This is a genomic window from Pseudomonas sp. ITEM 17296 (assembly GCF_028895205.1).
GTDB classification, from domain to species: domain Bacteria; phylum Pseudomonadota; class Gammaproteobacteria; order Pseudomonadales; family Pseudomonadaceae; genus Aquipseudomonas; species Aquipseudomonas kermanshahensis.
This window is the reverse complement of the sequence record NZ_WJRS01000011.1, coordinates 1-56620: the sequence shown is the minus strand read 5'-3', so window position 1 is coordinate 56620 and position 56620 is coordinate 1. Positions and strand designations below refer to the sequence as shown.

General features: G+C 63.7%; 53 protein-coding genes (1 of these 53 cut by a window edge). 22 read left to right on the top strand and 31 right to left on the bottom strand.

Translation table 11 applies throughout. The annotated features are described in order from the left end of the window. From GIB19_RS14375 to GIB19_RS14350, 6 genes are all read right to left on the bottom strand, one after another. A protein-coding gene (locus tag GIB19_RS14375; RefSeq protein WP_274886925.1) for an MdtB/MuxB family multidrug efflux RND transporter permease subunit crosses the window boundary here: on the bottom strand, positions 1–783 show its 5' end (the start). It extends 2316 nt beyond the left edge of the window; the window shows 783 of its 3099 coding nt (coding positions 1–783); the start codon lies at positions 781–783; its stop codon lies beyond the left edge, outside the window. Continuing rightward, the gene (locus tag GIB19_RS14370; RefSeq protein WP_027593594.1) at positions 780–2051 is read right to left on the bottom strand and encodes an MdtA/MuxA family multidrug efflux RND transporter periplasmic adaptor subunit; all 1272 of its coding nucleotides are present in this window, start codon (positions 2049–2051) and stop codon (positions 780–782) included. The genes GIB19_RS14375 and GIB19_RS14370 overlap by 4 nt, the downstream gene beginning before the upstream one ends. A gap of 503 nt (positions 2052–2554) precedes the next feature. After that, positions 2555–3055, bottom strand: a complete 501-nt coding sequence (tpx, locus tag GIB19_RS14365; protein ID WP_027593595.1) for a thiol peroxidase — start codon at positions 3053–3055, stop codon at positions 2555–2557. A gap of 168 nt (positions 3056–3223) precedes the next feature. Continuing rightward, positions 3224–4504 carry a serine/threonine transporter gene (locus GIB19_RS14360; RefSeq protein WP_027593596.1) on the bottom strand — a complete coding sequence of 427 codons (1281 nt, stop codon included), beginning with the start codon at positions 4502–4504 and terminating at the stop codon, positions 3224–3226. Positions 4505–4744: 240 nt separating this feature from the next. Further along, the gene (locus GIB19_RS14355; RefSeq protein WP_099429096.1) at positions 4745–5941 is read right to left on the bottom strand and encodes an amino acid aminotransferase; all 1197 of its coding nucleotides are present in this window, start codon (positions 5939–5941) and stop codon (positions 4745–4747) included. Between the two features lie 209 nt (positions 5942–6150). After that, entirely contained in the window at positions 6151–7176 is a 1026-nt protein-coding gene (locus GIB19_RS14350; protein WP_099429095.1) for an Ldh family oxidoreductase, read from the bottom strand. 143 nt (positions 7177–7319) lie between these two features. On the opposite strand from GIB19_RS14350, the gene GIB19_RS14345 reads away from it, so the two are divergent. From GIB19_RS14345 to GIB19_RS14295, 11 genes are all read left to right on the top strand, one after another. Then, a complete protein-coding gene (locus GIB19_RS14345; RefSeq protein ID WP_027593599.1) occupies positions 7320–8192 on the top strand; it encodes a MurR/RpiR family transcriptional regulator in 873 nt (290 codons plus the stop codon). 21 nt (positions 8193–8213) lie between these two features. Beyond that, positions 8214–8966, top strand: coding sequence for a transporter substrate-binding domain-containing protein (locus GIB19_RS14340; protein ID WP_099429094.1), 753 nt, complete (start codon positions 8214–8216; stop codon positions 8964–8966). A 170-nt stretch (positions 8967–9136) separates the two neighbouring features. Further along, positions 9137–9856, top strand: coding sequence for an ABC transporter permease (locus GIB19_RS14335; protein WP_027593601.1), 720 nt, complete (start codon positions 9137–9139; stop codon positions 9854–9856). Continuing rightward, complete coding sequence (locus GIB19_RS14330; protein WP_274886921.1) at positions 9853–10563, top strand: ABC transporter permease; 711 nt, start codon at positions 9853–9855, stop codon at positions 10561–10563. The genes GIB19_RS14335 and GIB19_RS14330 overlap by 4 nt, the downstream gene beginning before the upstream one ends. Positions 10564–10579: 16 nt before the next feature. After that, positions 10580–11824, top strand: a complete 1245-nt coding sequence (locus GIB19_RS14325) for an NAD(P)/FAD-dependent oxidoreductase (RefSeq protein ID WP_274886920.1) — start codon at positions 10580–10582, stop codon at positions 11822–11824. Between the two features lie 20 nt (positions 11825–11844). Further along, complete coding sequence (locus tag GIB19_RS14320; RefSeq protein WP_274886919.1) at positions 11845–12627, top strand: amino acid ABC transporter ATP-binding protein; 783 nt, start codon at positions 11845–11847, stop codon at positions 12625–12627. Positions 12628–13054: 427 nt separating this feature from the next. Continuing rightward, a complete protein-coding gene (locus GIB19_RS14315; protein ID WP_099429091.1) occupies positions 13055–13864 on the top strand; it encodes a gamma-glutamyl-gamma-aminobutyrate hydrolase family protein in 810 nt (269 codons plus the stop codon). 448 nt (positions 13865–14312) lie between these two features. Then, positions 14313–15224, top strand: coding sequence for a 5-dehydro-4-deoxyglucarate dehydratase (kdgD, locus tag GIB19_RS14310; RefSeq protein ID WP_099429090.1), 912 nt, complete (start codon positions 14313–14315; stop codon positions 15222–15224). Between the two features lie 104 nt (positions 15225–15328). Continuing rightward, the gene (locus tag GIB19_RS14305) at positions 15329–16690 is read left to right on the top strand and encodes an MFS transporter (RefSeq protein WP_274886917.1); all 1362 of its coding nucleotides are present in this window, start codon (positions 15329–15331) and stop codon (positions 16688–16690) included. A gap of 78 nt (positions 16691–16768) precedes the next feature. Further along, positions 16769–18322 (top strand): galactarate dehydratase, encoded by a 1554-nt coding sequence (garD, locus tag GIB19_RS14300; protein WP_186680280.1) that lies wholly within the window; start codon positions 16769–16771, stop codon positions 18320–18322. A 77-nt stretch (positions 18323–18399) separates the two neighbouring features. Next, a complete protein-coding gene (locus GIB19_RS14295) occupies positions 18400–19980 on the top strand; it encodes an aldehyde dehydrogenase (NADP(+)) (RefSeq protein ID WP_238213188.1) in 1581 nt (526 codons plus the stop codon). A gap of 170 nt (positions 19981–20150) precedes the next feature. On the opposite strand, the gene GIB19_RS14290 is transcribed toward GIB19_RS14295, so the two are convergent. Next, positions 20151–20900, bottom strand: coding sequence for a FadR/GntR family transcriptional regulator (locus tag GIB19_RS14290; protein WP_027593610.1), 750 nt, complete (start codon positions 20898–20900; stop codon positions 20151–20153). A 197-nt stretch (positions 20901–21097) separates the two neighbouring features. Between GIB19_RS14290 and GIB19_RS14285 the strand changes: the two genes are divergently transcribed. Beyond that, positions 21098–21748, top strand: coding sequence for a DUF998 domain-containing protein (locus tag GIB19_RS14285; protein WP_274886914.1), 651 nt, complete (start codon positions 21098–21100; stop codon positions 21746–21748). A 74-nt stretch (positions 21749–21822) separates the two neighbouring features. Then, complete coding sequence (locus tag GIB19_RS14280) at positions 21823–22152, top strand: hypothetical protein (RefSeq protein ID WP_085274370.1); 330 nt, start codon at positions 21823–21825, stop codon at positions 22150–22152. 122 nt (positions 22153–22274) lie between these two features. Here GIB19_RS14280 and GIB19_RS14275 read toward each other — a convergent pair whose 3' ends face one another. Further along, a complete protein-coding gene (locus GIB19_RS14275) occupies positions 22275–23210 on the bottom strand; it encodes a LysR family transcriptional regulator (RefSeq protein ID WP_274886912.1) in 936 nt (311 codons plus the stop codon). 27 nt (positions 23211–23237) lie between these two features. Continuing rightward, positions 23238–24212 (bottom strand): quinone oxidoreductase family protein, encoded by a 975-nt coding sequence (locus GIB19_RS14270; protein WP_274886911.1) that lies wholly within the window; start codon positions 24210–24212, stop codon positions 23238–23240. Positions 24213–24406: 194 nt separating this feature from the next. Here GIB19_RS14270 and GIB19_RS14265 point away from each other — a divergent pair, with 194 nt between their 5' ends. Next, the gene (locus GIB19_RS14265; RefSeq protein ID WP_099429085.1) at positions 24407–25315 is read left to right on the top strand and encodes a LysR family transcriptional regulator; all 909 of its coding nucleotides are present in this window, start codon (positions 24407–24409) and stop codon (positions 25313–25315) included. Here GIB19_RS14265 and GIB19_RS14260 read toward each other — a convergent pair whose 3' ends face one another. From GIB19_RS14260 to GIB19_RS14245, 4 genes are all read right to left on the bottom strand, one after another. Then, on the bottom strand, positions 25316–25831 hold the full coding sequence (locus GIB19_RS14260) for a DMT family transporter (protein WP_265970074.1): 516 nt from the start codon (positions 25829–25831) through the stop codon (positions 25316–25318). A 122-nt stretch (positions 25832–25953) separates the two neighbouring features. Further along, positions 25954–26532: a hypothetical protein gene (locus tag GIB19_RS14255; protein ID WP_274886908.1), complete on the bottom strand. Its 579-nt coding sequence runs from the start codon at positions 26530–26532 to the stop codon at positions 25954–25956. 68 nt (positions 26533–26600) lie between these two features. After that, the gene (locus tag GIB19_RS14250) at positions 26601–27893 is read right to left on the bottom strand and encodes a PQQ-dependent sugar dehydrogenase (RefSeq protein WP_274886907.1); all 1293 of its coding nucleotides are present in this window, start codon (positions 27891–27893) and stop codon (positions 26601–26603) included. After that, entirely contained in the window at positions 27890–28264 is a 375-nt protein-coding gene (locus GIB19_RS14245; protein WP_265970079.1) for a DUF2231 domain-containing protein, read from the bottom strand. Before GIB19_RS14245 ends, GIB19_RS14250 begins: the two co-directional genes overlap by 4 nt. 246 nt (positions 28265–28510) lie before the next feature. Between GIB19_RS14245 and GIB19_RS14240 the strand changes: the two genes are divergently transcribed. Continuing rightward, the gene (locus tag GIB19_RS14240) at positions 28511–28810 is read left to right on the top strand and encodes a hypothetical protein (protein WP_085274366.1); all 300 of its coding nucleotides are present in this window, start codon (positions 28511–28513) and stop codon (positions 28808–28810) included. A gap of 17 nt (positions 28811–28827) precedes the next feature. Here GIB19_RS14240 and GIB19_RS14235 read toward each other — a convergent pair whose 3' ends face one another. Both GIB19_RS14235 and GIB19_RS14230 read right to left on the bottom strand, forming a co-directional pair. After that, entirely contained in the window at positions 28828–29640 is an 813-nt protein-coding gene (locus GIB19_RS14235; RefSeq protein WP_099429082.1) for a class I SAM-dependent methyltransferase, read from the bottom strand. A 394-nt stretch (positions 29641–30034) separates the two neighbouring features. Next, a complete protein-coding gene (locus GIB19_RS14230; protein WP_027593622.1) occupies positions 30035–32221 on the bottom strand; it encodes an OsmC domain/YcaO domain-containing protein in 2187 nt (728 codons plus the stop codon). 253 nt (positions 32222–32474) lie between these two features. Here GIB19_RS14230 and GIB19_RS14225 point away from each other — a divergent pair, with 253 nt between their 5' ends. The 5 genes from GIB19_RS14225 (at position 32475) to GIB19_RS14205 (ending at position 38293) form a co-directional block, all read left to right on the top strand. Further along, positions 32475–32933, top strand: coding sequence for a (2Fe-2S)-binding protein (locus tag GIB19_RS14225; RefSeq protein WP_027593623.1), 459 nt, complete (start codon positions 32475–32477; stop codon positions 32931–32933). After that, on the top strand, positions 32933–35191 hold the full coding sequence (locus tag GIB19_RS14220) for a xanthine dehydrogenase family protein molybdopterin-binding subunit (protein WP_274886905.1): 2259 nt from the start codon (positions 32933–32935) through the stop codon (positions 35189–35191). Before GIB19_RS14225 ends, GIB19_RS14220 begins: the two co-directional genes overlap by 1 nt. A gap of 17 nt (positions 35192–35208) precedes the next feature. Further along, positions 35209–36555 carry a c-type cytochrome gene (locus GIB19_RS14215; protein ID WP_274886904.1) on the top strand — a complete coding sequence of 449 codons (1347 nt, stop codon included), beginning with the start codon at positions 35209–35211 and terminating at the stop codon, positions 36553–36555. Between the two features lie 143 nt (positions 36556–36698). Further along, on the top strand, positions 36699–37727 hold the full coding sequence (locus tag GIB19_RS14210) for an XdhC family protein (protein WP_274886903.1): 1029 nt from the start codon (positions 36699–36701) through the stop codon (positions 37725–37727). Further along, positions 37709–38293, top strand: a complete 585-nt coding sequence (locus GIB19_RS14205) for a nucleotidyltransferase family protein (protein ID WP_274886902.1) — start codon at positions 37709–37711, stop codon at positions 38291–38293. Before GIB19_RS14210 ends, GIB19_RS14205 begins: the two co-directional genes overlap by 19 nt. Before the next feature lie 3 nt (positions 38294–38296). Here GIB19_RS14205 and GIB19_RS14200 read toward each other — a convergent pair whose 3' ends face one another. From GIB19_RS14200 to GIB19_RS14150, 11 genes are all read right to left on the bottom strand, one after another. Beyond that, entirely contained in the window at positions 38297–39115 is an 819-nt protein-coding gene (locus GIB19_RS14200; RefSeq protein WP_274886901.1) for a substrate-binding periplasmic protein, read from the bottom strand. 139 nt (positions 39116–39254) lie between these two features. Continuing rightward, positions 39255–40217 carry an alpha/beta hydrolase gene (locus tag GIB19_RS14195; RefSeq protein ID WP_274886900.1) on the bottom strand — a complete coding sequence of 321 codons (963 nt, stop codon included), beginning with the start codon at positions 40215–40217 and terminating at the stop codon, positions 39255–39257. Positions 40218–40304: 87 nt separating this feature from the next. Continuing rightward, positions 40305–41585: an OprD family porin gene (locus tag GIB19_RS14190; protein ID WP_186680316.1), complete on the bottom strand. Its 1281-nt coding sequence runs from the start codon at positions 41583–41585 to the stop codon at positions 40305–40307. 52 nt (positions 41586–41637) lie between these two features. After that, positions 41638–42507, bottom strand: coding sequence for an aldose 1-epimerase (locus tag GIB19_RS14185; RefSeq protein ID WP_274886899.1), 870 nt, complete (start codon positions 42505–42507; stop codon positions 41638–41640). Between the two features lie 91 nt (positions 42508–42598). Continuing rightward, positions 42599–43687: a mandelate racemase/muconate lactonizing enzyme family protein gene (locus GIB19_RS14180; protein WP_186703590.1), complete on the bottom strand. Its 1089-nt coding sequence runs from the start codon at positions 43685–43687 to the stop codon at positions 42599–42601. Beyond that, the gene (locus GIB19_RS14175; RefSeq protein ID WP_027593633.1) at positions 43684–44493 is read right to left on the bottom strand and encodes an NAD-dependent epimerase/dehydratase family protein; all 810 of its coding nucleotides are present in this window, start codon (positions 44491–44493) and stop codon (positions 43684–43686) included. Before GIB19_RS14175 ends, GIB19_RS14180 begins: the two co-directional genes overlap by 4 nt. 67 nt (positions 44494–44560) lie before the next feature. Continuing rightward, a complete protein-coding gene (locus tag GIB19_RS14170; RefSeq protein WP_274886896.1) occupies positions 44561–45850 on the bottom strand; it encodes an MFS transporter in 1290 nt (429 codons plus the stop codon). 86 nt (positions 45851–45936) lie between these two features. After that, positions 45937–46230 carry a Dabb family protein gene (locus GIB19_RS14165; protein ID WP_027593635.1) on the bottom strand — a complete coding sequence of 98 codons (294 nt, stop codon included), beginning with the start codon at positions 46228–46230 and terminating at the stop codon, positions 45937–45939. A 13-nt stretch (positions 46231–46243) separates the two neighbouring features. Continuing rightward, positions 46244–47650 carry an aldehyde dehydrogenase (NADP(+)) gene (locus tag GIB19_RS14160; RefSeq protein WP_274886894.1) on the bottom strand — a complete coding sequence of 469 codons (1407 nt, stop codon included), beginning with the start codon at positions 47648–47650 and terminating at the stop codon, positions 46244–46246. A gap of 37 nt (positions 47651–47687) precedes the next feature. After that, positions 47688–48134, bottom strand: a complete 447-nt coding sequence (locus GIB19_RS14155) for a nuclear transport factor 2 family protein (protein WP_274886892.1) — start codon at positions 48132–48134, stop codon at positions 47688–47690. Positions 48135–48137: 3 nt separating this feature from the next. After that, complete coding sequence (locus GIB19_RS14150) at positions 48138–48947, bottom strand: RraA family protein (RefSeq protein WP_186703592.1); 810 nt, start codon at positions 48945–48947, stop codon at positions 48138–48140. Between the two features lie 172 nt (positions 48948–49119). Between GIB19_RS14150 and GIB19_RS14145 the strand changes: the two genes are divergently transcribed. Beyond that, complete coding sequence (locus GIB19_RS14145; protein ID WP_186680328.1) at positions 49120–50691, top strand: IclR family transcriptional regulator domain-containing protein; 1572 nt, start codon at positions 49120–49122, stop codon at positions 50689–50691. Positions 50692–50709: 18 nt separating this feature from the next. Here GIB19_RS14145 and GIB19_RS14140 read toward each other — a convergent pair whose 3' ends face one another. Genes GIB19_RS14140 through GIB19_RS14130 form a run of 3 tightly spaced genes read right to left on the bottom strand, consistent with a single transcriptional unit; the run spans position 50710 to position 51945 of the window. Next, positions 50710–51351, bottom strand: coding sequence for a LysE family translocator (locus GIB19_RS14140; RefSeq protein ID WP_186703593.1), 642 nt, complete (start codon positions 51349–51351; stop codon positions 50710–50712). Positions 51352–51406: 55 nt separating this feature from the next. Beyond that, positions 51407–51607 (bottom strand): DUF1289 domain-containing protein, encoded by a 201-nt coding sequence (locus tag GIB19_RS14135; protein WP_027593641.1) that lies wholly within the window; start codon positions 51605–51607, stop codon positions 51407–51409. 20 nt (positions 51608–51627) lie between these two features. Next, positions 51628–51945: a hypothetical protein gene (locus GIB19_RS14130; RefSeq protein ID WP_027593642.1), complete on the bottom strand. Its 318-nt coding sequence runs from the start codon at positions 51943–51945 to the stop codon at positions 51628–51630. Positions 51946–52258: 313 nt separating this feature from the next. On the opposite strand from GIB19_RS14130, the gene GIB19_RS14125 reads away from it, so the two are divergent. After that, positions 52259–54010: a BCCT family transporter gene (locus GIB19_RS14125; protein WP_099429073.1), complete on the top strand. Its 1752-nt coding sequence runs from the start codon at positions 52259–52261 to the stop codon at positions 54008–54010. Between the two features lie 51 nt (positions 54011–54061). Here the strand turns inward: GIB19_RS14125 and dddP are convergent, their stop codons facing one another. After that, positions 54062–55408 carry a dimethylsulfonioproprionate lyase DddP gene (gene dddP, locus GIB19_RS14120; protein WP_274886880.1) on the bottom strand — a complete coding sequence of 449 codons (1347 nt, stop codon included), beginning with the start codon at positions 55406–55408 and terminating at the stop codon, positions 54062–54064. 60 nt (positions 55409–55468) lie between these two features. Then, positions 55469–56497, bottom strand: a complete 1029-nt coding sequence (gene proX, locus GIB19_RS14115; RefSeq protein ID WP_238213105.1) for a glycine betaine/L-proline ABC transporter substrate-binding protein ProX — start codon at positions 56495–56497, stop codon at positions 55469–55471. Positions 56498–56620 lie beyond the last annotated feature (123 nt).

Genomic DNA, 56620 nt, shown 5'->3' with positions numbered 1-56620 from the left:
CTCGGCGACGTCCTTCAGGCGCAGCGGCGCGCCGTTGTTATAGGACAGGATCAGGTTGGCGTATTCCGCGGGGGAACGCAGTTGATCGTTGGCATCGAGCATCGACACCCGGGTCGGGCCATCGAAGTTGCCCTTGGGCTGGTTGACGTTGGACGCCCCGATCAGCGTCCGCACGTCCTCGAGGTTGAGGCCGTTGGCGGCCAATGCATCGACGTTGACCTTGATACGTACCGCCTGGCGCTGGCCGCCAGCGATGCTGACCATGCCCACGCCACTGATCTGGGCAAGCTTCTGGGCCACGCGGGTGTCGACCAGGTCGTTGAGCTTGGGCAGCGGCATGGTCTTGGAGGAGATGGCCAAGGTCAGCACCGGCGTGTCGGCCGGGTTGACCTTGTTGTAGACCGGTGGCGCCGGCAAGTCGCTGGGCAGCAAGTTGCTGGCAGCGTTGATCGCGGCCTGCACCTGTTGCTCGGCAACATCCATGTTCATGTCGAGGCTGAAACGCAACGTCAGCACCGACGCCCCGCCGGAGCTGGTCGAGGCCATCTGGGTCAGCCCCGGCATCTGCCCGAACTGGCGTTCCAGCGGCGCGGTGACCGCACTGGTCATGACTTGCGGGCTGGCCCCTGGGTACAGGGTCATGACCCGGATGGTCGGGTAGTCGACCTGCGGCAGCGCCGAGACCGGCAGCAGCTTGTAGGCAATCAGGCCGGCCAGGACGATGGCCAGCATGCTCAGCGTGGTGGCGACCGGGCGCAGGATGAACAGGCGCGAGAGGTTCATGCGCCCGCCTTGCCTGCTTCACCGGCTTGGGCCGAGCCCTTGGCGTCCTGGCCCTGCAGGTGCTGGCCCGGGGTGGTTGGCACCTGCGAGCTGTCTTCGACCACCTCTACCTTGGTGCCTTCACGCAGGCGATCGGTGCCTTCCAGCACCAGGCGATCGCCGGCAGCCAGGCCTTCAACGATCACGCTGTTCTCGCCATCGCTGGCGCCAACCTTGAGCTTGCGGATATTGACGGTGTTCTGGGCGTTGACCACATAGGCAAAGGTGCCATCGTTGCCAAACTGGATAGCCGCGGCCGGGGCCAGCACCACCTGTTTGAGGGTGTCGGCCAACAGGCGCACATTGACGAACTGGTTGGGGAACAGCGCCAGGTCCTTGTTCTCGAAGCGGCCCTTGAACTTGAGGGTGCCGGTGGTGGTGTCGATCTGGTTGTCGATACTGCCCAGTACCCCGGTGGACTGCAGCTTGCTGTCGCTGCGGTCCCACGCCTCGACCGGCAGGCTGGCACCGCTGCGGTAGCGTTCCAGGACGGTGCTCAGTTCGGTTTCTGGCAGGGTGAACGCGACGTTGATCGGCTCGGTCTGGGTGATGACCACCAGCGCGGTAGCGTCGTTGGCAGCCACCAGGTTGCCCAGGTCGAGCTGGCGCAGGCCTACCCGGCCATTGATCGGCGAGCGGATCTGGGTGAAATCGAGGTTCAGGCGCGCATCGCTGACCTGTGCCTGGTTGGTCTTGACCAGGCCTTGGAATTGCGCGACCTGGGCTTCTGCGGTGTCGAGGGTCTGCTTGGCGATGCTGTCCTCGGCATACAGGCCTTTATAGCGCGCCAGGTCGACCTGGGCGTTTTTCAGCTGTGCCTGGTTCTGCGCCAGGGTGCCTTCGGCCTGCTGCAAGGCGATGCGGTAGCTGCGAGGGTCGATCTCGGCCAGCAGTTCACCAGCCTTGACCTGTTGGCCTTCCTTGAAGTGGATCTTGACCAGCTCACCGGCCACACGGCTGCGAACGTTCACGGTATTGGTCGCGGTGACCGTGCCCAGCGCCTTGTAGTACAGCGGGAAATCGCCCACCCGAACCGGCTCGACACGCACCGGCACAGGGTCGCTGGAGGCCCCGAAACCTGGGCGCCCGCCTTTGCCCATGCGCCCGCTGCTGGCTTCTTTATGTGCAGGCGATGCGGGCCACAGCCACCAGGCCAGCAAGGCCACCAGCAGCAGGATCAGCAGGCCGACGAGCCAGCGACGGGGGGAACGGGAATTAGACGCTTGCATGGGTTGAACGAACCTTGTTCGGAGTGACGACTTGGGAGGGTTGAACGATAAGCACTGGCATCGTTTTAGCAAAGGCCCTTTACCAGAGGTTTACCTTTGCCTGACGTTGCCAAAACACTGAACTTTAAACGAAAACGGCCCGGAAATCGTTCCGGGCCGTTACAGGGTGTTGCTTGGAGCGGTGGGCGGGGCTGGAGTTCCGTTGCCTCTGCCGGCCTCTTCGCGGGTAAACCCGCTCCCACAGGATTACCACTGTTTCTAAGACCAGTGGCCATCCTGTGGGAGCGGGTTTACCCGCGAAAGGGCCGGAACAGGTAAACCCACCGGCCCGACCTGCCTTTATTTCAAAACAGCCAGCGCAGCCTCGTAGTTCGGCTCGTCAGCGATTTCACCGACCAGCTCCCACAGGATTACCACTGTTTCTAAGACCAGTGGCCATCCTGTGGGAGCGGGTTTACCCGCGAAAGGGCCGGAACAGGTAAACCCACCGGCCCGACCTGCCTTTATTTCAGAACAGCCAGCGCAGCCTCGTAGTTCGGCTCGTCAGCGATTTCACCGACCAGCTCGCTGTGCAGCACGTTGTCGTTTTCGTCCAGCACGACCACTGCACGTGCAGCCAGGCCAGCCAGCGGGCCGTCGGCGATGGCCACACCGTAGTTCTCGAGGAACTCGGCGCCACGCAGGGTCGACAGGTTCTTCACGTTCTCCAGGCCTTCGGCACCGCAGAAGCGCGCCTGGGCGAATGGCAGGTCGGCGGAGATGCACAGCACCACGGTGTTGGCTACATCGTTGGCCTGGGCATTGAACTTGCGCACCGACGTGGCACAGGTTGGGGTGTCGACGCTCGGGAAGATGTTCAGCACCTTGCGCTTGCCGGCGTAGTCCTGCAGCGACTTGTCAGCCAGGCCTTCACCCACCAGCGAGAAGGCTGGCGCCTTAGCACCGGCTTGCGGCAGGTTGCCCTTGACCTGAACCGGGTTGCCTTTGAGAGTCACTTGAGCCATGGACGAAATCCTTATGCGGGGTTTGAAAAGGACACCGAGTTAAGCATGAAGGCGGCCGGGTGCCTATGGGTGAAGCAAAAATTGTTTTATTGCCAGACAATTCTTGTGGACAAAAAAATGCCCAGGTCGCAACAGGCGACCTGGGCATTGCTTGTCACGGGCGGTGGATCAGCTCAGCAAGCCGTAAACCACCGACGTCAGCGCAACCACGCCAACCGCGACCACGAACACGTTGGACATCGCCCCACTGTACTTGCGCATCGAAGGCACGCGGCGAATGGCGTACATCGGCATCAGGAACAGCAGCACCGCGATGATCGGGCCGCCCAGCGATTCGATCATGCCCAGAATGCTTGGGTTGAGGGTGGCGACGATCCAGCACACCACCAGCATCAGCGCAGCGACCACGCGGTCCAGGGCTTTGGCGCCCGGGCGCGCGCCGGTTTTGGCAATGATGCCTTTCAGGCCTTCACTGGCACCGATGTAGTGGCCCAGGAACGACTTGGCGATAGCAATGAAGGCAATCAGCGGTGCGGCAAACTCGATGGTCGGGTTGCTGAAGTGGTTGGCCAGGTACGACAGGATCGACAGGTTCTGTGCCTTGGCTTCAGCCAGCTGGGCGCTGCTGAGGGTCAGCACGCAGCTGAAGACGAAGAACAGCACCATGGCCACCATCAGCAGGTGGGCGCGGGCGAGGATCTGGCCGCTGCGCTCATCGGCATGCTCGCCGTAACGGCGCTTCTGGTCGACCGCGAACGCCGAGATGATCGGCGAGTGGTTGAACGAGAACACCATCACCGGAATCGCCAGCCACACGGTGTGCAGGAAGGCCGAGCCCGACGGCAGCTGGGTGGCGCTGTCGAGAATACCACCGGTCCAGTGCGGTACCAGGTACAGGCCCAACAGCGCCAGGGCCACGATGAACGGGTAGACCAGCAGGCTCATGACCTTGACCGTGGCCTGCTCACCGCAGCGCACGATGGCCAGCAGGCCCAGGATCAGCACGAACGACAGGATCGCCCGCGGCGGCGGCGTCATGTGCAGCTGGTGCTCCATGAAGCTGGTGACGGTGTTGGTCAGTGCCACGCTATAGATAAGCAGGATCGGGAAGATGGCGAAGAAGTACAGCACGGTGATCAATGCACCGGCGGTAATGCCGAAATGTTCCTCGACCACTTCGGTGATGTCCCCGCCCTTGCGCCCGGAGAGGACGAAACGGGTCAGGCCACGGTGGGCGAAGTAAGTCATCGGGAAGGCCAGCACGGCCAGGATGATCAGCGGCCAGAAGCCACCGAGGCCAGCATTGATGGGCAGGAATAAAGTACCTGCGCCGATGGCGGTGCCGAACAGGCCCAGCATCCAGGTGGTGTCTTGACGTGCCCAGCTGCCCAAGGCTGCTGGGGTCGATTCTTCATAGCGCCGTTCGACGCTTGGGGCCTGCTCATTCATTCCGGGTGTAGCTCCACTCGCAAGACTGCAACAGGGCTGGGAATGGCGAACCAGACGCTTCGCGCTCCCCAACCAAAAAAGAGGGGCGCGATTGTGCACTGAAAGTGGGCGGTTGCGAAGCCCCGTCCGAGGGACGGTTGCACTTGTCATGACAACTGGGTGAAACCGGGGGCCGCTTCGCGCCCCATTCGCGGCGCAAGGCCGCTCCTACAGCTGTTGCGCGAAGCGGCCCCTATCACATCACTTCTGAACGGCGGCGAACGCCTCGGCAACCCGTTGCAGGTTGGCCGGACGCAGGCCGGACATGCATACCCGGCCGCTGTCGATCAGGTAAACGCCGAACTCGTCACGCAGGCGACGCACCTGCTCAACGCTGAAACCGGTGTAGCTGAACATGCCGCGTTGACGCAGGAAGAACTGGAAGTCCTGGCCTGGCAGCAGCGTGGCCAGCGCATCGACCAACGCCTGACGCATGTCCAGGATGCGTTTACGCATCACTTCGACTTCTGCCGCCCATTGGGCATTGAGCGCGGCATCGCCCAGTACGCCGGCGACCAGTTGGGCACCGAAGTTGGGTGGGCTGGAGTAGTTGCGGCGCACGGTAGCCTTGAGCTGGCCGAGCACGCTCTGCGCGGTGGCGTCATCGTCGCAGACCACCGACAGGCCCCCAACCCGCTCGCCATACAGCGAGAAGATCTTCGAGAACGAGTTGCTGACCAGGCACGGTACGCCGGCACGGGCCATTTCACGGATGGCGTAGGCGTCTTCCACCAGGCCTTCGCCGAAGCCTTGGTAGGCGATGTCGAGGAACGGGATCAACTGACGTGCCTTGACCACCTCCACCACCTGCTGCCACTGGTTCTGGTCCAGGTCGGCGCCGGTCGGGTTGTGGCAGCACGGGTGCAGCAGCACGACGCTGTTGGCCGGCAGGGTCTGCAGGGTTGCCAACATGCCGTCGAAGTCGACGCCACGGCTGACCTGGTCGAAGTACGGGTAGGTATTCACCTTGAACCCGGCACCTTCGAAGATGGCGCGGTGGTTGTCCCAAGTCGGGTTGCTGACCCAGACTTCGGACTGCGGGAAGTAGCGCTTGAGGAAGTCGGCACCCACTTTCAGTGCGCCAGAACCACCCACGGTCTGCACGGTGGCCACGCGGCCGCCGGTCACGGCCGGGTGATCGGCACCGAACAGCAGTGCCTGGATGGCTTGGCGGTAGCTGGCCAGGCCTTCCATCGGCAGGTACAGCGACGCTTCGTGAGCAACGCCTGCGATGCGTTTTTCGACGGCATCCACCGCCGCCAGTTGTGGCACCACGCCGGCTTCATCGTAGTACAGGCCGATACTCAGGTTGACCTTGTCGGCGCGGGGATCGGCCTTGAAGGTTTCCATCAGCGAGAGGATCGGGTCGCCGGCATAGGCATCGACATGTTTGAACACAGCGTGCAGCTCCTTGGATCAGGACAGTTCGGAATGGCTGCCCTGAGGATACCCGGAGTCGCGGTGGAGGAACATCACCGATTGTGCAGGTTGTCTATGCAAGATTGCACAGCCCTAGATTCGTGCTGCCTGTAACGGCCCTTTCGCGGGTAAACCCGCTCCCACAACGCCAAACCTGTGGGAGCGGGTTTACCCGCGAAGAGGCCGGTTCAGGCAACTAATGCCTTGAGGCCCTGCAGTTCCTGCTCGGTCAATGCCACGCCCTCTTCCTCGGCCACCTCGCGCTCGCGGTAACGCCGCTCCCCGGGCATCCGCGTCAGGCCCACGGCCTGCATCTGCTCCACCAGCTCGCGGCTGCGCTGGGCAAACCGCTCGCCTTCGGCCTTACTCGGGTCGATGACGATGATCAACTGCCCGGTCCAGGGCGTCTTGGCCCCAGGGTGCCCGGACCAGTCGAACTCCCAGGAGAAGTTCCCGCCCGTCAGCGCCGCCGCCAGCAGCTCGACCATCATCGACAATGCCGACCCCTTGTGCCCGCCAAACGGCAGCAAGGCGCCGCCTTCGAGAATGGCCTTGGGGTCGGTGGTCGGCTGGCCGTTGGCATCTACGCCCATGCCCTCGGGCAACTGCTGGCCGGCCCGTGCAGCGATCTGCACATCGCCATGGGCCATGGCGCTGGTGGCCATGTCAAAGACGATCGGATCATGTTCGGCACACGGCGCGGCAAAGGCGATGGGGTTGGTGCCAAACAGCGGTTTGCGTGCACCATGCGGCACCACGCAGGTCATGCTGTTGACCACACTCAGGGCCACCAGGCCCTCTTCGGCGAACGGCTCTACATCCGGCCACAGCGCCGCGAAGTGGTGCGAGTTGTGGATCGCCAGCACTGCGATGCCGGCATTGCGTGCCTTGGCCACCAACAGCTCACGGGCCGCCGCCAGCGCCGGCTGAGCAAATCCGCCCGCTGCATCGACACTCACATAGCCAGCCGCCACATCGCTGACCTTCGGCCTGGCCTGGCCATCGACCCAGCCACTGGCCAAGGTCGAGACATAGCCCGGAATACGGAACACGCCATGGCTGTGAGCGCCATCGCGCTGGGCGCTGGCGCAGTTGTGGGCCAGCACCTGGGCCACGGTTTCGCTGCAGCCATGACGCTGGAGGATCGCCTGCAACAGGTTCTGCAGCTCGGTAAAAGGCACACGCACGGCAGTGCCAGTGGAAGGTGCGGACATCTGAAGCTCCTTGTTGGAATTAGAGTGGCTACAGCGTTGCAACGACAAAAACTTTCCTGCATGTGACAGCTATCTGTCAAATATTGACTTGATGACAGAAAACATTCATTTTCTATCGCAAGCCTCACCCCCGGAGAAACAGCATGAGCCAACCGATCAAGCAACGCCTGGAAAACAGCCTGCAAGGGGCTGCCGCCTCAGGCCGAACGATCGCCAGCTACATGCTTGCCAACCTGCACGAACTGCCCTTTCAGACCTCGGCCAGCATCGCTGCCAAGCTGGGTGTCAGCGAATCCAGTGTTGGCCGTTTCTGCCGCTCGTTAGGTTATGCCCACCTCAAGGCGCTCAAGCAAGACCTGCAGAACGACCTGGGCGATGGCCCGTGGCTGGTCGGTGATCGCTTGCAAGACTACCGCCAGAACCATGATGCCAGCGACAACGCCGGCAGCCTGGAGCTGGAAATCGCCGCCCTGGTGCGTGTGCACGAGTACCGCCAGAGCGAGCCCTGGCACCGCGTGGCACAGCGCCTGGCAAGCAAACCACGGGTGTTCATCGCCGGCTTTCAGACCGAGCGCGGCGTCGCCATGTGCATGAGCCACCTGCTGCAGTACCTGCGCGACGGCGTGCAACTGGTCGACCTCAGCGCCGGGCACTTCGGTGAGGTGCTGTTGGGCCGCGCCGAAGACAGCGCCCTGGTGGTGTTCGAGGCGCGTCGTTATTCCCGCCACGCCCTGCAGCTGTGCCAGAAGGCGCGCGAGGCTGGCATTGCGGTCACCCTGGTGACCGATACCTTCTGTGACTGGGCCGATGCCAACGCCGACGAGGTGTTCCGCATCCCCACCGAATTCAACCTGTTCTGGGAATCCACCGCGACCATGCTGTCGTGGGTGCACCTGATGGTCAACGAGGTCTGCAAGAAGCTCGGGCCGGATGTTGAAAAACGCTTGGAAGCGACTGCCGCTCTACATAACGAATTCGTCGGCTACACCTCGTGGCCGGCGGGAAAACAACAATAGCAAGAGTGCAAGAGGTGCGAGATGAACAAGACCATGGCTATGGTAGGTGCGTGTGCCCTGCTGCTGGCGGGCGCCGCCAGTGCTGAAACCCTGCGTTTCGCCACCGAAGGTGCCTACCCGCCCTTCAACTATGTCGACGCCGATAACCAGCTGCACGGCTTCGACATCGACATCACCCACGCCCTGTGCGAACAGATGAAAGTCGAATGCACCCTGGTCGCCCAGGATTGGGAAGGCATCATCCCGGCCCTGATGGCGCGCAAGTACGACGCCGTGGTCGCGTCGATGATCGATACCGAAGAGCGCCGCAAGAAAATCGCCTTCACCGATCATTACTACCGTACCCCGCTGACGGTGGCTGTGGCCAAGGACAGCAAGATCACCGATGCCCAGAACAACTTCGTCGGTTACACCGTGGGCGCCCAATCCTCGTCTACCCAAGCCATCTATGCCGAAGACGTCTACGGCAAGGCCGGTGCCGACGTGAAACTCTACCCGACCATGGATGAAGCCAACGCCGACCTGGCCGCAGGCCGCCTGGATGGCGTGATCGCCGACAAGTTCCCCCTGCACGAGTGGATGACCAAGAACGGCCAGGACTGCTGCAAGATCCTCGGTGACGTGGCCGACACCAAGGCCGACGCGGCCATCGCCGTGCGCAAGGATGACGAGGCGCTGCGCCAACGCCTGAATACCGCGCTGCAACAGATCGTTGCCAACGGTACCTACCAGAAGATCGCCAGCAAGTATTTCGCCTTCGATATCTACAACTGATCTTCAGGAAACGACGCAATCCTGTAGGAGCAGCCTTGTGCTGCGAAAGGGCTGCAAAGCGGCCCCTGCAATCTGTGCCGTGGCATACACCCTGGGGCTGCTCCGCAGCCCTGTCGCGACACAAGGCCGCTCCTACCAAGAGAACGCGTTGCCCACCTTAGGGGTTTGTCATGCTCGATCAATTGTCCTTGCTGTCCTTCGCCAGCGGAGGCTGGGGCCAGGCGTTGCTGGCCGGCGCCCTGGTCACCGTTTCGCTGGCCCTCGCCTGCCTGCCCATCGGCCTGCCGCTGGGCCTGGCCGTGGCGTTTGCCGCACGCTCGCGCAAACGCCTGCCACGGGCCTGGGCCACGACCTTTTCTACCGTGTTCCGCGGCCTGCCCGAACTGCTGACTTTGCTGATCATCTATTACGGCTGCCAGATCGCCGCGCAAAAAGTGTTGGCCGCCCTGGGCTATCAAGGCGAATTCCTGATCAACACCTTCCTGGCCGCCATGATCGCCTTCAGCCTGGTGTTTGCCGCATTCTCCAGCGAAATCTGGCTGGCAGCCTTCAAGACCCTGCCCAAAGGGCAACTTGAAGCGTGCTCGGCACTGGGCCTGAGCAAGCGCACAGGCTTCTTCAAGGTGGTGCTGCCACAACTGACGCGCATCGCCCTGCCCGGCCTGTCCAACAACTGGTTGTCGCTGCTCAAGGACACCTCGCTGGTGTCGACCATCTCGCTGGTCGACCTGATGCGCCAGACCAACTTGGCCGTCAGCGTGACCAAAGAGCCGATGTTCTTCTATGGCGTTGCCTGCCTGGGTTACCTGCTGTTCTCGGCGGTCTCGGGACGGGTCTTTGCCTTCATCGAACGGCGCAGCAGCCGTCACCTGCAAGGAGCCCGGGCATGAATATCGAACAATGGCCGGCGGCCGTCCTCGACCCGGATCTGCTGGAACGCTACGGCCCGCGCTTCGTCGATGGGCTGCTGGTGACAGCCAAGCTAGTGGCGATTTCATTCACCCTGGGCGCCGTACTCGGCCTGCTGCTGGCACTGGCACGCTTGTCGCGCAGCCAGGTGCTGCAGCGCCTGTCGGCCGGTTATGTGTACTTCTTCCGCGGCTCGCCGCTGCTGGCGCAGTTGTTCCTGCTTTATTACGGCCTCGGCTCGTTGAAAGGTTTCTGGCAGGACGTCGGCCTCTGGTGGTTCTTCCGCGAAGCGTGGTTCTGCACGTTGCTGGCATTCACCCTGAACACCGCCGCCTACCAGGCCGAGATCTTCCGCGGCAGCCTGATGGCCGTCGCGCCTGGGCAGCATGAGGCGGCGCGGGCACTGAACCTGAGCCGCTCGACCACCTTCTTCAAGGTGATCCTGCCACAGTCGCTGCTGGTGGCCATCGGCCCACTGGGCAATGAACTGATCCTGATGATCAAGGCCAGCGCGATTGCTTCGCTGGTGACCATCTACGACCTGATGGGCGTGACCAAACTGGCGTTCTCGCGCAGTTTCGACTTCCAGATCTACCTGTGGGCCGCCGTGCTCTACTTGGTGATCGTCGAGCTGGTACGGCGCCTCCTGAAACACCTGGAAGCCCGCCTGGGCCGCCACCTGAACTGACCGAAGGATACGTTCCATGCATTGCCAGACTCTCGTTCTCGGCGCCGGCATTGTCGGCGTCAGCACCGCGCTGCACCTGCAGGCGCGCGGGCGCCAGGTGATTCTGATCGACCGCGACGAACCCGGCAGCGGCACCAGCCATGGCAACGCCGGGCTGATCGAGCGCTCCAGCGTGATTCCGTATGCCTTCCCCCGGCAAGCGGGCGCGCTGCTGCGTTACGGCCTGAACCGCCAGCCCGACGTACGCTACAGCTTGCTGCACTTGCCCAAGGCCGCACCGTGGCTGTGGCGCTACTGGCGCCAGTCGGCACCGGGGCGCCTGGCGGGTGCCGCCGCCGACATGCTGCCGCTGGTACAGCGCTGCGTCGAAGAGCATGACGCGCTGATCGAAGCCGCCGGCCTGGAAGGGCTGGTTCAGGCCAAAGGCTGGATCGAGGTGTTCCGCGACCCGGCCCTGTTCAAGCAGGCCAAGGAGGACCTCAAAGGCTTGAGCCGTTACGGCCTGCAGTACGAGATTCTCGAATGCGGGCAGCTTCAGGCACGCGAACACCAACTGGACAGCACCGTGGTGGGTGGCATTCATTGGCTCGACCCGAAGACCGTGAACAACCCCGGCGCCCTCACCCGCGGCTATGCGGCGCTGTTCGTCAAACGTGGCGGGCAGTTCCTGCATGGCGATGCGCGCAGCCTGCGCCAGGTCGAAGGGCAATGGCAGGTCCACAGCCGTCGCGGCCCGGTCACCGCCGACGAAGTGGTGGCCTGCCTCGGCCCACAGTCGGCCGACCTCTATGAAGGCCTTGGCTACCAGATCCCGCTGGCGATCAAGCGCGGCTACCACATGCACTACGCCACCCGTGACGGTGCGCAACTCGAGCATTCGATCTGCGATACCCAAGGCGGCTATGTGTTGGCGCCCATGGCCCGGGGCGTGCGCCTGACCACCGGTATCGAGTTTGCTGCCAGCGACGCGCCAGGCAACGAAATCCAGCTGCGCCGCTGTGAAGCCTTGGCCCGGCGGTTGTTCCCGGCACTCGGCGAACGCCTCGATGACGCGCCGTGGCTGGGCCGGCGCCCGTGCCTGCCAGACATGCGCCCAGTGATTGGCCCAGCGCCGCGGCACAAAGGCCTGTGGTTCAACTTCGGGCATGCACACCATGGCCTCACCCTGGGCCCGGTCAGTGGCCGGCTGCTGGCAGAACTGCTGACCGGCGAGCGCCCGTTTACCGACCCTGCGCCCTACAGCGCGACACGTTTCGACTGAACCCTGCGGAGAACAACAATATGACCGCCCCTTTGAACCTTGCCAGCCTTGCTCCAGCACCCGACCCGCGCCCGGTACTGATCCGTATCGAGGGTTTGAACAAGCACTATGGCGCGTTTCATGTCTTGCGCGACATCGACCTGCAGGTCCGCGAAGGCGAACGCATCGTCCTGTGCGGCCCGTCCGGTTCGGGCAAGTCGACGCTGATCCGCTGCATCAATCGCCTGGAAGTGGCCGAAAAAGGCAGCGTCCAGGTGGATGGCACCGACCTGGCCGCCACCACGCGCCAGGCGGCGCAGATCCGCAGCGAGATCGGCATGGTGTTCCAGCACTTCAACCTGTTCCCGCACATGAGCGTGCTCGACAACTGCCTGCTGGCCCCCACCAGCGTGCGCGGGCTGTCGCGCAAGGACGCCGAGGAACGCGCGCGCATGTACCTGGCCAAGGTCGGTATCGAAAGCCAGGCGCACAAATACCCCAGCCAGCTGTCCGGTGGCCAGCAACAACGCGTGGCCATCGCCCGCGCCTTGTGCATGAAACCCCGCATCATGCTGTTTGACGAGCCGACCTCGGCGCTGGACCCAGAGATGGTCGCCGAGGTGCTGGATGTGCTGGTAAAGCTGGCCGACACGGGCATGACGATGCTCTGCGTCACCCATGAAATGGGCTTTGCCCGGCAGGTGGCCGAGCGGGTGCTGTTCCTTGAAGGTGGGCAGATCATCGAGGACAGCCCGCCGCAGGTGTTCTTCAACCAACCGAAGACCGAGCGGGCCAAAGGGTTCCTGGCGCAGATACTGCACTGATCCGTGTAGGAGCAGCCTTGCGCTGCGAAGAGGCCAGTGACAGCACCGTAAATCTTCGTGGCTGCCACTGGCCTCTTCGCAGCACAAGTCCATCGATTACAGGTGGCGTGCCAATGCATACGCCGCCTTCATTGCACCGCTGCAATGAACCAACTGCGTCGTTAAATATAATTGACCTCACCCCCTGCCAAACCCTTGCCGCCACAGGCCTGCAACGGTTTAACCCCCCTGAAATCGGCGTATACCCCCCTCTAAAGCCTCTACCAGTCGTTTGACATATCGAACGGCTCTGGCAAGCTAGCAACAAGTCCCGACCGGAATCGTCGCCTCTGACGAGCCGGCAGTGCTCGGGGCTTCAGGTCGCACTCAAGGCCCCGGCCGTGCGCCTGCACAACAACGACAGGTCGAACCTGTCCCAAGGTGACATATGTCCAACAGCAACATTGGCAACAAGCAACCTTCCCTGCGCAAACCCGTCGTCCTGATGACCATGGGCAGCCAAGAGCGCAAAGGCCATGACTATCAGGTCATGACCCACAAATACATTACTCCGCTGGTCGACTTCGCCGGTTGCGTCCCGGTCCTGGTGCCCACCTGCTGTGGCACTGAAGACCTCGAGACCTACCTGGACATGGCCGACGGCGTCTACCTGACCGGTGCCGGCAGCAACATCGACCCGGCCCTGTACGGCCAGGAGAACGAAACCCCCGGCAAAGGCCAGGACAAGGCACGCGACCTGTTCGACATCCCGCTGGTCAAGGCAGCCCTCAAGCGTGGCCTGCCGATCTTCGGCATCTGCCGTGGCATGCAGGAAATCAACGTGGCGCTGGGTGGCGACATCTACCAGAAGGTGTACGCCGAGCCAGGCTTCAACGACCACCGCGAAAACCCCGAAGACCCGGTCGACGTGCAGTACGCTCAAGTGCATGCCGTGAAGGTCAAGCCAGGCAGCTGGCTGCGCGACACCCTGGGCTGCGACGAGATCCGCGTGAACTCGCTGCATGGCCAAGGCCTGCGCAATTTGGGTAAAGGCATCGAGCCGATCGCCCTCGCCGAAGACGGCCTGGTCGAGGCTATTCATGCCCCGAGCATTTCGCCCTTCCTGTTCGCGGTGCAGTGGCACCCCGAGTGGCAAGCTGCGAAAAACCCTGATTCGATCAAGATCTTCCAAGCCTTCGGCGACGCTTGCCGCGCCCAGGTTCGCAAGTCCCAGGTCAAGCACCATCAGGCTGCCTGACACAAAGCTTCGTTAGCTTTGATCGCGGGGCGGCGCAAGGCCGCCCCCGCTTCCCCGGTCACCCTCTGCTGGTCCCAGAACACTTCCCGTGGATGCGGGCGGCGGGCTTGTGCCTGTCTCCGCGATCGTTTTTTCCTCCCCCCTCAAGAGATACGATGACTGTTTGCCATGAACCTGGGTGCCAGGCTTCATGCATGATCGGTTGTCGCCTACTACGCCCCATTCGCGGGCAAGCCCGCTCCCACGGGGTTTTCTAGGTGCTGAATGTTTGCGCCTTCCCTGTGGGAGCGGGTTTACCCGCGAAAGGGACGCCTGCAGAAACACGCCTTCCTCAGCCCATCAGGGAAAAAAAATGCATCGAGGGACTAGTCATCGTACAAGTTGTACGATAACTTACCTCCATCGCTTCTACACACCCTCACCCAAGCGCCACAGGATGCCTATAACAATGAATCCACAAGAACTGAAATCCATCCTCTCCCACGGCCTGCTGTCTTTCCCGGTCACCGACTTCAATGCCCAGGGCGACTTCAACCAGGCGGGTTACATCAAACGCCTGGAATGGCTGGCCCCTTATGGCGCCAGCGCCCTGTTCGCAGCTGGCGGTACCGGTGAGTTCTTCTCCCTGGCGGCCAGCGAATACAGCCAGGTGATCAAGACTGCCGTCGACACCTGCGCCACTTCGGTACCGATCCTCGCCGGCGTTGGTGGCTCGACCCGCCAGGCCATCGAATACGCGCAAGAAGCCGAGCGCCTGGGTGCCAAGGGCCTGCTGCTGCTGCCGCACTACCTGACTGAAGCCAGCCAGGACGGCGTCGCCGCCCACGTCGAAGCCGTGTGCAAATCGGTGAAGATCGGTGTAGTGGTCTACAACCGTAACGTCTGCCGCTTGAACGCCGACCTGCTGGAAAAACTCGCCGAGCGTTGCCCGAACCTGATCGGCTACAAAGATGGCCTGGGTGATATCGAGCTGATGGTGTCGATCCGCCGCCGCCTGGGCGATCGTTTCAGCTACCTGGGTGGCCTGCCGACCGCCGAAGTGTATGCTGCTGCCTACAAGGCCTTGGGTGTACCGGTCTACTCGTCGGCCGTGTTCAACTTCGTGCCAAAGACCGCGATGGACTTCTACCACGCCATCGCCCGGGAAGACCACGCCACCGTTGGCAAGCTGATCGACGACTTCTTCCTGCCGTACCTGGACATCCGTAACCGCAAGGCCGGCTACGCAGTCAGCATCGTCAAGGCGGGCGCCAAGCTCGCCGGTTACGACGCAGGCCCGGTGCGCACGCCGCTGACCGACCTGACCGCTGAAGAATACGAAATGCTCGCAGCCCTGATGGACAAGATGGGTCCGCAATAAGCGAACCCCCGCGGCCTGTCTCAGCCGCACCCGGAGTGGGAAGCCCCCACTCCGGTTACACCTCGTGAGCCCGCACAAAAATAACTAGTGGGAGTACTACCAGCATGCAAGCGACTAAGAAGACGCATGTGCGCTACCTGATCCTGTTCATGCTGTTTCTGGTGACCACGATCAACTATGCCGACCGCACTACCATTGCAATCGCAGGCTCCAGCCTGCAGAAAGACCTCGGCATTGACGCCGTCACCCTCGGTTATATCTTCTCTGCCTTTGGATGGGCTTACGTGGCTGGCCAGATCCCTGGTGGCTGGCTGCTCGACCGTTTCGGCTCCAAGAACGTCTACGCCTTCAGCATCTTCACCTGGTCGCTGTTCACCCTGTTACAAGGGTTTGTCGGTGGCCTGCCGGTGGCATGGGCAATCGTAACGCTGTTCACCCTGCGTTTTCTGGTCGGTTTTGCCGAAGCCCCGTCGTTCCCGGGCAACGCCCGCATCGTCGCGGCCTGGTTCCCCACCGCAGAACGCGGCACGGCCTCAGCCATCTTCAACTCGGCCCAGTACTTCGCCACCGCACTGTTTGCCCCGATCATGGGCTGGATTGTCTTCAGCTTCGGTTGGGAACATGTGTTCGTGGTCATGGGCGGCCTTGGCATCCTGTTCTCGTTCGTGTGGATGAAGACCATCTACAACCCCAAGCAACACCCGCGCATCAGCCAAAGCGAGCTCGAGCACATCGAGCAGAACGGCGGCCTGGTGGACATGGACCAGAAACGCGGCAACGACGGCCCGAAATGGGGTTACATCAAGCAGTTGCTGACCAGCCGCATGCTGCTGGGCGTGTACCTGGGCCAGTATTGCATCAACGCCATCACCTACTTCTTCCTGACGTGGTTCCCGGTGTACCTGGTGCAAGAGCGTGGGATGACCATCCTCAAGGCGGGCATCATTGCCTCGCTGCCGGCCATTTGCGGTTTCATCGGTGGCGTGCTGGGCGGGGTGCTGTCGGACTGGCTGCTGCGCCGCGGCAATTCGCTGACCTTCTCGCGCAAGCTGCCGATCGTCTGCGGCCTGTTGCTGTCGACCACCATGGTCTTCTGCAACTATGTCGACGCTGAATGGATGGTGGTCGGTTTCATGACCTTGGCCTTCTTCGGCAAAGGCATTGGTGCACTGGGCTGGGCTGTGGTCGCCGACACCTCGCCCAAGCAGATCGCCGGCCTTTCGGGCGGCCTGTTCAACACCTTCGGCAACATCGCCTCGATCACCACGCCCATCGTCATCGGCTACATCATCAGCGCCACCGGTTCGTTCAAGTGGGCCCTGGTGTATGTAGGCGCCAACGCCCTGGTCGCGGTGTTCAGCTACCTGGTGATCGTCGGCCCGATCAAGCGCATCGAGCTGCATGAACCCCCAAAGGCTGAAGCCGATGTCACCGCCAATGGTGACCTGGCAAGCGCCCGACACTGAGTGAACACGCCCGCGCCCGGCACCTGCCGGCCGCGGGCGGATGTATAAAGCCTGAGCAATCACAAGAAGGGCCCGAACATGCAGTTGATCGAACATTCCGACTCGCCCCGCTACGTCCGCCTGCACGATGACGACAATGTCGTGGTAGTGGTCAACGACGGCGGCCTGGGCGAAGGCGCCCGCTTTCCCGACGGCCTGACCCTGGTCGAAGGCGTGCCGCAGAGCCACAAGGTCGCCACCGTACTGATCGCCAAAGGCGAGCCGGTGCGCCGCTATGGGCAGATCATCGGTTACGCCCTTGAAGACTTGCCCCAAGGCAGCTGGGTTCAGGAAAGCCAGCTGGCCATGCCAGAAGCCCCAGCGCTGGACAGCCTGCCGCGCTGCGACGCCGTCCCCGACGCCTTGCCGCCACTCGAGGGGTTTACCTTCGAGGGCTACCGCAATGCCGACGGCACCGTCGGCACCCGCAACATCCTCGGCATCACCACCACCGTGCAATGCGTGACCGGCGTGCTGGAGCATGCGGTCAAGCGCATTCGTCAAGAGTTGCTGCCGCTGTACCCCAACGTCGATGACGTGGTCGCCATCACCCACAGCTACGGCTGCGGCGTGGCGATCAACGCCCGCGATGCCTACATCCCGATCCGCACCGTGCGCAACCTGGCGCGTAACCCTAACCTTGGCGGCGAAGCGCTGGTCATCAGCCTGGGCTGTGAAAAGCTGCAGGCCGGCCAGGTCATGCACGACAACGACCCCTCGGTAGACCTCAGCGACCCGTGGCTGTATCGCCTGCAGGACGCCAGCCTGGGTTTCGGCGAAATGATCGAACAGATCATGGCGCTGGCTGAAACCCGCCTGAAGAAGCTCGACCAGCGCCGTCGCGAAACGGTGCCCGCCAGCGAGCTGATCCTGGGCATGCAGTGCGGCGGCAGCGATGCCTTCTCCGGCATCACCGCCAACCCCGCGCTGGGCTATGCCTCCGACCTGCTGGTACGCGCCGGCGCGACCGTGCTGTTCTCGGAAGTGACCGAAGTGCGTGACGCCATCTACATGCTGACCTCCCGCGCCGAGAACCAGGACGTGGCTGAGGCGCTGGTGCGCGAGATGGACTGGTACGACCGCTACCTGCAGCAAGGTGCGGCCGACCGCAGCGCCAACACCACGCCGGGCAACAAGAAAGGCGGCCTGTCGAATATCGTCGAAAAGTCCTTGGGCTCGATCGTGAAGTCCGGCAGCGGCGCTATTCAGGGCGTGCTCGGCCCTGGCGAGCGAGTCGCCCGCAAAGGCCTGATCTTCTGCGCGACCCCGGCCAGCGACTTTGTCTGCGGCACCTTGCAGCTCGCAGCTGGCATGAACCTGCATGTCTTCACCACCGGCCGCGGCACGCCGTACGGCCTGGCCATGGCACCCGTGGTCAAGGTGTGCACCCGCACCGAGCTGGCCGAGCGCTGGCCTGACCTGATCGACATCGACGCCGGGCGCATCGCCACAGGCCGCTCGAGCATCGAGGAACTGGGTTGGGAGCTGTTCCACTACTACCTGGACGTGGCCAGCGGCCGCAAGCAGACCTGGGCCGAACAACACCGGCTGCACAACGACATCACCCTGTTCAACCCGGCGCCGATTACCTGATGTAGCGGTTTGGCATGGCCCCTGTGGGAGCGGGCCATGCCGTCCTTCAGCCTTTTATTTCATCAAAGGAGCACCCCATGCCTGAGATCCTCGGCCACAACTTCATCGCCGGCCAGCGCAGCGCCGCTGGCGCGCAACGCCTGCAGAGCCTGGACGCCACCACTGGCGAGGCCCTGCCCTACAGCTTTGCCCAGGCCACCGAGGCTGAAGTGGACCAAGCCGCCCAAGCCGCCGCTGCCGCCTTCGCCGAATTCCGTCAACTGGCCCCGGCGCGCCGCGCCGAATTCCTCGATGCCATCGCCGCCGAACTGGATGAGCTGGACGACGCCTTCGTCGCCATCGTCTGCCGCGAAACCGCCCTGCCTGCAGGGCGTATCCAGGGCGAGCGCGGGCGTACCAGTGGCCAGATGCGCCTGTTCGCACAAGTCCTGCGCCGCGGTGATTACCTGGGGGCACGCATCGACCTGGCCCTGCCGGATCGCCAACCGCTGCCTCGTGTCGACCTGCGCCAGATGCGCATTGGCGTAGGCCCGGTTGCCGTGTTCGGTGCCAGCAACTTCCCGCTGGCCTTCTCGACTGCCGGTGGCGACACCGCCGCCGCCCTCGCCGCGGGCTGCCCGGTAGTGTTCAAGGCGCACAGCGGCCACATGGCCACGGCCGACCTGGTCGGTTGTGCCATCCAGCGCGCCGCTGAGCGCACCGGCATGCCCAAGGGCGTGTTCAACATGGTCTTCGGCGGCGGGGTCGGCGAATGGCTGGTCAAGCATCCGGCGATCCAGGCCGTCGGCTTTACCGGCTCGCTCAAGGGTGGCGATGCGCTGTGCCGCATGGCCGCCGAACGCCCACAGCCGATCCCGGTGTTTGCCGAGATGTCGAGCATCAACCCGGTGATCATCCTGCCCGGTGCCCTGGCCAAACGCGGCGAAGCCATCGCCCGCGAACTGGCAGGCTCGGTGTGCCTGGGTGCCGGCCAGTTCTGCACCAACCCTGGCCTGGTGATCGGCCTGCAATCGCCGCAATTCAGCCAGTTGCTGGCCGACCTCGGCCAGCACCTCGACCAACAGGCTGGCCAAACCCTGCTCAACGCCGGCGGCCTGCGCAGCTACGTTGGCGGCCTGGAGCACCTGCACGCCCACGCTGGCATCGAGCACCTGGCCGGCCAGGCACAGCAAGGCAACCAGGCCCGCGCCCAGCTGTTCAAGGCTGACGCCCGCCTGTTGGTCGACGCCGACCCATTGCTGCAAGAAGAAGTGTTTGGCCCGACCACTGTGGCCGTCGAAGCCCAGGACAACGAACAACTGCGCGCCGCACTGCTCGGCCTGCGCGGCCAACTGACCGCGACCCTGATCGGCGAGCCGGAGGATTTCGAAGCGTTCGCCTGGCTGGTGCCGCTGCTGGAAGAAAAGGTCGGCCGAATCCTGGTCAATGGCTACCCGACGGGTGTCGAAGTGTGCGACGCCATGGTGCATGGCGGGCCATACCCGGCAACCTCGGATGCACGCGGCACGTCGGTCGGCACCTTGGCCATCGACCGCTTCCTGCGCCCGGTGTGCTACCAGAACTACCCGCAGGCGCTGCTGCCTGAGGCGCTGCGCGATGGCAACCCGCTGGGGCTGCGTCGCCTGGTGAATGGGCAGTGGAGCGAAGAGGCGATCTGATCGTCTTTAGAATGGAAAAAGCCCCGCACATGTCGGGGCTTTTTCTTTTGTCTGTACCGGCCCCTTCGCGGGTGAACCCGCTCCCACAGGGGTGGCACAGATTTCAGGGCTGCAGTGATCCTGTGGGAGCGGGTTTACCCGCGAAGGGGCCGGCCTGGGCGACAGAGGGCTCAGACCCCCTGCGCTTCCGCCTCTTCATGCGCCTGACGCAACCGCTCGCGGCTGTTGCTCAAGTGCATGCGCATGGCCATCTTCGCCCCTTCGCTGTCTTGCCGGGCAATCGCTTCGTAGATCGCCTCGTGCTCATGCATCAACCGGCTCATGTAGTGCGCCTGGTCATCATGGGCCAGGCGTGCCGAATTGAGCCGGGTACGTGGAATGATGCTGGTACCCAGGTGGTTGATGATGTCGGCAAAGTAGTGGTTGCCGCTGGCCTGGGCGATGCGCAAGTGGAACTGGAAGTCCGCCGACACGGCATCGGTCGCATGGGCCGCGCCTTCGTTGAGCTCGTCCAGCGCTGCGCGCATGCCAACCAGCTGTTCATCGCTGCGCCGCTGCGCCGCCAACCCTGCCGACTCGATCTCCAAGGCAATGCGCAACTCCAGCACTGCCAGCACTTCGCGCAGGGTCACCACGGTCGCCGGGTCGATGCGGAAACCGCCCGTGGCCGGTGCGTCCAGCACAAAGGTGCCGATGCCATGGCGGGTCTCCACCTGGCCTGCGGCCTGCAGCCGCGAGATGGCCTCGCGCACCACGGTGCGGCTGACGCCCTCTTCCGCCATGATCTGCGATTCGGTCGGCAGCTTGTCGCCGCGCTTGAGCTGGCCGCTGCGAATTCGCTCGGTCAGCACCGTGACCAGTTCCTGGGCCAGACTGCGCGGCTTGCGCCGGGTCCTTGCCTGTACCTGCTGCTCTGTCATGCCCTGTATTTCACCTTGAAAGACAGCGCCCATGATAGCGCAAGCAGTTGTACGATCACATACACCCAATGCGGTATTTCACACTGTGTCTGCGACACGCGGAATGCGAAAAATCAGCGCCACATGCTGGCCCAAAGCCAGCGAAAGGCTGTACCGTGCGGCTTCGCGCTCACTTATCCATGGAAGGAAACGACAGCATGAAACCGCTCGACCGCATTCTGCTCGCCACTGGCCTGCTGATCCCCCTGTGGCTACTGGCTGGCGTCTGGCTGACTGCCCAGGCGTACCCCGGCTATGACCACCTGCAACAGGCCATGAGCCAACTCGGCGCCGTGGGTGCAGCCACCCAGCACTGGTCTGCGTTGGTCAACAACTTCCCACTGGCCGTGTTGTTCGCACTGTTTGCCTGGGGCCTGGCCCGTCGCTGGCAGGGATCGACCCTGGCGCGGGTCAGCGCGGCCCTGGTGCTGCTGCATGGCCTGGGCAGCCTGGGCACCGGCTGGTTCCCCTGCGACCAAGGGTGTGCACCGGCACAGCCTTCGCTGTCGCAACAGTTGCACAACCTCTCGGGCTTGCTGATGTTCCTTTCGTTGACCCTGGCCAGTGCGCTGTGGGCCTGGCTAGGCAACCGGGTGGCCGGCTCACGGGCTTTGAGCCTGTTCTCCTTGGCAGCCGTAGTGCTGGCGATCGTGACCGTCGCGCTGATGGGCCAGGCTGTTGAAAGTGGCCATCTGTTCGGCTTGTACCAGCGCTTGAACTACGGCGTATCGGTCATCTGGGTGGCAGGCCTTGCCTGGGCCAGCCTGCGTGCCCCCGCCTCAGGGCGGTTGCGAATGGCCACTGCCTGACGGCAAATTGCTGGCCCCCAGGTGTTTGAAGGGAAGGCAAACTCCCTTCTCCTTCAGATGCTTAGGACAGCAACATGCGAGTACTTCTAGCAACGATGGCCGGCTGCCTGCTGGCCACGGCCGCCTTCGGCGTGCAGGCCAGGACGCTGAGCCAGAACGATCGCCAGACCTGTGGCTGGGGCGCACAGATCGCCGCAGAAGCCCAGCAGGCCAAGCTATCAGGGGTAACCCTGTATGCCACGCGCAAGAAGTTACAGGCGCGCAAGTTCGCCAAGCCGTGGATGCGCATGACCGCCTTCGGCATTACCGAGCAGACTTACAACAGCCGTTCGCGATTGAAACCTGCGGCGATCAAGCAGACCTATTACGAGCAATGCGTGCAGCATGCCGTCGCAAGGCGATAAATCTATATTTTTAAGTAGGTTAGCCTGATTATTTTCAGCAAAACCTTAATAGTAGGCAGAAGCGACAAAATTAGTTTTATCGTTTATTTTCAATTACTTAAAGAATAAGATTAAAGCGAAATCTAAAGATGATCGCCCTGGTGCCGCCAGGGCGCTCCCGCACTGAACTGCTCAGTCACCCACGCCTTGAAAACCCCGAGTGCAGCGGTGTTCAACCGTGACGTAGGCCGCACCAGGTAGATCCCTGCCGCCACGTCGAGCTGCCACTGCGGCAGCACCCGCACCAAGCGCCCACTGGTCAAGTCCTCACCCATCAGCCAGTCGCCGCCAGCCAATATGCCCACACCCCGGCGGGCAGCTTCGAGCAAGGCTTCATTGTCATTACTGCGCAACGAACCACTGACCTTTACACTGACTTGCTGCGCTTGCCGGGTGAGGCGCCATTCGGGAAACGAACGCAAGCCGCTGAAGCCGAGGCAGTTATGCCCGGCTAGCTGCTCAGGCTGCTGCGGCGTGCCATGACTGGCCAAGTAGCCCGGCGAGGCGCAGAGGATGCGGCGGTGATCGCACAGCTTTTGCGCCACCAGGCGGTTATCGGCCAACTCGCCGATACGGATGGCAGCGTCAAAGCCCTCGCCGATCAGGTCAACGAAGCGATCAGCGTACTCGGCCTCCACTGTGACCTGCGGATAGGCCAGCACAAAATCCGCCAACATCCCGCTCAACCAGCGCCGCCCCATGGCCGCCGGCAAGGCGAGGCGCAAACGCCCCCGCACCGTTACCGCCCCTTGCGTGGCTTCCTGTTCGGCTTCGGCGATCAGCCGGCTGGCCTCACGCACCCGCGCCACCAACCGCTCACCTTCGTCGGTGAAGCGCAGTTGCCGCGTGCTGCGCTCAACCAGGCGGATGCCAAGGCGTGCTTCGAGTGCGCTCAGGCGCTTGGACAGCACCGTGGGGTGGCGCGCCAGTTGCTGTCCAGCAGCCGCGAACGACCCCTGCTCGTGTAGGGCCAGCAAGGTGGCAAGTTCATCGGCGCGGCGGCTGTCGAAGGCATCCATGGCAAGGCTCGGCAGAAGGTAGGAAAGTCAGGCAGTAAGAATCAGCGCCCCTTCCGACAGCCCTTGCTCCAGGTCCGCGTGGGCCCTGGCCGCTTCGGTCAGCGGGTAGCGACGCCAGACCCGAGGCTGGATGATACCTGCGTCGACCGCCGCCAGCACATCGGCGGCGCGTTGCTGGTACTCCTCGACGGTGCGCGTATGGGCTGCCAGTGACGGGCGCGTCAGGTAGAGGGAGCCCTTGGCATTGAGCGTGGCCACTTCAATGGCCGCCGGCGCGCCGGAGGTGCCGCCAAACGACACCAGCAACCCGCGCGGGCGCAGGCTGTCCAGCGAGGCCTCCAGCGACACCTTGCCGACACTGTCATACACCACGTCCACGCCCTCGCCCTGCGTCAACTCACGCACCTCCCTGGCCAACGTGGCCGCCTCGAACACCATCACGTGATGGCAGCCCGCCGCCCGCGCCCGCTCGACGCTCTGTGGTCGCGACACCACGCCAATCACGGTCGCCCCCAGGTGCCTGGCCCAAGACGCCATGAGCTGCCCCAATGCCCCGCCCGCGCCATACAGCAGCACCTGGGTACCCAGCCCCACGCGGTAGGTGCTCTTCAGCAGGTACTGCGCGGTGATGCCCTTGAACAATACGGCTGCGGCGGCTTCGTCATCCAGTGAGTCCGGCAGCTTGACCAGGCGCTCGGCAGGGAACAGTCGCCCACTGGCATAAGCGCCTACCGGGCCCATCGCATACGCCACCCGGTCCCCCACGCGCACATTGCCCACCCCTTCACCCACCGCGCTCACCCGCCCTGCGCCCTCCAGCCCCAGGCCAGACGGCAATGCCAGGGGCGCCCCGCCCTTGCGCTGCAGTACGTCCAGCGGGTTGACGCCCATGGCGGTCTGCTCCAGCCAAACCTCGCCTGGCCCTGGCACTTGCGGTTGGACGTGCTGCACCTGCATGACATCGGCAGTGCCGGTGGCGGTGAGTGTTATACGGCTGGCCATGATCGATTCCTGTGAGGATGACGGTTTCGATACAGGCTAATTAGGCATGGCAAGTTGAACAATACGGCGCAGTGCAGATGATTTCTGCAACCCGTGCAGCAATAGCCGACCGCCATGCGCACCGCCGCGCACCCAAACCAGGACATCTGTTAGGCTGATCAAAGCCCGCCCAACCAGCCTCGACTATTCGCCCCATGGATGAACTGCGCAAGATCGACCTCAATCTGCTGCTGGCCTTGCATGCACTGCTGACAGAGAAGCACGTGACCCGCGCCGCCCTGCGCCTGCACCGGAGCCAGCCGGCGGTGAGCCATGCGCTGGCACAATTGCGCAGGCACTTCGATGACCCCTTGTTGATTCGCCAGAACGGCCGCATGGCCCTAACCGCACGTGCGCAGGCTCTGGCCAAGCCGCTGCAAGATGCCTTGGGCAACCTCAACGCGCTGCTGGCCGCTCCACTGTTCGACCCTGCCAAGGCGCAGCGTCGGTTCCGTTTGTCGTTGTCCGACTATGCTTCGCGCATTATCCTTCCGCCCCTGGTCCGCCACGTGCGCCAGGTAGCACCCGGTGTAGACCTGGCAATCAGCCAGGCCAGCCGTGAAACCATGCTGGCCCAGCTGCTCGACGGGGAGCTCGACCTGGCCTTGGGCCTATTCCCCGAGCTGCCGCAGAGCATCACCGCCCAGCCCCTGTTCGAGGAACACTTCATCAGTGTTGCCGACCGCCAGGTGCTGCCTGCCAGTGGGGGCCTAGCGTTGGCCGACTGGCTGGCTCGCCCCCATGTGTTGATGGCCATGCACCCCGATGCCCATGATGAAATAGAACGCGCATTGGCCGCCCACGGCCTGCAGCGGCGGATAGCCCTGGCACTGCCGCACTGGAGCGCAGCGGTCGAGGTGCTTGCGGGCACCGATCTGATTCTCACAGTGGCCAGCCGCGCGGTAGGTTCATTGCGCCAGCATCAGGCGTTGCGCCGGTTTGAGCCGCCACTGGCCATTCCTTCGTTTGCCTATCAGCAGGCCTGGCACAGCCGCAAAGACAGCGACCCCGGGCATCGCTGGCTGCGCGAGGCCGTGTGGGCCTGCAGCCAGCCAGGCACCTGATCAGCGCTGTGACTGCTCGAGCACCACAGGCTTGGCCGCAGCGCTGCTCCCCCAGTCCCCCTGGACCAGAAACACCCCACACAGGATCAGTACCACGCCGGCCACCCGAGCCAGGTTGACCGGTTTGCCCCCCAACCCCATTACCCCGAAGTGGTCAGCGATGACCGCCGTCAAGATCTGCCCTGCCACCACCAGCACTAGAAAGCCCGCGGCGCCCAGTTTCGGCGTCAGTGCTGCCGCGCCGGCCACGTAGAGCGCGCCCAGCACGCCGCCAATCCACAGCCACCACGGCCCTTGGAGGGCCTTGCCCAGGTCTGGCGTTGGCACCCGCAGTATCAGCAGCGCCGCAATTACCACCACTGAACTGACCGTCAGCGAGGTGAACGCCCCCCATAACCAGTGGCCCAACGCCCGGCCAACAGCGGCGTTGCCAGCTGCCTGAAACGGCAGTACGGCACCCGCCAGCAACGCCATCGCCACAGGGATACCCAACAGAACCATCGACTTGCTCAACATGACCACCCTCACCTTGTTGTGTGATGGAGGCCATGATCGATGGATCTGCACCGGTTATGGAAATCAAACACATGCACCCCGACTATTCGCCGTGTGAATAGTCGGGCACCTCACTCGCCGACCTAGCGTGAGGTCTCTACGCGCAGCACTTCGGTGTAGATGGCATCGACCGTCTGGCCGACCTTGAGGTTCTTCATGCGCGCCTGCAGGTCAGGGTTCTCGACCTTCACCACCTGCAGCTTGCCTTCCGGCGGCAGCAGGCTCACCTCATGCTTCTTGAGGTCGATCTTCTTGATCTGCGACGTAACCTTGACCTGGCGGAACGCCTCACCGCCGGGGTTGGGGTTGTCCTTGGTGGCGCGAATGCTGCCGGACTCATCACTCACTTTAGGCGCGCCGCCCACGTCGGTATTGAGCACATAAGCCACAGCGCGGGTCACGTAGATGTCGACCGTGTCGCCGACCTTGAGGTTGGGCAGCGCCTTGGCCTTCTCGGTCAGTTGGAAGGTCACAGGCTTGCCGTTGGCGCCCTCCACCGTGACCTGGCGGCTGGCCAGGTCGATAGCCTGCACCTTGGTGGTGACATGGCTTTCCAGCGCTTCGCTACCAATCGGCACATCAGCGGCCTGGGCCGTGAAGCTGCCAGCGAAGACCAGCGAGGCGACTGCGACAGCGCGAGCGAGTGAGCTAATGGGTTTCATAGGCCTGCTTCCCTGTATTCGTTTCCGGGTTGGCGCGTGAAAGGTTCACGCGCCAACAAGCATAGTCATTACTGGCTGCGCGTCACCCGCCAGACCGTATTGGCCAGGTCGTCGGCAATGATCAAGGCACCGCGCGGGTCGACGGTGACCCCCACCGGCCGCCCACGCGTCTTGCCGTCCTCGCCCCGGAAGCCCGTGGCGAAGTCGATCGGTTCGCCCGCCGGCTTGCCATTGCTGAACGGCACGAAGATCACCTTGTAGCCCACGGGGTTTGGCCGGTTCCAGCTACCGTGCTCACCCACGAACACCCCGTCGGCGAAGCGCTCGCCCATGGCCGGTACCGAGAAGTCGACCCCCAATGCAGCCACATGCGAGCCAAGGCTGTAGTCCGGCTTGATTGCCGCCGCCACCTTGTCCGGGTTCTGTGGCCTGACTCGGTCATCGACGTTCTGGCCCCAATAACTGTAGGGCCACCCATAAAACCCGCCTTCACGCACCGACGTCAGGTAGTCCGGGACCAGATCAGGGCCGAGTTCATCACGCTCGTTGACCACCGCCCACACCTGCCCGCTCTGCGGCTGAACAGCCAAGGCCGTCGGGTTGCGCAAGCCGGTCGCATAGGGCCGGTGAGCACCGGTCTGGGCATCGACCTGCCAGACCATGGCCCGATCGATCTCCACTTCCAGGCCGCGCTCGGTGATGTTGCTGTTCGAGCCGATACCCACATAAAGGAAGCGCCCATCAGCGCTGACGGCCAACGATTTGGTCCAGTGGTGGTTGATTTCGGCAGGCAGGTCGGTGACCTTGACCGGCGCACCGCTGGCCTTGGTCTGGCCCTCCTGGTAGTCGAAACGCACCAATGCATCCTGGTTGGCCACGTACAGCTTGCCGTTGGCAAACGCCAGGCCGTAAGGGGCGTTGAGGTTTTCAGCAAATACCGTCTGCACCTCGTAGGTGCCATCGCCATCGGCATCGCGCAGCAAGGTCAGGCGATTGCCGCCTTTGACCTGGGTATTGCCCTTGGCCTTGATCTGGCTGGCGATCACATCCTTGGGTTTGAGTTTTGCGGCGTTGCCGCCGCGGCCCTCGGCTACGAGAATATCGCCATTGGGCAGCACCAGGCTCTGGCGCGGGATGTTCAGGCCGGTGGCGATTGCCGTGACGCTGAAGCCTTCAGGCACAGTCGGCTTCTGCTCACCCCAGGCAACCGGCTCAGCGATCTTCATGCTCGGCAGCAAACCACGCTGTGGCTCAGGCAGCTTGGGGTCCGGGCCATGGGCTTGAGTAGGCGCGCCCTCCCCACCACAGGCGCTGATCAGTAACGCCATGCTCAACAGGCTCAAGGTATGCAAAGGCTTCATGCCACACCTCCCGAACGCAGGTTGCTAAGGCCAGTCCATGCCGCGACAGTTGCGAGCGCGGTCACAATGACCGACAGCACCAACCCCGACGGCATCACTGCCCAGGCGTCCTTGGCATGCTCGAAGGCATTGACCAACCCCAACACCCAGGTCGCCAGCAACAGCACGAAATACAGGGTCGCACGCCCGCCCTTGCGCTCGGCGCGGATCAGGTTGACCAACGCGAACAGCAGCGCCAGCCCACAGAACACCAAGCCACCGGCAATCAGCCAGGCCGCGAAGTTGCTCCATTGGATCTGGTAGCTATTGAAATAGGCGATATCGCTCAACAGCGCGCCAAGAAACAGCGGAACACTGCCGGCCAACAGCATGGCGTGCAATGGGCCTGGCGTGCAGCGGTAGAGGGTTTGCTCAGATGCGGTCACGGCGCCTCCTTATCGTTCAGTGACCCGGCCCTGATGACAAAGACATCATCAGGCGTGCGCGGGGTGCGCTAAAGAAAGGAGCGTCTCTACGACGCGATAGTTCACCGTTTCGCTTGAATGGTATCCTGCAAGCACCCGCGCTGTGCTTTTCTACCTTCAGCGCTTTGGCATCACTCGAACAAGGAGAACAGCATGAGCGACTACCGGGAGCGCACGTGGGCGTTCTGGGCACTGAACACGCTGCTCATCCTCGGCCTGGGGCTGAGCGCAGGCTGCTCCAGCAAGAAAAACCAAGCCCGCTATGCGGCCTCCACCGTTGGCTCCAACTGCTTCGCCAAGGCCGTACCGACTACGGGCGAAGGTGGCCTGGCCTGGGGCAATACCCTGAGCATTGCCCGACAGAAGTCGCTGAACAACTGTGTGCGCTATGCAGGCAGGTCTGGGGGGACGCCGAAGACCTGCCAGGTGGTGATGGCCAAGTGCAAGAACTAGGCAGCAGTCGCTGACGCTCAACGCCGCGTGATCACCACCTCCAGATACTCGCTGGGGACCACCAGCGAGGCCCCGCCCCCCACGTTGTTTTCATTCAACAGCGCAGTCAGGTCGCTCTCCAGCGCATTGGCGGCTTCAGGCGCCAATGCCGCAAACGCCTTGTGCACCGGCCCATACCAAGTGCGGAACACATCGATGAAGTGCGCTGCAGAGCGATAGCGGAAGTTGAAGTGTTGACGGGTGACCTGCATCTGGCCCAGCGCCCTGTCGAACAGTACCCGCAACTGCTCCTCGTCACCCCAGCGTGAAGGGGGCAATGCCCCGGCTGGCGGCGGAACGTGGCGCCCGAGCGTCTTGAACATCTGGCCAACGAAACCCTGGGGCGTCCAGTTCGCCAGGCCAATCCGGCCGCCGGAACGACAGACGCGGCTCAATTCCCGCGCGGCCTGGGCCTGATCGGGGGTGAACATCACACCGAAGGTCGACAGAACGGCATCGAATGCACCCTCGGCGAACGGCAACGCTTCGGCATCGGCCACTTGAAACACCACGTTCAGGTGCTCGGCCTGAGCGCGTGCCTCACCGCGCTTGAGCAACTCGGCCACGTAGTCGGTGGAGGTGACGCGGCAACCGCGCCGCGCGGCGGCCAGGGTGGCATTGCCGTTGCCGGCCGCCACGTCCAGCACCTGCTCGTCCCAGCGCAAATCACAGGCTTCGGCCAGGCGTTCACCCACCAGCTGCAGGGTGGTGCCGATCACGGCGTAGTCACCGCTGGCCCACGCGGCTTGCTGGCGGGCTTTCAAGGCATTGGTATCCAAAGGGGTGCTCATGGTCTGCGCCTTCGTGTTGTGCGCGGCCGAGGTCCTTCTGGCGGTCATCGCGCCATGGATAGGTTGAGGGGTCGAGCCCATGGGGGCAGCAAAAAATTATGCGCCTGATGGGGGAAGCGGCAAGCGTTGGGGGGGTGAGAGGCAAGACGGATTTGAGATAGCGGAAAGCATTAACCGCTATATGGGGATGGTTGCGAGGTATACGATTTTGGGGTTTTGGCGCTTGTGGGATCGAGCGCCGCTTGCGCGACGCTTCGCAGCACAAGGCTGCTCCTACAATTGTTTCGGGCCAATTATTCCTGTGGCAGGGGCGCGCGACCTTCTTGGCGGCGAATCGGGCCTGTGTAGGAGCAGCCTTGTGCTGCGAAGCGCCGCACAAGCGGCGCTCGGTCTATCAGGCAAACTTGGCCCGAGCTGCATGCAGCTTCTTGTAGCTCTCGATCAAACGCAAATGACGATCCAGCCCTTCCAGCTTCATGCTGGTCGGCGTCAGGCCGTGGAAGCGCACGCTGCCGTCCACCGAGCCCAGCACCGCGTCCATCCGCGGGTTGCCGAACATGCGGCGGAAGTTGGTTTCGTAGTCTTCCATCTCCAGTTCATCATCCAACACCACCTCCAGCACCACGTTCAACGCCTGGTAGAACAGGCCACGCTCGACGGTGTTGTCGTTGAACTGAAGGAACGCCTCAACCAGCTCCTTGGCATCTTCGAAGCGCTGCACGGCCAGGCAGATCAGTAGCTTCAGCTCAAGAATGGTCAACTGGCCCCACACCGTATTGTCGTCGAACTCAACGCCGATCAACGTGGTGATGGTGGTGTAATCGTCCACATCGCAGTTGTCCAGGCGCTTGAGCAGCAACTTCAGCGAACGGTTGTCCAGGCTGTGCAGGTTGAGGATGTCAGCGCGGAACGACAAGGCCCGGTTGGTGTTGTCCCAGATCAGGTCCTCGACCGGGTAGATCTCCGAGTAACCCGGCACCAGGATGCGGCACGCGGTGGCACCGAGGTTGTCGTACACCGCCATGTACACTTCTTTGCCCAGGTCTTCGAGGATGCCGAACAGGGTCGCAGCTTCCTGTACGTTGGAATCTTCGCCATGGCCAGAGAAGTCCCACTCGACGAATTCGAAATCGGCCTTGGCGCTGAAGAAGCGCCACGACACCACGCCGCTGGAGTCGATGAAGTGCTCGACGAAGTTGTTCGGCTCGGTCAGCGCGTGGCTTTCGAAGGTGGGCTGCGGCAGGTCGTTCAGGCCTTCGAAGCTGCGGCCCTGCAACAACTCGGTGAGGCTGCGCTCCAACGCCACTTCCAGGCTCGGGTGCGCGCCGAACGAGGCGAACACGCCACCGGTGCGCGGGTTCATCAAGGTCACGCACATGACCGGGAACTCACCGCCCAGCGATGCGTCCTTGACCAGCACCGGGAAGCCCTGCTCTTCCAGCCCCTGAATACCGGCAACGATGCCCGGGTACTTGGCCAGCACTTCCTGCGGTACATCCGGCAGGCACAGTTCGCCCTCAAGGATCTCGCGCTTCACCGCACGCTCGAAGATTTCCGACAGGCACTGCACTTGCGCCTCAGCGAGGGTGTTGCCCGCGCTCATGCCGTTGCTGAGGAACAGGTTCTCGATCAGGTTGGACGGGAAGTACACCACCTCCTGGTCCGACTGGCGCACGAATGGCAGCGAGCAGATGCCCCGCGCGGTGTTGCCCGAGTTGGTGTCGTACAGGTGCGAGCCGCGCAGTTCACCGTCGGGGTTGTAGATTTCCAGGCAGTTCGCGTCGAGGATCTCGCTGGGCAGCGCGTCCTTGGGGCCCGGCTTGAACCACTGCTCGTTCGGGTAATGCACGAACGGCGCGTTAGCGATGTCCTCGCCCCAGAACTGGTCGTTGTAGAAGAAGTTGCAGTTCAGGCGCTCGATGAACTCACCCAGCGCCGAGGCCAGCGCGGCCTCCTTGGTCGAACCCTTGCCATTGGTGAAGCACATCGGCGACTGTGCATCGCGCACATGCAGCGACCACACGTTGGGCACGATATTGCGCCACGAGGCGATCTCGATCTTCATCCCAAGGCCCGCGAGAATCGCCGACATGTTGGCGATGGTCTGCTCCAGCGGCAGGTCCTTGCCCGGGATGTAGGTACTGGTGTCCGACACCGGCATCAGTAACCCCTGGGCATCGGCGTCGAGGTTGTCCACCACCTCGATGACGAATTCAGGCCCGGTCTGCACGACCTTCTTTACCGTGCAACGGTCGATGGAACGCAGGATGCCCTGGCGGTCCTTCTCGGAGATGTCTTCAGGCAGCTCGACCTGGATCTTGAAGATCTGGTTGTAGCGGTTTTCCGGATCGACGATGTTGTTCTGCGACAGCCGAATGTTTTCGGTGGGGATGTCGCGGGTCTGGCAGTACAGCTTCACGAAGTAAGCCGCGCACAGGGCCGAAGACGCCAGGAAATAGTCGAACGGCCCCGGGGCCGAACCGTCGCCTTTGTAACGGATCGGTTGGTCGGCGATCACCGTGAAGTCGTCGAACTTGGCTTCGAGACGGAGATTGTCGAGAAAATTGACCTTGATTTCCATGCGGGATTACCGTGAGTTAAGCGTGCAAAACGAAATTGGCCGGCATTATCCGGGTTTTTCGCCTGGAAGTCCTGTTTGCCTGCCGCCAACGCCCGCCTTGCGCATTCCGCCGAATTCCTTGCCTGATCCTCCTGACCTGTCGGCAGCGCCTGCTCGCCGGTCGTAGCGCTGTGCTAGCGTTTCTGGATTGGGGGCAACGTATCCCCACTCACGACGACAACGCGACAGCAAACCGATGATGAGCAGGTGAACCATGGAACTACGCATCAACCAGAAGACCTATCAGGTCGAGGCCGACGCTGACACGCCCCTGTTGTGGGTGATCCGTGACGACCTGGGGCTGACCGGCACCAAGTATGGCTGCGGCCTGGCGCAATGCGGCGCTTGCTCGGTGCTGGTGGACGGCAGCGTGGTGCGCGCCTGCGTGACCCCGGTGGCAGGCGTGGTCGGGCGCGAAGTGACCACCATCGAGGCGATCGAGGACGACGCCGTTGGCAAGCGTGTGGTCGCGGCCTGGGTCGAGCACCAGGTGGCGCAGTGTGGCTACTGCCAGTCAGGCCAGGTGATGGCCGCCACGGCGCTGCTCAAGCACACGCCCCAGCCCAGCGACGCGCAGATCGATGCCGCGATGGTCAACCTTTGCCGCTGCGGCACTTACAACGCCATCCATGCCGCCGTCCACGACCTTGCGGCCCAGCGGGAGGAGGCGTGATGAACACGCGTATCGATACCCCTGCCGAGCTGTCGGCGCTGCCGCTGGGTGAGCCGGTTAACCTGTCACGCCGCCGCTTCCTGCTAGCCTCGGCGGGCGCCGCCGCAGGCGCGCTGGTACTCGGGTTTGGGTTGCCGCTGGGCTCGGCACGGGTCCAGGCCGCCACCACCGCGGCCCAGGAGCGCGGCACACAAGTACCGGCCTTCCTGGAAATTCGCCCGGACAGCACCGTGCGCCTGCTCTGCCCGTTCATGGAGGGCGGCCAAGGCACCTACACCGCCATGGCACAGATCGTCGGCGAAGAACTGGACGCCGACCCGGCCACGTTCCTGGTCGACAGCGCGCCGCCTGGCGAAGCTTACGTGGTGATGGAAAACGGCATGCGCATCACCGGCGGCAGCATGTCGGTTCGCATGAGTTACCCGACCATGCGCCGCCTCGGCGCCCTGGCCCGGGCCATGTTGCTGCAGGCAGGTGCCGAGCAGTTGGGGGTGCCGGTCGACGAACTTTCCACCGAACCCGGCAAGGTCATCCATGCAGCCTCAGGCCGCTCGGTGCCCTACGGCGAACTGGCCGAGCGCGCCCTCGACCTGCCGGTGCCAGACCCGGCCAGCGTGAAGCTGCGCGACCCCAGCCAGTTCCGCTGGATCGGCAAACCGGTGCGCCGGGTCGATGCCTATGACAAATCCACCGGCAAGGCCGTGTACACCATCGACATCAAGCTCGACGGCATGCTCCACGCCGCCGTCCAGCACGCACCGCGCCTGGGCATGACGGTTGGCAGCCTGCGCAACGAAACACAGGTCAAGGCCATGAAAGGCGTGCATTCGGTGCATCAACTACCCGGCGCGGTGGCGGTGGTCGCCGAACGCTGGTGGCATGCCAAGCGCGCAGTCGAGGCCCTCCAGGTGGACTGGCAGGAGCCCGGCAGCGATTCGCCGGTAAGGCCGATGCCGGCCGACTTTTCCAGCGACGCCTATCGTGACCGCCTGGCCACCGAGCAAGGCCCGGCCCGCGACGAGGAAAACCAAGGCGATGTGGCCGGGGTGCTAGCCAAAGCCAAGACCAAGATCGAGGCAACCTACCATAACCAGTACCTCAACCACGCCCAGCTCGAGCCGCCCTCAGCGCTCGCCCGCTTCAACCCCGACGGTTCGCTGGAGGTGTGGTTGCCCAACCAGGCGCCGGACATGTTCCGCGACGACATCGCCAAACGCACCGGCCTCGACCCTGCGCGCATCACCCTGCACTCACCCCTGCTGGGCGGCTTTTTTGGCCGGCATTTTCTGTATGACTCGGCCAACCCCTACCCGCAGGCCATCGCCCTGGCCAAAGCGGTGGGCCGCCCGGTCAAACTGATCTGGAGCCGCGAAGAGGAGTTTCTGCGGGATGTGTTGCGGCCGCTGGCGGTGGTTAAGTTCCGTGGGGCACTGGATGACGATGGCCTGCCAGTCGCGATAGAAGCCGTGAGTGCCACCGAAGGCCCGACCGAGGCACTGGCCGGCAAACAAGGTGACAAGATCGACCCCACCGCCCTTGAAGGGCTGTCGGGCAAGTCGTACGCCATCGCCAACAAACGCATTGCCCAAATCTACGTCAAAGGCCCGGTCATGCTCGGCTACTGGCGCTCGGTGGGCAACTCGCTGAACGACTTCTTCTACGAAGCCTTCCTCGACGAGCTGGCCGACAAAGGCGGCAAGGACCCTTATGAATTGCGCCTGCATCTGTTGCGCGACAACCCGCGCCTGACCACCCTGCTACAGGCGGTCGGCGAGTTGTCCGGCGGCTGGAAGCGTGGGCCATTCACGGCCGAGGACGGCAGCAAACGGGCACGCGGTGTGGCCATGGCCTCGCCGTTTGGCTCGGAGGCGGCGGTTATCGCCGAAGTGTCGATCGAAAACGGTCAGGTCAAAGTGCACGACATCTGGCAGGCCATCGACCCAGGCAGCATCGTCAACCCGGCGATCATCGAAGCCCAGGTCAACGGCGCCGTGGCCCTGGGCCTGTCGCAGACCCTGTTGGAAGAAGCGGTGTACATCGACGGCAAGCCCCGGGCGCGCAACTACGACCTGTACCCGATCCTGCCGCCTTCGCGCATGGCCCGGGTGCATGTGCGCATCGTCGAAAGCGGCGCGAAGATGGGCGGCATCGGCGAACCGCCGCTGCCCGCGGTTGCACCGGCGGTGGCCAACGCGGTAGCGCGGCTGACCGGCCAGCGCATCCGCAGCATCCCATTGAGCCGCTACACCTTCACCTGACAGGACAAGGAACGCCCATGACCCACAGCCGATTCGCAAGAACCGCCGGCTGGCTGGCGCTGCCGTGCCTGGTCGCGGCAGGCCTGCTGGCCTGGTATGTAACCCGAGAGCCCACGTCGCCTTTCGTGGCCGAACAAAATGCCAACGTCGACCCGGCGCTGGTCAGCCGCGGCGAGTACGTGGCCCGGCTCAGCGACTGCGTGGCCTGCCACAGCCTGCCCGACAACAAACCGTTCGCCGGAGGCCTGGAGATGGCCACGCCGTTGGGCGCGATCCATGCCACCAACATCACCCCAGACCGGGATACCGGCATCGGCGGCTACAGCCTCGCCGACTTCGACCGCGCCGTGCGCCATGGCGTAGCCCCCGGTGGCCGGCGGCTATACCCGGCCATGCCCTACCCCTCCTACGCCAAGCTCAGCGATGACGATGTGCGTGCGTTGTACGCGTTTTTCATGCAGGGCGTGCAACCTGCCAGCCAGCCGAACATCCCCAGCGATATCCCGTGGCCGCTGAACCTGCGCTGGCCCATCGCGCTGTGGAATGGGCTGTTTGCGCCCACTACGCCCTACGTGACCAAGGCTGGCCAGGACCCTCTGTGGAACCGCGGCGCTTATATTGTCCAAGGCCCCGGGCACTGCGGCAGCTGCCATACCCCGCGCGGCCTGGCTTTCAACGAGAAGGCTCTGGATGAAGACGGCAAGCCGTTTCTGGCCGGCGCGCTGCTCGATGGCTGGTACGCGCCGAGCCTGCGCGCCGATCACAACACCGGCCTGGGGCGCTGGAGCGAAGCCGAGATCGTCCAGTTTCTCAAGACTGGGCGTAACCGGCATGCCGTGGTCTATGGCTCGATGACCGAGGCGTTCAACAACTCCACGCAGTTCATGGCCAACGAGGACCTGGCGGCAATCGCCCACTACCTGAAATCGCTGCCAGGCGATCCGCAACGTGACGGCACGCCCTGGCAGTACCAAGCGGCATCGGCGGCGGCGACGCTTGAGCGCCCGGGCGCCCACACCTACGTCACGCGCTGCGCCTCTTGCCATGGGCTGGACGGCAAGGGCCAGGCCGAATGGATGCCGCCGTTAGCGGGCGCAACCTCGGCCTTGGCCAGCGAGAACGCCTCGGCGATCAACATCACCCTCAACGGCTCGCAACGCATCGTTGCCGCTGGCCTGCCCGATGCCTACCGCATGCCGGCCTTCCGCGAGCAATTGTCGGACCAGGAGGTTGCCGAAGTACTGAGCTTTGTGCGCAGCAGTTGGGGCAACCACGGCAGCGCGGTGGATGCACAGGCAGTGAGCACGTTGCGCGGGCACACCGACCCGGCCAGCAGCAGCCCAATCATCTTGCATATGCGATGAAGTTTCATCGAGAACGGCACGGTCTCTATAGGCGTTCACCTTGGGTTGCCGGCTCCCACAGAAGGGTGGATGAGTGATTTCCCCACACAACCCTGCTGAATCAGTAAAGGGTCGGCACAGGTATTACGCTTTGGAGAATGAGAATGGAAAGCATCGACCTGCTGGTATTGCGCACCGCCCGTGACTGGCTTGCCAGCGGTGAACGCGTCCTGCTGGCCACCGTGGCCCGCACCTGGGGCTCCTCCCCTCGCCCGGTCGGTTCGATGATGGCCCTGCGCAGCGACGGTCGCGTGGTCGGCAGCGTGTCCGGTGGCTGCATCGAGGACGATCTCATCCACCGCTACACCACCGCCTATGGCGGCCCCGGCATGCAGACCGGGCTGCCGGAGGTGGTTCGCTACGGCGTCAGCGCCGAGGACGCCCACCGTTTCGGCTTGCCCTGCGGCGGCACCCTGCAACTGATCCTCGAGTTCGAGCCATCGGCAGCACACCTGGCGCAACTGCTGGCCGGCCTGGACAGCGGTAGCCTGATACGCCGCGAGCTGGATGTGCGCAGCGGCGCAGCCACGCTTACGGCCAGCGCCACACCGGATCAGTTCAGCTTCGACGGCCAGCGCATGCTCAGCACCCTCGGCCCTGGCTACCGCGTGCTGCTGATCGGCGCCGGCGCGCTGGCCGAATACCTGGCGACCATGGCCCTGTTCAACGGCTTCACGGTGTCGGTGTGCGACCCTCGGCCCGAGTACATGGGCGGCTGGAGCGTCGACGGCGTGGTGAAGCTGGCCGGGATGCCGGACGACGTGGTTCGCGCCTTCGCCCCCGACCTGCGCAGCGCCGTCGTCGCCCTCAGCCACGACCCCAAGCTCGACGACCTGGCATTGCTCGAAGCCCTGCACAGCCCGGCGTTCTACATCGGCGCCATCGGCTCGCGGCGCAACAGCCAGCTGCGCCGCGAGCGCCTGATCGAGCACTTCGGCGAGACCGAAGCCAGCCTCCAGCGCCTGCACGGCCCTATCGGCATCTACATCGGCAGCAAGACCCCGGCCGAAATCGCCGTCAGCGTCATGGCCGAGATCCTTGCTGCCAAAAACGACGTGAGCCTGCCTGGCGCGGTCAACGTGACCAAAGCCAAGCTTGCCCGGGAGGCCGAGGCATGCCTGCACACCCCATGACCTGCGCCGCGCTGGTGCTGGCGGCTGGGCGATCGCAGCGTTTTGGCAGCGACAAACGCCTGGCACGGTTGCCCTCGGGGCAGACGCTGCTGGCAGCGACGCTGGCGCGTGCATTCGAGCAGTTCGCCGTGGTGCACATCGTGCTGCGCCCGGACGACGACGCGCAACAACTGGGCATCGACCCGCGTGCCCGGATCGTATGGGCCGACCAGGCCGAGCACGGCATGGGCGCCAGCCTGGCAGCGGGGGTCACCGCCCTGTTGCAGACCCCCGCCCAGGCGGTGGCGGTGCTGTTGGCGGATATGCCGTGGATCGCACCGCGTACCTTGCACACGTTGTGCGAGCAGGCCAGCGCTACACGTATCGTGCTGCCGCTGTACCAGGGCCAGCGCGGGCACCCGGTGTTCTTCGGCCGTGCGTTCTGGCCGGCACTGGCGCAGTTGCACGGCGACCAAGGCGGCAGGCAGGTCATCCTGGACAATCCGCGGGCGTGTGCCAGCGTAGCCGTCGACGATGCTGGGGTGGTGCTGGACGTTGACGTGCCTCAAGCCCTGACGTCGATGTGAGGGTCAGTGAGCGAGCGCTTGCGACTGCTGTTGCTGCCAACGTGCCAGGTTCTGCCGCATTAATTGCTCCGGCAACGTGCTGGACACAACCTGGTTCATCTCCCGCGTCAGCGCTTCGCGCAACTGTGGCTGATTGCAGGGCGATTTATGTGACACCGCCAGGTACAAGCCTTCGCTGGACACGGGCGGGTCCAGCACCTGCAGCTTGTCCTGCATGCCCAACGTCTGCGCCAACGCCATGCCGGGGTACTGCTCGAAAACCACATAGTCGCTGCGTTTGAGCAACAGTTTCTCGAAGGCCTGCTTGGCGCTGGGCACCGCTTCGAGCGTGAGGCTGACCCTGGCATAGTCATCGAACTGCTGGCCATGGCTGTTATTGACCAGTGTCCCGCCTTTACGGCCTTGCAGGTCCGACCATTGCTGATAGGCAAAGGCCCCTTGCTGGCGCACCCAGACCACGCTGGGCGTGTGCAGGAATGCGGGGCTTATGAAGTCCATCAGCTGGGTGCGCGCTTGGGTCAGAAAATACCCGGCCAGCAGGTCGATACGGCCCGTGCGCACTTCCTCCTGGGCACGCGACCAAGGCCCGCCATAGACCACCTCCACCTCCAGCCCGAGTTGCTTGCCCAAGTGCTTGAGTAAGTCGGCATTGGCACCGATCAACTGCTGAGGGTTGTGTGGGTCACGCCACAGGTACGGGGGGTATTCAGGGTTGCCAGTGGCCGTCAGGTGCTGGCATGCCGCCTGCGCACCCGCGCCCATCGGTAGCAGGAACCCGCACAGCATCAACAGCAAGGCGTGGCGAACGCAACGCTCGATCATCTACAACCCTCGGCACAAGTGGCACCCGGCGACCCGGCGTGGTCGCCAAAGGCTGCCACATCCCGTGGAAGACTGCAGCATCTGGCTTCGCGTGGTGTAGACAGTCTGGCCCCATAATGGCGGGCAGGCAGGTTTTTCGTCAGTGCGCAGATGCCCCGCCGTCGGCGGAATCGAGGGTGCCCTGCGCCCACTGCAGCAACTGTACGGCCATTCGGTCCCAAGCCTGCTCGACCTCAGCCACCCCGAAGGCGCGCAGGCTGGAATGCACCATCCCCTCGCCTACCCAGGCATCGGCCTGCACCCCATGCGCCGCAAGCGCGTCACAGTAGGCGATGCCGTGATCGCGCAGTGGGTCGACACTGGCCACCAACACCCAGGCCGGGGCCAGCCCGGCAAAGTCAACCGCCTCCAACGGCATCGCGCAGGGATCATCACGGTCGGCCTTGACCGGCAGAAACCCTTCTAGGGACTTCATCAGCCCCGTCACCGTCATCATCGGTGCCTCTGCATGCTGCTGCATCGACGGCAACTGCCGCCGGGCAGTCAGTACCGGGTACACCAGCAATTGCCCCACTGGCTGCGGCTGGCCGTCACGGTGCAGTGCCCTGCACAAGCCGGCCGCCAGGGTGCCGCCTGCGCTGTCGCCGGCGACCATCAAGCGGGCCTGGCTGAGGCGCGCATCGACCTGGCCACTGCGCAACGCCGACCACACCTTCAGGCAGTCCTCCAGCGGTGCAGGGTAGGCATGCTCTGGCGCCAGCCGATACTCGACCGCGACGATGGCGATCGGTGCCCGGCGCGCCAGGGCGTAAGCGAACCAGTCGTGGGTATCGAGGTTACCCAGGTCCCAGCCACCGCCGTGCAGGTACAGCAGCGTTGGCCAGCCACCTTCCGGTGCCGGGCCGGCGGGTTGATAGCAGCGCAGGCGCAGGCCCTGCAGGTCGATGTCCTCGATACCCCAGCCTTCAGGCGGTGGCGGTGTGCAATTGCGACAGGCTTGCAGGAATGCCGAGCGTCGGGCGGCCAGGCTGTTGTCGGTCGCGGTGAAACGCTTGCTGTTGTCGATGTAGGCCTGCATGGCGGGGTCCAAGGGCTGGGGCACTGGTGTCTTCCTGGGGGGATGTGAATCGGTTCGGGATTGTTGGGGGCGCGTCGCGAAGGGGCTGCAAAGCAGCCCCAGGCCAAAGGCTCAAAACAGCGGCAAGGTATAGGCAATGATCACGCGGTTTTCGTCGCGCCGCCCGGTCGCATCTCCGCGCAGTTCGACGTTGCGCCAGCGCAACGCCAGGTTCTTCAGCGGCCCGCTCTGGATCACGTAGGTGACATCCAGGTTGCGCTCCCACTCACTGCCATCCTCCCCCGCCACCTTGAAGTTGTCCCCGCGCACATAACGGGCGAACGCCGTCAGCCCCGGTACGCCGAGGGCGGCGAAATCAAGGTCGTAGCGGGCCTGCCACGAGCGCTCCTGGGCACGGTCGAAGCGCAGCACCTGTACGGCGTTGGCAACCCCCGGCAGGTCAGTGTCATGAATGAACGGCAAGGCGCTGTCGCCTGCGTTGTATTGGTAGCCAAGGCGGAACGTCTGGGCCTTGAGGTTGGCGCTGAGCATCGCCGAAGTCATGCGGCTATCGAGATTGCCAGCCTTCTCAGTGCCCGACTCGCCAGTATCGAGGTAGTTGAAAGTGCCGGAAAGGTTCCAGTCGCCTGCCTTGAACGCCTGGGTGCCGGTATACAAGGTTTGCTGGTAGACGTCGGCAAGGCGACCGGTCCACAGCCCCAGCGACGTCTGCGGGGTCGCGCGCCAGGTACCGCCCAAGTAGTCGAAGCGGTCACTGAACACACTGTAGTAGTTGCCCACCTGAATGTCGCGAGCGCCGGCGAACTCGCGCTGGTTGACCTTGCGCATCTGGCCCAGGCCAATATCGAGGTTGTCCAGTTCGCGTATATCGAGCATCGCGCCTTCGAAAAACTGCGGCAGCAAGCGCGCATCGCCGGCGCTGACCAGGGGGATTTTGGGGAACAGACCGCCCACCTTCAACTCGGTTTTCGAATACTTGAATTTGACCGCTGCCGTGGCCTCGGAAAACTCGTCAGCCGAACGCGGGTCAGCATTGCGGGGCCCACCCGCACGGTTGTAGGCGCCCGGCAGCAGCGCCGAGCCACTGCGCGATGGCGATGAATCCAGTTTTAGCCCCAGGCCGGCATAAACGTCCACGCCCACCCCGACCGTGGTGTCGGTGTAACCGGACTCACCTTTGAGGATGAAGCCCTGGGCCCACTCCTCCAGCTTGGACTGCGCAGGCTTGGTGGAGTCGCGCAGGTCGTGGTTGTAGTAGAAGTTGCGCAATGTCAGGTTGGCCTTGCCGTCCTCCAGAAAGGCCGCCTGGGCACACAGTGGGCCCAGCCCGAGCAGCAGCGACAAGGGTTTTGCAGCGCGAGCGAAGCCCGCTCCAGTCGAGGAGAGTTTCATTGTTGTTGTTCTCTTTTATTGTGGGTGTCGGGTACAGCGGTCGGCAAAGTTGTCAGCGTCGCTGCCAGGTAAATTCGAAGGTGGCTTCGAGCCGCTGGCCAGGGCCCAGCACCTGGGTGCCGGTATCGCCCCAGGCCTGTTCAGGCTGGTTGAAGGCATTGGCCAGGTGCGAAACCGGCTCCAGGCACAGGTAGCGGCTGCCGGCCGGGGCAAAGGCAACGAAATGGCTCAGGGGTGGGCTTGCCTGCAGTTTGAGGCTGCCCGCCGGGTAATCGAGTTCCAGTAGCCCATCCCAGCAGGACTGGTAGTGCGCCAACGCCTGTACGTCATCGGCGTCAATCGACACAGGCTGCGTGGCCTGCCGAAAGCCGCCGGTAGCCAGGTACTGATCATCGATCTGCCATTCCCGGCCAACCTGGTAACGTACGTTCAGCCCCGCATGGCGTTGAAAATACGGGTGCAGCCCAAGGCCCGCAGGCATGGGGGAATCCCCCTGGTTGAGCAGCGCCAGGACGATGCTCAAGCGATTGCCTTCGAGCACGAAACGCTGTTCGGCACGAAATGCCCAGGGCCAGTGCTCGCCTTGGTAATCGCAGGCAAGGGTCAACTGCCCGGCACAGGGTTCCAGCACGTGCCACGCCAGTGTGTGCGCCACCCCATGCAAGGTGTGCGGCCGCGCTGCGGGGTGAGCCGGCAATGTATAGGCCTGCCCTGCAAACTGCAGTTGGGCATTGCGAATACGGTTGGAGTACGGCACCAGCGGGTACGCGCCAGCCCGCGGCCAGTCGAGCGGGTCGAAGTGCTCGGCCGAGATCGGCAGCAGCACGTCGAGCCCCTCGGCACGCAGGTGGGCGATACGTCCACCCCAGGCAGGAAGCAGCCCGACAGACCAGGTGGCGTTGCTCAGAACCAACGGTTGCATAGGACCTCCGATGCCCTTTCACGGGCACACGTCGTCCCTGCCGCCGCGCCGTGGCACAGCGGAGGGGAGCAATTACGGGATACGCGCCAGCTCAGCGGCGGTAGCGCTCGGCGACTTGCACGTCGATGTCCAGGCCAAGGCCGGGGCCCTGCGGGATCTGCAACAAGTTGCCCTGGCGCAGTTGCTCGACCGGGTACAACCAGGCCGCCGGTTCGACGAACAGGTACTCCACTTGTGGCACGCGCTGTTGCACCGCCGCCAGGTGCAAGGTGGCGATCAGGCCGGGGCCGAAGTACGGGCAGTGCGGCAATACCACGGCGTTGTGCTGGTCGGCGAGCGCGGCGATGCGCAGGCATTCGGAAATACCCCCGACCTTGGTCACGCTGGGCTGGATCGAATCGACCGCACCTGCCACCAGCGCCTGCTCGAACTGCACGGCAGTGCACCAGTTCTCCCCTGCCGACAACGGCACTCCCTGGCCGCGCAAGCTGGCCAACGTGGCGAAATCTTCCGGTGGGAATATCGGCTCTTCCAGCCAGGCCAGTTGCAGGTCCGCCAATGCTGGCAGCCAGGCGCGGGTGTCCGCAGCCGTCCAGGCGCAGTTGACGTCGGTCGCCAGCGGTATGTCGTTGCCAACGGCGTCGCGGCAGGCGGCGATCTCCGGCAACGTCACCTCATGCAACTTGATGTCACAAAAGCCCATGCGCAATGCCTTTTCGCAGATCGCCGGGGCCACCTCATCATCGGCATAGCGCACCAGGCTGGCATAGGCTGGCACCTGCTCGCGGTGGGCCTGGCCCAGCAGGCGATGCAAGGGCACGCCCTCGCGGCGGGCGGCGAGGTCCCACAGGGCGATATCGACGCCGGAAATGGCAAACATCGTCACCCCATAACGCCCGAACAGGTGCAACCGCAACTGCAGTTCGCGGTTAAAGGCGGCGATGTCATCGACCTGGCGGTGCAGCAGCAGCGGCGCAATCAGGCGATCGATCAGGGCCTTGGTGGCATCGGCGACGAAGTAGCCAAAGGCTTCGCCCCAGCCGACGTTACCCTGCTCGTCTTCCAATCGAATCAGCACGTTTTCCAGCGTGTGCCAGGTGGTCGGCGTGATGCCCAGGCCCTTGCCGCCATCCTGGAAAGGAATTTCCACGACCTGGGTATCGATACGGACGATTTTCATGCTTGCTCCAGAACACTGGCCAAAGGCACACCGGCGTAGGCCCCCCCAACGTGATCGCGGCCAGAGCCTACCGGCGCCATGGCCTCGTAGGCCAGGAAGTCGTCGGCCAGATGATCGCTGGCATTATCCTGGGGGCAATAGCCCAGCGCACGGGCGCGGCGGTTATGGAAGAACGCATCCGGGCACTCCGACACGCCATAGACGATCTCGTGACGCACCTGCGGGTGCTCCAGGCCGATCAGCACCAACTGCGCCAGGTCGCGGGCGCTGGTCCACAAGCGCAGCCGACGGGCGTCGGCCACCTTGGGGTCGGCATTGCCGATGCGCACGACGAATGTGGCCAGGTCGCTGCGCTGCGAAAACATGGCGCAGGCCGCTTCGCCAAACACTTTGCTCAAGGCGTAGTAACTGTCCGGGGCCACCGGGCTGTCGTCGAAATGAGTGGCCGCCTGGCTGTGGTACTGGCCCAGCACATGGTGGCTGCTGGCAAACACGAAGCGCTTGGCGCCAGCCCGTTGCGCGGCTTCGAGCAAGTACAGGGTGGCATGGTAGTTGGGCTGCACAGTGCTCTGAAAGTGTATGTCGGTGCCGTGGGCGCAGGCCAGATGAAGCACCGCGTCAACGCCTTCGGTGGCTTGGCGGACGAAGGCCGGGTCGGTCAGGTCGCCGACCAGCGCAACTTCGCCTGCGTTCAACTCGGTGACCGGCCTGCGGTCCAGCAGGCGCAGGGTGAAACGCTCGCGCAGGTAAGGGCGCAGCGCGGTTCCGACGATACCGGCGGCGCCGGTGATAAGAAGCGTAGGCATGGCGAATTCCCAAAAACGTGTGAAGTGCAGAAGCCCAGCGGGTTGCCCCGCTGGAGATGCCATCAAGTCAAGCGGTAGCGACGGCTGCTGCCTGTTTTGCCGGTTTCTGGCCGACGAACAAGGCGACGATCAAGGCCCCTACAACCCCTAGCGCCGCCGCCAGGCCAAAGCCGCTGGCGTAGGTGCCGGTGGACTGGATAATGAACCCGGTCACGGTCGGCGCAACGATGCCCGAAAGGTTGGCCAGCCCGTGCATGAAACCACCAGCCGTACCGACCTGATGATCGGGCACGGCATCCTGGATCAACGACCAGTAAGCCGGCGCAGTCAGCATCAAGAAGCCGATCGCCACGGTCATGACCGCGACCGTACTGGTCACGCTTTGCACCTGCCCGGTCAAACCGATGCACACTGCCGCAATCAGCAGGCACGTAACCAGCACCACATTGCGCGAAAACAGTTGCTTGCCGGTGCGTTTGAACACCCAGTCGATCAGCAGCCCACCGCAGACGAAGCCGACAGTGCCCACCAGCCATGGCAACGCGGTGACAATACTCATGGCCTTCAGGTCGATGCCCTTGGCGTCGATCAGGTAACTGGGGAACCAGGTCATGAAGAAATACAGAATGTAGTTGTAACAGAACAGCGAGACACCGGTGACCAGCACCGAACGCTGCAGGATGATCTGCAAAACCGGCGTGCGCGGCGCCTCTTCCACGGCGGTCACGGGGGCTTCGCGGCCCTCGTTGATCAGCGCCAGTTCTTCGGCCGAAACCTGCGGGTGTTCCTTTGGCGTGGACGCTGCCATGCGCCACCAGGCAATGGCCCAGAGCACGCCGATCACTGCGATGACCACGAAGGCTACTCGCCAGCCCAGCCACAACGCGAGGAAACCGACGATGGGACCGGCCAAGGCGCCGCCCAACGGGCCGCCCGCTTGGTTGATACCTATGGCGCGGGCACGCTCCTTGATCGGGAACCAGCTGTTCACTGTCTTGTTGGCCGTGGTCGAAACCGGCCCTTCACCTACACCGAACAGGGCGCGAACGATCAGCAGCGACCAGAAGTTGAACGCCAGGGCGGTAGAGCCACACAGCACCGACCAGAAGCTCATGGACCAGGTCAGTACGCGTTTGGGGCCGTAACGGTCGGCCAAGTAGCCACCGACGAAACAGAACAGCGCGTAACCGAAGAAGAAGCTGCTGAAAATCATGCCCTTCTCGGCGGGCGTGAGGTGGTATTCCTGGGTGATGAAAGGCATGGCGATCGACAAGGCAGCGCGATCGACATAGTTGATGATCATGGCCAGAAACAACAGGGTCAGGATCGTCCAGCGGTAGTTCTTTTTCTTGTTCATGTACGACTCCGCCCGGCACCTGTGATGCCGGATCTTTTTTGTTATAGCGCCTGGCCCCGTCAGCGAGCCGGGCGCTGATCAGAGGTCTAGACGCTGTAATCCACCGCTACCCACTCGAAGTACTGTTTAAGCTCGGCGACCAGGGCCTGGTGCGCCGGGTGTGGCAGGTAACGCTGCACGGCCTGGGCATCGTCGAAGCTGGACTCGAGGATGTAGTCCCAGCAGATCGGCCGATCCAGTTCGTTGGCGGCGACTCTCCAGTCGCGAATGAAGTCGATTTCTTCCGTGAGGCCGCGCATCCGAGCCACCAGCCTGCCTTCCAGTTCAGGCTGGGCATCCACCCCGGCCAGCCGGCGGAACAACACGATATGTCGCATCATCGCCCTACCCTCCTCACCCCAGCACCCAGGCCGGTGCGTCCTGCAAGGCGACCGGGCGCAAGAACCGCTCGATGGCCGCAAAACCCACCGAGGTGGTCTGTGGTGCAGTGGAGGCCGGCCATGGCCCGCCATGCTGCTGGGCATGGCACACGGCAACACCGGTGGGCACGCCGGCGAACAATACCCGCCCGGATACCCGCTGCGCAGCACGCAACAACCGGCGGTTGTCCTCGCTGTCGGCGTCCAGGCCCCACAGCGTGGTGGTCAGGGTACCGCCCACCGCATCCAGCACGTCGGCGACCTGGCTGATCGACTGCGCGGTGACGACCAACGCGGCCGGGCCGAACATCTCTTCACGCAAGTGCGCATTGGCAATGAAAGCGGCCGCGTCGGTGGCAAATAGCCGCGGCGCGGGGCCGGCACCCTCGGGCTGCTGCGCGAACAACGGCCGGGCATGCTCGGCCACGCTGGCGGCAGCGGCCTCAAAGCCTTGCTGCATGCCGGGGGTGAGCATACGGTGCGTGCGGATTGGCGCAATGGCTTCGGCCAATTGAGCGATGAAGCGCTGGCTGAGCGGCGAATCCAGCAGCACGATCACGCCGGGGCTTGTGCAGAACTGGCCGCAGCCAAGGGTGATGGAGGCGGCCAGGGTCTTGGCCAGGCCTTCGCTGTCGTGCTGCAGGGCGGATGGCAGCGCCACCAACGGGTTGATCGACCCCAGCTCACCGAAGAACGGCACCGGGCGGGCACGGGCATTGGCCGCCTGCCACAAGGCTTTGCCGCCTTGGTAGGACCCGGTGAACGCCACTGCGGTAATCGAGGGGTGCTGCACCAGGTAGGTACCCGCGGCGCGATTGGGGGCTTCGGCCAAGGTCAGCAGGCCTTCCGGCAAGCCCTGGGCACGCACCACGGCCGCCGCCAAGGTGAATACGGCGCGAGACAGCTCAGGGTGGCCGGCGTGCGGCTTGACCACCACCGGGCAGCCGGCAGCCAGCGCCGAGGCGGTGTCCCCACCGAGCACCGAGAAGGCGAACGGGAAGTTGCTGGCTGAAAACATCGCCACCGGACCCAGTGGCCGCTGGATACGTGACAGCCGTGGGCGGCCAGCGGGAGGAGCCCCCGCCACTGCGGCATCGTCGACTCGGCGGTAAGGCACGCCGGCTTCTACTTCAGTGGCAAAGCCGCGCAGCTGAAACGCGGTACGGGCGACTTCACCGTTGAGGCGTGCCTCGCCCAGCCCGCTCTCACGGTCGGCGATAGCGACCAGGTCCGGCTGGTGCTTCTCCAGCGCATCGGCCAGGCCGCGCAGCAACGTGGCGCGCTGGCTGGCGCTGGCGTCAGCCCAAACGTGCGCAGCGGCAGCAGATTTGGCCACGATGGCGTCGATGGCGGCCAGGTTGGGGTCTTGATGAGAGGTCATTGCTTTACTCCTGAATCGTTCAGTGCAGCCACCGTGCTCAACGAGCCTTCGGCTCCAGGTGATAGCCACGGCCGACGTAGTCGAAATCGACCAGTTCGTTGATTTCCACGTCCTGCTGCGCTGGCGAGGCGTAATAGGCGCGGATTTCCTTGATCAACCCGGTCTGCTCATCGAACAGGTACCACTCGTCCCCACGCACCGCAGTGCCAAGCTTGCGCTTCCAGTGGGTCCACTCGATCACCGCTTCGTCGCTGTCATGGCTGACCAGGATCTTTTCGATGGTCCACTGCGAGCCCAGCTGCTCAACGCACCACACCCATTTGCGGGCGGTGGTGTCTGCGCTGCGCCAAGGGATTTCTGGCAAGCCCGCCGGAAAGTAGTGCACCGCGTCAGGCGTGAAGCAGGACACCAGTTGGTCGTAATCACCTGCGTTGCAGGCAGCGAAATAACGGCGGATCAGTTGCGCATGCTTGTGCTCGGCCATGGTTCAGGCCCCCTGTTGGGTGATGATCGACGGGATCGCCGGGCGGCCAGCGGCAACCCAGGCATGGTAGTCGGAGACCGACGCCGGGCTCGGCGGGTACACGCCCCACAGCGCTTCGCCGGCCGCGATGCGCATGGCCAGGTAGTGCTCGATGTCGTCTTGCACGCTGCACACCTCGGCCATTTCCTCGGCCAGGTGCGCAGGCACCACGGTCAGGCCATCGGCATCACCGACGATGATGTCGCCGGGGTACACGGCCACGCCGGCACAACCGATCGGGACCTGAAGGTCGGCCACGTGGTGGTAGGAGATACGCGTGGTGGCGGTAATTTCCCGGGCATAGGCCGGCAGGTTCATGGCAGCGATCTCGCTGCCATCGCGCAGGGCGCCATCGGTGACGATGGCCTTGGCCCCCCGGGCCAGCAGGCGGGTTACCAGAATATTGCCGGCCGAGGCAGCAGCCGGGTCGTTGCGGCTGTCGATGACCAGCACGTCACCCGGTTGAATCTGCTCCACACCCACCCATTGCAGGTTGTCGTCATTGGGCTTGGTGGTCATGGTCGAATAGGTGTCGATGTCTTCACGGGCCGGGATGAAGCGCATGGTGAAGGCACGCCCGGCGAACGGTTTTACATCACGGGTCATGGCACGCAAGCCAACCAGCGCCGGCTGGCGGAAGCCACGCTTGAACAGTTGAGTGGTCAGCGAGCCGCTGCTGCACGTGGCGAGCTTGGCAAGCACTTCGTCGCTCACCTCGACCTGTTTGGCAGAGACACTCTCGTGGGCATCGGCGTAGTTATGGATGACGGACATTGTTGTAGGTTCTCCTCGCGGGTTCATCCGATGATCGGCCCAGGCGAAATCCCACAATGTGGGACACATAATCGCTTCAAGCCCTGCTGAGGCTGATTCTATGGCGGAAAATCCCGCTGAAAAGAGGCAGACTGTGCCCCTTGGCAACCGAGTTCCAAAGGGTGGGAAAACAATGAAAACGGGTGAAGGCACCGCAGCACTGGAAAAAGCCCTGGATGTGTTGCAGGCCATTGGCGCTACCGCTTCGGGCATCAGCCAGGCTGCACTGGCCGAGCAAGTACCGCTGCCGCGCACCACGCTGTACCGCATCATCGCCACCTTGGTGGAGCGCGGCATGATCCGCCGCGACCCGACCCGCAAGGTCTATCGCCTGGGCTTCAAGTACCTGGAGATGGTCCGTAACGCCTACCTGGAACCTGACCTGGTGGCGGCGGCCAGCGAAGAGCTGCGCGCGCTGCGCGACCTAACCGGGGAGACCTCGTACCTGGCGGTGCTCGATGGCAACCAGGTGTTATCGCTGGAGCGCTGCGAGGGCGCGCATACCCAACGCTCGGCGGCCAGCCTCGGCCAAGGCAAGCCGGTGTACTGCACGGGGCAAGGCAAGGCGATTTTGTCGGCGCTCCCTGCAGCCGCTCGCGATGAAATTCTCAAGGGGCTGGTTTTGGCACCGTTGACCCCTCTGACCATCACTGACCGCCGTCGGCTGCTGGCTGAGCTGCAGATCACCCAGACCCGCGGCTACGCCCTGGACGACGAGGAAATCCGCCTGGGTGTGCGCTGCGTCGCCGCACCGATCGTCGACAAGCAAGGCCAGGTGCGTGGCGCCCTGAGTGTCGCAGGGCCAGCCTACCGGCTGACCCTGGAACGCCTGACGCTGCTCGGCCCTGAACTGGCCGAGGCCGCACGCCGGGTAGGCGAGCAATTGCGCCCCGACAGCGCACCGCAAGCCGCGGGCGAACTCAGCGTGGTACCCGGGCCTTGGGCATTCCATGGCGCGTTTCCGCGCTGGCATGCGGGCCAGAAGCGCTTGTACTGGGCCGACACCCTGGCACCGGCGATCCACTGCTGGGACGGGCACACCAGCCGCCAGCTGACGCGCCTTGACCTGCCGGTACGCGGCATGGAGCTGCACCCCGACGGGCTGCTGGTGGCCCAGGCTGGCGGGTGGTCGTTGGTCGACTGGGAAGGCCATGAGCACCCGCGTCAGGACCTGCTCGGCAGCCGTCTGCTGGCGTTGGCCACGCACCCTTCGGGGGCCTTGTGGGCGTGCGCGAAGACTGCCAGTGGTTGCCTGATCGGCGAACTGAGTGCTGAGGGCGAGTTGCGCCATGGCTGGTCGTTACCGGAGCAAGTCAGTGCTTTCCGCTGGGACGCCAAGGGCTCAGCAGTATATGCACTGGCCCCGGAAGCCGGTGACATCCTGCTGCTGCAGCCGGGCAGCAGCAGCGTGCGCAGGCTCGCCTCGCTGCCACTGGGGGGTGGCCGGCTTGGCGGTTTGGCGCTGGACAGTGAAGGTGGGGTGTGGACCACCCAACTGGACGGTTGGAGCGTGGCACGCTTCGATGCCGACGGTAATCTGGACCGCATGATCGGCCTGCCGGTGCCGTGCCCTACAGACCTGTGCTTTGGCGGGGAAGCAGGCGCTACCTTGTTCATCACCAGTGCGCGGCAGGCCCTGAAGCTCGAAGCGTTGGGCAATGCACCGGACTCAGGATGCCTGCTGCAAATGCATACACGGGTTTGAGGGCCCTGCGGTTAACCTTTACGCGGCCTGACGACGCATGGTCAAAATGGCCGCACCGAAGCCAATGAAGGTCGTCCCCACCACCCGGCTCACCCAGCGCGAAAGGCTGGGCCGGGTCAACACGCCCTTGGCACGCGAGGCCAGCGCGGCGTACAGGGTCAGCGAAACGAGCGACAAGGCGACAAAGATCCCGGTCAGGATCAGGAACTGCGGCAGCAACGCTGCACCCTGATCGATGAACTGCGGGAACAGCGCCGTGAAGAACATGGTCGCCTTGGGGTTGGTCACCGCCGTCAGGAACGCCGATTTGTACAGTTTCATCGGCGTCGGGCGTTGCTTGGCCACCCCTGCCTCCGCCCCCGACTCGAGCATCGGGCCTTTCTTCAACAACTGCCGTGCGCCGAGGTAGAACAGGTACGCGGCACCGATGATCTTGACCGCATTGAAAAGGACTTCAGAGCTGGCCAACAAGGCGCCCAGCCCGAGCATGGCCGCTGCCGACAGGCAGAACAGTCCCGAACCATTGCCCAGCGAGGACCAGACAGCGCTGCGCTGCCCGTGGGCCAGGCTGTTGTTGATCGCCATCAGCGTTGCAGGGCCAGGGCTGGCGATGGCGATCGCAGCGACCAGGGTAAAGGCAAGAAGCGAGTGAGAATCCATTTTCCAGGCTCGATTTAACGTTCAGGGAGTTGAGTGTTGAGGCAACAGACAACGATCAGTCGGTATTCTGCCGTTTCGCGTTCTTCTTGACGATGGCCTTCATCCGCGTGGCCGCGCGCTGCACGGTGGCCATTTTCTCAGGGCGCTTCATGCCGCGCCACTTGCGGATTTCTTCACGGGTGCGGCCACAGCTTACGCACAGCTCGCTGTTGAGCTGGCAAAGCGAGACGCAGGGGTTGTCGATGTCTTTGGCCATTACACGCTCAAGACCAACATTCAGGCCGGCATTTCAGCGCGCACACGTTCGGCGGCTTCTTCAAAGACTTTGCGAAGCTCTTCGGACTTGGCCTTGGTAATCGACTTGGCGGCCAACAGTTCCTCCACCACACGAACGCACTGTGCCTCGGCAGTTTTCAGTTGCTCACGGTCAGAGGCGTCGGCGATATCACCCAGATAAGGAGCAACGAGGTACACGTACCGGTCCTGCAGCTTGAGTGTTTCCAGGGCATCGAGGGCAGTCTGGAACCGTTGGGCAGCGGCAGGGCTCATGCTCAATTTATCGAAATGAATCAGGCTCACACGGTCAGTGGCCATTGACGAATCTCCGTTTCCTGATAAGGCCAGGCTCGCAGGCAGCGCCGCTTCTACGGTGCTCGGGAGTGCGGGCCAGGGTAATGCCCATCAGGGTACCAGAACGCGGGACAAATAGGGCCATCGTGCCCGGAACTAAAAGTATTAAACAGGTCGTTCAATGGATGCCCCACGGCGCATTCGGGACAGGAAGCGCTGTGACTCGCACAGGATAATCGGCCCGGCAAGACTCCCCCGCCGAGACCGTCATCGACCCCGGCAGCCCACAACAACAAGCCTGCATGCACAGGTAAGCCACAAAGGGGCAACACCATTCATGGCAAAGGAACACATTACCGAAACGCTCGACCTTGGCGTGACGGACCCCTCGAAGACTGCAGAAGCGCGCCAGGACCGGCACCTCGAGGGCAAGATCGACTGGATCGTCTTTGGCATCACCAGCATCCTGGCCATCGGCTTCGTCATCTGGGGCTTCATCAGCCAGGCCAGCCTGGCCGCCAGCGCGTCCTCGGCGCAATCCTGGGTCATTCTCAACTTTGGCTGGTTTTTCGTACTTACTTCGACCGTGTTCGTCATCTTCGTGCTGTGGCTGGCCGCCAGCCGCTACGGCAGAATTCCGCTAGGGCGTGATGGCGAAGCGCCAGAGTTCCGTACGGTTTCCTGGGTGGCCATGATGTTCAGCGCCGGTATGGGCATCGGCCTGATGTTCTTCGGCGTTGCCGAACCCTTGTCACATTACGTGTCGCCGCCTCCCGGCTCGGCCACCGGGCAATCGAGCGAAGCCATGCAGGTGGCCATGGCCACCACCCTGTTCCACTGGACCCTGCACCCCTGGGCCATGTATGCCATCGTTGGCCTGGTGATCGCTTACGGCACCTTCCGACGCGGCCGCTCGCAGCTGATTTCCACCGCCTTCCGGCCCCTGATCGGTAAACACGCCAACGGCCCAATTGGCCGTGTGATCGACATGATGGCGATTTTCGCCACCTTGTTCGGCTCTGCCGCCTCGCTCGGCCTTGGCGCCCTGCAGATCGCCGGTGGCCTGGAATACAACGGCTGGATCGAGAGCCCCGGCAAGCTGTTCTACATCTCGATCATCACCCTGCTGACCATCGCCTTCGTCACCTCTGCGGTCTCTGGCATCGGCAAAGGCATCCAGTGGCTGTCCAACACCAACATGGTGCTGGCGCTGGTGCTGGCGGTGTTTGTCTTCCTGGTTGGCCCGACGCTGTTGATGCTCAACCTGCTGCCCACCTCCATTGGCATCTACATCAAGATGCTGCCAGAGATGATGGCCCGCACCAACGCCAGCGGCGGTGAGCAGATGGACAGCTGGCTGGCCGGCTGGACAGTGTTCTACTGGGCTTGGTGGATCTCCTGGACGCCTTTCGTCGGCATGTTCATTGCCCGCATCAGCCGCGGCCGCACCATCCGCCAATTCGTCACCGGCGTGCTGCTGGTACCGAGCCTGGTCAGCCTGGTGTGGTTCACCATCTTCGGCGGTGCCGCCATCGACGCCCTGCGCGAAGGCAGCTTCGCACTGGTCAATGGCGCCGTGAACAGCAACCATGCCCTTTATCAGTTGCTGGACAGCTACCCGCTGGCCTCGGTGACCTCGGTACTGGTGATGATCCTGGTGGGTATCTTCTTCGTCTCCGGTGCCGATGCCGCGTCGCTGGTCATGGGTACCCTGTCGGAGCACGGCACCACCACGCCATCACGGCGCACCGTGATCTTCTGGGGGGCGCTGACCGGCACGGTGGCGGCGATCATGCTGGCGATCGGCGACCCACGCGACCCCGGCGAAGCGCTCACCGGGCTGCAGAACCTGACCATCGTGGTGGCGCTGCCCTTTGTCGTGGTGATGGTGCTGCTGTGCCTGGCGCTGTACCGCGACCTGCGCAAGGACCCGATGATGCTGCGTCACCTGCGTGGCACTGAGCTGATCGAAAAGGCCGTGCTGTATGGCGCGGTGAAACACGGCGAGGAGTTCTACATCGTGGTGCAGGAAAAGAAGTCCGCGAGCAAGCAGGCGCAACCCCTGGCCGACGCCGAGCTGAACGGATAACCCCTACGCTGCAACGACCCGGGGCCGCCAAGCGGGCCCGGGCCGCTTCAGTCACTCGGCGAGAAAACTGTCTTCGAACGGGTAATGGGTCAGCACTTCATACCCCGTCTCCGTCACCAGCAGCTGGTTCTCCAATTTTATCCCGTCACGCCCCCCTACCTCCCCCACATAGGCCTCTACGCACAGCGCCATGCCAGGCTGCAGTTCCCCTTCGTAACCGTAGGCGTCGAAGTCTTCCGGGTAACGAATGCAGGGGTACTCGTCGCATAGCCCCACGCCATGGAACATCACCCCATAACGCTGGGCACGGCAGCTTTCCGGCAGGCGATGCCCGTTACGGGTGAGCTCGGAGAAGCGCACGCCAGGCTTGACCATGTCGGCATTGACCTGGATGTGCTCATGGGCGATTCGATACAGGCGTTTTTGCTCGGCCGTCGGCTCAAGCCCGCCACACATCCAGCTGCGCGACATGTCGACGCAAAAGCCGTACACGCCGATCAGGTCGGTGTCGAACGACAGCAGGTCGCCGTCGTTCAGCACCCGTGGGCCGGACTCCTGATACCACGGGTTGGTACGCGGGCCGGAGCTGAGGATGCGGGTTTCGATCCACTCGCCGCCACGGCGGATATTGCCGCTGTGCAACGCCGCCCAGACGTCGTTCTCGGTTACCCCGGCGCGCATGGCCTGGCGCATTTCAGCGATGGCAGCTTCACAGGAAGCCACCGCGCAGCGCATGGCGAGGATATCATCGGGGCCCTTGATCAAACGCGCGAACTCGGTCACCGCCTGGCCGTTGTGCACCTGCACGCCCAAGGCGTCCAGGGCTCGCAGGCCGGCAACCTCGATGCGGTCCACGGCCAAGCGGCGGTTGTCGCCGGCATGGGTTCGCAGCAGTTCGTCGACCTGGGCACAAAAACGCCGGGCATGGTCGTCGGTACGCTCGCCCGTTTCGAAGTAGAAGAACGACGCGCCACTGCGCAGCTCACGCACCAACGGCAGGTGTGCCGAGAGGTGCTCACAGCCATGAAAATCCCACAGCACCACATGCCCGCTGGCAGCGACGAAACAGGCACGGGCGGGGTTGTGGGTGGTCCACAGCTGCATGTTGGTGCTGTCGGTGGCGTAGCGGATGTTCAACGGGTCGAATAGCAGAATGCCGCCGAGGTCACGGGCCACGAGCTGCTCGCAGATGCGTTGCAGGCGGTACTCACGCATCGTCGCCAACTGCGGCACCTGCAGGCCGAGCGCGGCCCACTCGGCGAACGCCAGAGGGGTCGGGCCGATTTCGCTGCGGTCGTTGTCATCGACCGAGCCGTCGGCCCTGAGCGCGGCAGCACGCTGGCGCGACGGGTCGATACGGCGTGACTGGGCGGGGATCGAGAACGGCGAAGTCATCATGGTGCGAGGGCTTCCTTGATCGTAGTGTTGGAAGAATCACCCACCTGCAAGGTGGCGCCGCTAGTTGCTGGCTTGCACCGCCGTCGCTCGCGCGGCCTGCAGCCATTGATCAAACTGCTGACGATGCGCTGCAATCCACGCCTGGGCGTGGCGCTGAATGTCGCTCAGGTTCTTCTCGCCGTTCTGCATCTTGAGGTTTTGCGCGCTCTCGTCCGCCGCGCTGATCTGCACCAGCGACAGAAACTTCAGTGCCGCCGGGTTCTTGTCGGCGAACCCTCGGTTGAGCACCGCTTCGACCTTGTCCACCGCAAAGCCCAGGTTCTTGCCCTCGAACGTGGTATCGACGCTGTTGCCGCCGCCCGGCAAATCGGTGTTGGGCACTTGCAGCCACACCACGTCGCGCCCCTCCACCATCACCCCGGCCACCCACTGGGGTACCCAGGTGTAATAGAGCACCGGTTTGCCTTCCTTGAAGCGGGTGATGGTGTCGGCCATCAAGGCGAAATACGACCCTTGATTGACGTGCACGGTCTTGTCCAGGTCATAGGCCTTCATGTGGTGGGCGATGACCAGTTCGCAGCCCCAGCCGGGGTTGCAACCGGTCAGGTCGGCCTTGCCATCGCCGTCGGTGTCGAACAGCTTGGCCAGCTCGGGCTTCTTCAGGTCGGTGATGTACTTGATGTTGTATTGATCGGCGGTTTTTTTGTCGATCAGGTAGCCCTGCAACACGCCAGGCATGATATCGCCGGCCTTGACCATGTTCTGGTCGCCGCCGGCCTTCTCGTAGAAGCTGGCGTGCAGCTTGTCCCACAGGTTGACGCTGAAGTCGGCGTCGCCGTAACCGACTGCCAGAATCATCGTGGCGTATTCGGTTTCCTTGGGTTTCTGCACGTTGTAGCCCAATTCGCGCAGGCCCTGCATGGCGATTTCGCCGCGGAAGCGTTCTTCATCCACCGAAGGGAACGACGGGGTGATCTTCACCCCCTCCCCTGGCTTGTCGGTGGAGGCGCTGGCGCCCAGGCACGTCACGGAAAGTGCCATGGCACAAGCGCACTGAAGCAAACGACGGGTGAACGGGGACTCGTACATCTTCGCGTACCTTTTCGGGTTGTTGTCGAGGGTTGCGGCAGATAGAACGCGGTGATTCAGGCGGCCTTGCGCTGCCCTTGTGGTTGCGCCGCGCCACACAGGCGCAGCACCAGGCCCACCGGG

Coding starts and splice junctions, on each gene's coding strand:
- GIB19_RS14370 (WP_027593594.1), bottom strand. CDS start 2,051: ATGCAAGCGTCTAATTCCCGTTCCCCCCGTCGCTGGCTCGTCGGCCTG.
- tpx (WP_027593595.1), bottom strand. CDS start 3,055: ATGGCTCAAGTGACTCTCAAAGGCAACCCGGTTCAGGTCAAGGGCAAC.
- GIB19_RS14360 (WP_027593596.1), bottom strand. CDS start 4,504: ATGAATGAGCAGGCCCCAAGCGTCGAACGGCGCTATGAAGAATCGACC.
- GIB19_RS14350 (WP_099429095.1), bottom strand. CDS start 7,176: ATGTCCGCACCTTCCACTGGCACTGCCGTGCGTGTGCCTTTTACCGAG.
- GIB19_RS14345 (WP_027593599.1), top strand. CDS start 7,320: ATGAGCCAACCGATCAAGCAACGCCTGGAAAACAGCCTGCAAGGGGCT.
- GIB19_RS14340 (WP_099429094.1), top strand. CDS start 8,214: ATGAACAAGACCATGGCTATGGTAGGTGCGTGTGCCCTGCTGCTGGCG.
- GIB19_RS14335 (WP_027593601.1), top strand. CDS start 9,137: ATGCTCGATCAATTGTCCTTGCTGTCCTTCGCCAGCGGAGGCTGGGGC.
- GIB19_RS14330 (WP_274886921.1), top strand. CDS start 9,853: ATGAATATCGAACAATGGCCGGCGGCCGTCCTCGACCCGGATCTGCTG.
- GIB19_RS14325 (WP_274886920.1), top strand. CDS start 10,580: ATGCATTGCCAGACTCTCGTTCTCGGCGCCGGCATTGTCGGCGTCAGC.
- GIB19_RS14320 (WP_274886919.1), top strand. CDS start 11,845: ATGACCGCCCCTTTGAACCTTGCCAGCCTTGCTCCAGCACCCGACCCG.
- GIB19_RS14315 (WP_099429091.1), top strand. CDS start 13,055: ATGTCCAACAGCAACATTGGCAACAAGCAACCTTCCCTGCGCAAACCC.
- kdgD (WP_099429090.1), top strand. CDS start 14,313: ATGAATCCACAAGAACTGAAATCCATCCTCTCCCACGGCCTGCTGTCT.
- GIB19_RS14305 (WP_274886917.1), top strand. CDS start 15,329: ATGCAAGCGACTAAGAAGACGCATGTGCGCTACCTGATCCTGTTCATG.
- garD (WP_186680280.1), top strand. CDS start 16,769: ATGCAGTTGATCGAACATTCCGACTCGCCCCGCTACGTCCGCCTGCAC.
- GIB19_RS14295 (WP_238213188.1), top strand. CDS start 18,400: ATGCCTGAGATCCTCGGCCACAACTTCATCGCCGGCCAGCGCAGCGCC.
- GIB19_RS14290 (WP_027593610.1), bottom strand. CDS start 20,900: ATGACAGAGCAGCAGGTACAGGCAAGGACCCGGCGCAAGCCGCGCAGT.
- GIB19_RS14285 (WP_274886914.1), top strand. CDS start 21,098: ATGAAACCGCTCGACCGCATTCTGCTCGCCACTGGCCTGCTGATCCCC.
- GIB19_RS14280 (WP_085274370.1), top strand. CDS start 21,823: ATGCGAGTACTTCTAGCAACGATGGCCGGCTGCCTGCTGGCCACGGCC.
- GIB19_RS14275 (WP_274886912.1), bottom strand. CDS start 23,210: ATGGATGCCTTCGACAGCCGCCGCGCCGATGAACTTGCCACCTTGCTG.
- GIB19_RS14270 (WP_274886911.1), bottom strand. CDS start 24,212: ATGGCCAGCCGTATAACACTCACCGCCACCGGCACTGCCGATGTCATG.
- GIB19_RS14265 (WP_099429085.1), top strand. CDS start 24,407: ATGGATGAACTGCGCAAGATCGACCTCAATCTGCTGCTGGCCTTGCAT.
- GIB19_RS14260 (WP_265970074.1), bottom strand. CDS start 25,831: ATGTTGAGCAAGTCGATGGTTCTGTTGGGTATCCCTGTGGCGATGGCG.
- GIB19_RS14255 (WP_274886908.1), bottom strand. CDS start 26,532: ATGAAACCCATTAGCTCACTCGCTCGCGCTGTCGCAGTCGCCTCGCTG.
- GIB19_RS14250 (WP_274886907.1), bottom strand. CDS start 27,893: ATGAAGCCTTTGCATACCTTGAGCCTGTTGAGCATGGCGTTACTGATC.
- GIB19_RS14245 (WP_265970079.1), bottom strand. CDS start 28,264: ATGCTGTTGGCCGGCAGTGTTCCGCTGTTTCTTGGCGCGCTGTTGAGC.
- GIB19_RS14240 (WP_085274366.1), top strand. CDS start 28,511: ATGAGCGACTACCGGGAGCGCACGTGGGCGTTCTGGGCACTGAACACG.
- GIB19_RS14235 (WP_099429082.1), bottom strand. CDS start 29,640: ATGAGCACCCCTTTGGATACCAATGCCTTGAAAGCCCGCCAGCAAGCC.
- GIB19_RS14230 (WP_027593622.1), bottom strand. CDS start 32,221: ATGGAAATCAAGGTCAATTTTCTCGACAATCTCCGTCTCGAAGCCAAG.
- GIB19_RS14225 (WP_027593623.1), top strand. CDS start 32,475: ATGGAACTACGCATCAACCAGAAGACCTATCAGGTCGAGGCCGACGCT.
- GIB19_RS14220 (WP_274886905.1), top strand. CDS start 32,933: ATGAACACGCGTATCGATACCCCTGCCGAGCTGTCGGCGCTGCCGCTG.
- GIB19_RS14215 (WP_274886904.1), top strand. CDS start 35,209: ATGACCCACAGCCGATTCGCAAGAACCGCCGGCTGGCTGGCGCTGCCG.
- GIB19_RS14210 (WP_274886903.1), top strand. CDS start 36,699: ATGGAAAGCATCGACCTGCTGGTATTGCGCACCGCCCGTGACTGGCTT.
- GIB19_RS14205 (WP_274886902.1), top strand. CDS start 37,709: ATGCCTGCACACCCCATGACCTGCGCCGCGCTGGTGCTGGCGGCTGGG.
- GIB19_RS14200 (WP_274886901.1), bottom strand. CDS start 39,115: ATGATCGAGCGTTGCGTTCGCCACGCCTTGCTGTTGATGCTGTGCGGG.
- GIB19_RS14190 (WP_186680316.1), bottom strand. CDS start 41,585: ATGAAACTCTCCTCGACTGGAGCGGGCTTCGCTCGCGCTGCAAAACCC.
- GIB19_RS14185 (WP_274886899.1), bottom strand. CDS start 42,507: ATGCAACCGTTGGTTCTGAGCAACGCCACCTGGTCTGTCGGGCTGCTT.
- GIB19_RS14180 (WP_186703590.1), bottom strand. CDS start 43,687: ATGAAAATCGTCCGTATCGATACCCAGGTCGTGGAAATTCCTTTCCAG.
- GIB19_RS14175 (WP_027593633.1), bottom strand. CDS start 44,493: ATGCCTACGCTTCTTATCACCGGCGCCGCCGGTATCGTCGGAACCGCG.
- GIB19_RS14170 (WP_274886896.1), bottom strand. CDS start 45,850: ATGAACAAGAAAAAGAACTACCGCTGGACGATCCTGACCCTGTTGTTT.
- GIB19_RS14165 (WP_027593635.1), bottom strand. CDS start 46,230: ATGATGCGACATATCGTGTTGTTCCGCCGGCTGGCCGGGGTGGATGCC.
- GIB19_RS14160 (WP_274886894.1), bottom strand. CDS start 47,650: ATGACCTCTCATCAAGACCCCAACCTGGCCGCCATCGACGCCATCGTG.
- GIB19_RS14155 (WP_274886892.1), bottom strand. CDS start 48,134: ATGGCCGAGCACAAGCATGCGCAACTGATCCGCCGTTATTTCGCTGCC.
- GIB19_RS14150 (WP_186703592.1), bottom strand. CDS start 48,947: ATGTCCGTCATCCATAACTACGCCGATGCCCACGAGAGTGTCTCTGCC.
- GIB19_RS14145 (WP_186680328.1), top strand. CDS start 49,120: ATGAAAACGGGTGAAGGCACCGCAGCACTGGAAAAAGCCCTGGATGTG.
- GIB19_RS14140 (WP_186703593.1), bottom strand. CDS start 51,351: ATGGATTCTCACTCGCTTCTTGCCTTTACCCTGGTCGCTGCGATCGCC.
- GIB19_RS14135 (WP_027593641.1), bottom strand. CDS start 51,607: ATGGCCAAAGACATCGACAACCCCTGCGTCTCGCTTTGCCAGCTCAAC.
- GIB19_RS14130 (WP_027593642.1), bottom strand. CDS start 51,945: ATGGCCACTGACCGTGTGAGCCTGATTCATTTCGATAAATTGAGCATG.
- GIB19_RS14125 (WP_099429073.1), top strand. CDS start 52,259: ATGGCAAAGGAACACATTACCGAAACGCTCGACCTTGGCGTGACGGAC.
- dddP (WP_274886880.1), bottom strand. CDS start 55,408: ATGATGACTTCGCCGTTCTCGATCCCCGCCCAGTCACGCCGTATCGAC.
- proX (WP_238213105.1), bottom strand. CDS start 56,497: ATGTACGAGTCCCCGTTCACCCGTCGTTTGCTTCAGTGCGCTTGTGCC.